The 57,671-nt window shown below is 70.5% G+C and carries 49 protein-coding genes and 1 pseudogene; 17 read left to right on the top strand and 33 right to left on the bottom strand.

Annotated features, from left to right (window positions below; all coding sequences use genetic code 11):
• Positions 1-233: 233 nt before the first annotated feature.
• Genes gatB through gatC form a run of 4 tightly spaced genes read right to left on the bottom strand, consistent with a single transcriptional unit; the run spans position 234 to position 3,758 of the window.
• A complete protein-coding gene (gene gatB / locus AC07FN_RS32700) occupies positions 234-1,739 on the bottom strand; it encodes an Asp-tRNA(Asn)/Glu-tRNA(Gln) amidotransferase subunit GatB (protein ID WP_478399096.1) in 1,506 nt (501 codons plus the stop codon).
• Positions 1,736-1,933, bottom strand: a complete 198-nt coding sequence (locus tag AC07FN_RS32705) for a hypothetical protein (RefSeq protein ID WP_132484676.1) — start codon at positions 1,931-1,933, stop codon at positions 1,736-1,738. Before AC07FN_RS32705 ends, gatB begins: the two co-directional genes overlap by 4 nt.
• Positions 1,930-3,459: an Asp-tRNA(Asn)/Glu-tRNA(Gln) amidotransferase subunit GatA gene (gatA, locus tag AC07FN_RS32710; protein ID WP_478399097.1), complete on the bottom strand. Its 1,530-nt coding sequence runs from the start codon at positions 3,457-3,459 to the stop codon at positions 1,930-1,932. Before gatA ends, AC07FN_RS32705 begins: the two co-directional genes overlap by 4 nt.
• On the bottom strand, positions 3,459-3,758 hold the full coding sequence (gene gatC / locus AC07FN_RS32715; protein ID WP_093262568.1) for an Asp-tRNA(Asn)/Glu-tRNA(Gln) amidotransferase subunit GatC: 300 nt from the start codon (positions 3,756-3,758) through the stop codon (positions 3,459-3,461). The genes gatA and gatC overlap by 1 nt, the downstream gene beginning before the upstream one ends.
• A gap of 343 nt (positions 3,759-4,101) precedes the next feature.
• On the opposite strand from gatC, the gene AC07FN_RS32720 reads away from it, so the two are divergent.
• On the top strand, positions 4,102-4,755 hold the full coding sequence (locus tag AC07FN_RS32720; RefSeq protein ID WP_452617634.1) for an ACT domain-containing protein: 654 nt from the start codon (positions 4,102-4,104) through the stop codon (positions 4,753-4,755).
• A gap of 109 nt (positions 4,756-4,864) precedes the next feature.
• Here AC07FN_RS32720 and AC07FN_RS32725 read toward each other — a convergent pair whose 3' ends face one another.
• The 4 genes from AC07FN_RS32725 to AC07FN_RS32740 all read right to left on the bottom strand — a co-directional run bounded on the left by AC07FN_RS32725 (position 4,865) and on the right by AC07FN_RS32740 (position 9,405).
• Entirely contained in the window at positions 4,865-5,350 is a 486-nt protein-coding gene (locus tag AC07FN_RS32725) for a GNAT family N-acetyltransferase (protein WP_478399098.1), read from the bottom strand.
• A 33-nt stretch (positions 5,351-5,383) separates the two neighbouring features.
• Positions 5,384-7,528: an NAD-dependent DNA ligase LigA gene (gene ligA / locus AC07FN_RS32730; protein ID WP_478399144.1), complete on the bottom strand. Its 2,145-nt coding sequence runs from the start codon at positions 7,526-7,528 to the stop codon at positions 5,384-5,386.
• Between the two features lie 122 nt (positions 7,529-7,650).
• Positions 7,651-8,334 (bottom strand): hypothetical protein, encoded by a 684-nt coding sequence (locus tag AC07FN_RS32735; RefSeq protein WP_478399099.1) that lies wholly within the window; start codon positions 8,332-8,334, stop codon positions 7,651-7,653.
• Between the two features lie 51 nt (positions 8,335-8,385).
• Positions 8,386-9,405, bottom strand: coding sequence for a DUF6461 domain-containing protein (locus tag AC07FN_RS32740; protein WP_478399100.1), 1,020 nt, complete (start codon positions 9,403-9,405; stop codon positions 8,386-8,388).
• A gap of 311 nt (positions 9,406-9,716) precedes the next feature.
• On the opposite strand from AC07FN_RS32740, the gene AC07FN_RS32745 reads away from it, so the two are divergent.
• On the top strand, positions 9,717-10,268 hold the full coding sequence (locus tag AC07FN_RS32745) for a dihydrofolate reductase family protein (protein WP_478399101.1): 552 nt from the start codon (positions 9,717-9,719) through the stop codon (positions 10,266-10,268).
• 42 nt (positions 10,269-10,310) lie between these two features.
• On the opposite strand, the gene AC07FN_RS32750 is transcribed toward AC07FN_RS32745, so the two are convergent.
• The 5 genes from AC07FN_RS32750 to AC07FN_RS32770 all read right to left on the bottom strand — a co-directional run bounded on the left by AC07FN_RS32750 (position 10,311) and on the right by AC07FN_RS32770 (position 18,153).
• Positions 10,311-14,270, bottom strand: a complete 3,960-nt coding sequence (locus tag AC07FN_RS32750) for a caspase, EACC1-associated type (protein ID WP_478399102.1) — start codon at positions 14,268-14,270, stop codon at positions 10,311-10,313.
• A 5-nt stretch (positions 14,271-14,275) separates the two neighbouring features.
• Positions 14,276-14,674, bottom strand: coding sequence for a hypothetical protein (locus tag AC07FN_RS32755; RefSeq protein WP_478399103.1), 399 nt, complete (start codon positions 14,672-14,674; stop codon positions 14,276-14,278).
• Positions 14,675-14,750: 76 nt separating this feature from the next.
• The gene (locus AC07FN_RS32760) at positions 14,751-15,782 is read right to left on the bottom strand and encodes a methionine synthase (protein WP_452617591.1); all 1,032 of its coding nucleotides are present in this window, start codon (positions 15,780-15,782) and stop codon (positions 14,751-14,753) included.
• A gap of 210 nt (positions 15,783-15,992) precedes the next feature.
• On the bottom strand, positions 15,993-17,525 hold the full coding sequence (locus AC07FN_RS32765) for a fatty acyl-CoA synthetase (protein WP_478399104.1): 1,533 nt from the start codon (positions 17,523-17,525) through the stop codon (positions 15,993-15,995).
• Between the two features lie 97 nt (positions 17,526-17,622).
• Positions 17,623-18,153: a TetR/AcrR family transcriptional regulator gene (locus AC07FN_RS32770; RefSeq protein WP_478399105.1), complete on the bottom strand. Its 531-nt coding sequence runs from the start codon at positions 18,151-18,153 to the stop codon at positions 17,623-17,625.
• 85 nt (positions 18,154-18,238) lie between these two features.
• On the opposite strand from AC07FN_RS32770, the gene AC07FN_RS32775 reads away from it, so the two are divergent.
• From AC07FN_RS32775 to AC07FN_RS32785, 3 genes are all read left to right on the top strand, one after another.
• Positions 18,239-19,423, top strand: coding sequence for an FAD-dependent monooxygenase (locus AC07FN_RS32775; RefSeq protein ID WP_478399106.1), 1,185 nt, complete (start codon positions 18,239-18,241; stop codon positions 19,421-19,423).
• Positions 19,420-20,262, top strand: coding sequence for an alpha/beta fold hydrolase (locus AC07FN_RS32780; protein ID WP_478399107.1), 843 nt, complete (start codon positions 19,420-19,422; stop codon positions 20,260-20,262). Before AC07FN_RS32775 ends, AC07FN_RS32780 begins: the two co-directional genes overlap by 4 nt.
• Before the next feature lie 69 nt (positions 20,263-20,331).
• Positions 20,332-20,790 carry a hypothetical protein gene (locus AC07FN_RS32785; RefSeq protein WP_478399108.1) on the top strand — a complete coding sequence of 153 codons (459 nt, stop codon included), beginning with the start codon at positions 20,332-20,334 and terminating at the stop codon, positions 20,788-20,790.
• Positions 20,791-21,028: 238 nt separating this feature from the next.
• Here AC07FN_RS32785 and mnmA read toward each other — a convergent pair whose 3' ends face one another.
• The 6 genes from mnmA to AC07FN_RS32815 all read right to left on the bottom strand — a co-directional run bounded on the left by mnmA (position 21,029) and on the right by AC07FN_RS32815 (position 27,888).
• Positions 21,029-22,117 carry a tRNA 2-thiouridine(34) synthase MnmA gene (gene mnmA / locus AC07FN_RS32790; RefSeq protein WP_478399109.1) on the bottom strand — a complete coding sequence of 363 codons (1,089 nt, stop codon included), beginning with the start codon at positions 22,115-22,117 and terminating at the stop codon, positions 21,029-21,031.
• Positions 22,118-22,120: 3 nt separating this feature from the next.
• Positions 22,121-23,356 (bottom strand): cysteine desulfurase family protein, encoded by a 1,236-nt coding sequence (locus AC07FN_RS32795; protein WP_478399110.1) that lies wholly within the window; start codon positions 23,354-23,356, stop codon positions 22,121-22,123.
• A 64-nt stretch (positions 23,357-23,420) separates the two neighbouring features.
• The gene (locus AC07FN_RS32800; RefSeq protein WP_478399111.1) at positions 23,421-24,785 is read right to left on the bottom strand and encodes an MFS transporter; all 1,365 of its coding nucleotides are present in this window, start codon (positions 24,783-24,785) and stop codon (positions 23,421-23,423) included.
• Between the two features lie 142 nt (positions 24,786-24,927).
• Positions 24,928-25,773, bottom strand: coding sequence for a lysophospholipid acyltransferase family protein (locus AC07FN_RS32805; protein ID WP_478399112.1), 846 nt, complete (start codon positions 25,771-25,773; stop codon positions 24,928-24,930).
• Entirely contained in the window at positions 25,770-26,534 is a 765-nt protein-coding gene (locus AC07FN_RS32810; RefSeq protein ID WP_478399113.1) for a GNAT family N-acetyltransferase, read from the bottom strand. Before AC07FN_RS32810 ends, AC07FN_RS32805 begins: the two co-directional genes overlap by 4 nt.
• 190 nt (positions 26,535-26,724) lie before the next feature.
• Positions 26,725-27,888, bottom strand: a complete 1,164-nt coding sequence (locus AC07FN_RS32815) for a nucleotide disphospho-sugar-binding domain-containing protein (RefSeq protein ID WP_478399114.1) — start codon at positions 27,886-27,888, stop codon at positions 26,725-26,727.
• A gap of 366 nt (positions 27,889-28,254) precedes the next feature.
• Here AC07FN_RS32815 and rnhA point away from each other — a divergent pair, with 366 nt between their 5' ends.
• Positions 28,255-28,713, top strand: coding sequence for a ribonuclease HI (gene rnhA, locus AC07FN_RS32820; protein WP_452617602.1), 459 nt, complete (start codon positions 28,255-28,257; stop codon positions 28,711-28,713).
• Between the two features lie 61 nt (positions 28,714-28,774).
• Here rnhA and AC07FN_RS32825 read toward each other — a convergent pair whose 3' ends face one another.
• Together AC07FN_RS32825 and AC07FN_RS32830 are read right to left on the bottom strand one after the other, a co-directional pair.
• Positions 28,775-29,725, bottom strand: coding sequence for an electron transfer flavoprotein subunit alpha/FixB family protein (locus tag AC07FN_RS32825; protein ID WP_478399115.1), 951 nt, complete (start codon positions 29,723-29,725; stop codon positions 28,775-28,777).
• A 33-nt stretch (positions 29,726-29,758) separates the two neighbouring features.
• Positions 29,759-30,541 (bottom strand): electron transfer flavoprotein subunit beta/FixA family protein, encoded by a 783-nt coding sequence (locus AC07FN_RS32830; RefSeq protein ID WP_452617604.1) that lies wholly within the window; start codon positions 30,539-30,541, stop codon positions 29,759-29,761.
• A gap of 287 nt (positions 30,542-30,828) precedes the next feature.
• Between AC07FN_RS32830 and AC07FN_RS32835 the strand changes: the two genes are divergently transcribed.
• Positions 30,829-31,674 (top strand): DegV family protein, encoded by an 846-nt coding sequence (locus AC07FN_RS32835; protein ID WP_478399116.1) that lies wholly within the window; start codon positions 30,829-30,831, stop codon positions 31,672-31,674.
• A 516-nt stretch (positions 31,675-32,190) separates the two neighbouring features.
• Here the strand turns inward: AC07FN_RS32835 and hrpA are convergent.
• The 4 genes from hrpA to AC07FN_RS32855 form a co-directional block, all read right to left on the bottom strand.
• A complete protein-coding gene (gene hrpA, locus AC07FN_RS32840; protein WP_478399117.1) occupies positions 32,191-36,147 on the bottom strand; it encodes an ATP-dependent RNA helicase HrpA in 3,957 nt (1,318 codons plus the stop codon).
• Between the two features lie 102 nt (positions 36,148-36,249).
• Positions 36,250-37,428, bottom strand: a complete 1,179-nt coding sequence (locus tag AC07FN_RS32845) for a THUMP-like domain-containing protein (protein WP_478399118.1) — start codon at positions 37,426-37,428, stop codon at positions 36,250-36,252.
• A gap of 96 nt (positions 37,429-37,524) precedes the next feature.
• Complete coding sequence (locus tag AC07FN_RS32850; RefSeq protein WP_452617608.1) at positions 37,525-38,307, bottom strand: enoyl-CoA hydratase/isomerase family protein; 783 nt, start codon at positions 38,305-38,307, stop codon at positions 37,525-37,527.
• A gap of 140 nt (positions 38,308-38,447) precedes the next feature.
• Positions 38,448-39,215, bottom strand: a complete 768-nt coding sequence (locus AC07FN_RS32855; protein WP_358575790.1) for an ABC transporter ATP-binding protein — start codon at positions 39,213-39,215, stop codon at positions 38,448-38,450.
• A 480-nt stretch (positions 39,216-39,695) separates the two neighbouring features.
• Between AC07FN_RS32855 and AC07FN_RS32860 the strand changes: the two genes are divergently transcribed.
• From AC07FN_RS32860 to AC07FN_RS32870, 3 genes are all read left to right on the top strand, one after another.
• Entirely contained in the window at positions 39,696-40,334 is a 639-nt protein-coding gene (locus AC07FN_RS32860; RefSeq protein ID WP_478399119.1) for a cysteine dioxygenase, read from the top strand.
• Complete coding sequence (locus AC07FN_RS32865; RefSeq protein ID WP_478399120.1) at positions 40,331-40,756, top strand: rhodanese-like domain-containing protein; 426 nt, start codon at positions 40,331-40,333, stop codon at positions 40,754-40,756. The genes AC07FN_RS32860 and AC07FN_RS32865 overlap by 4 nt, the downstream gene beginning before the upstream one ends.
• A 433-nt stretch (positions 40,757-41,189) precedes the next feature.
• Positions 41,190-42,305, top strand: a complete 1,116-nt coding sequence (locus AC07FN_RS32870; RefSeq protein ID WP_478399121.1) for a hypothetical protein — start codon at positions 41,190-41,192, stop codon at positions 42,303-42,305.
• Positions 42,306-42,321: 16 nt separating this feature from the next.
• Here the strand turns inward: AC07FN_RS32870 and AC07FN_RS32875 are convergent, their stop codons facing one another.
• A complete protein-coding gene (locus tag AC07FN_RS32875; protein WP_478399145.1) occupies positions 42,322-43,254 on the bottom strand; it encodes an NADP-dependent oxidoreductase in 933 nt (310 codons plus the stop codon).
• Positions 43,255-43,342: 88 nt separating this feature from the next.
• Here AC07FN_RS32875 and AC07FN_RS32880 point away from each other — a divergent pair, with 88 nt between their 5' ends.
• Complete coding sequence (locus AC07FN_RS32880; protein WP_478399122.1) at positions 43,343-44,281, top strand: GlxA family transcriptional regulator; 939 nt, start codon at positions 43,343-43,345, stop codon at positions 44,279-44,281.
• Positions 44,282-44,292: 11 nt separating this feature from the next.
• Here AC07FN_RS32880 and AC07FN_RS32885 read toward each other — a convergent pair whose 3' ends face one another.
• From AC07FN_RS32885 to AC07FN_RS32895, 3 genes and pseudogenes are all read right to left on the bottom strand, one after another.
• Positions 44,293-44,865 carry a TetR/AcrR family transcriptional regulator gene (locus AC07FN_RS32885; protein WP_478399123.1) on the bottom strand — a complete coding sequence of 191 codons (573 nt, stop codon included), beginning with the start codon at positions 44,863-44,865 and terminating at the stop codon, positions 44,293-44,295.
• 54 nt (positions 44,866-44,919) lie between these two features.
• Positions 44,920-45,443, bottom strand: a pseudogene (locus tag AC07FN_RS32890) (DinB family protein).
• 26 nt (positions 45,444-45,469) lie between these two features.
• Positions 45,470-46,048, bottom strand: coding sequence for a TetR/AcrR family transcriptional regulator (locus AC07FN_RS32895; protein ID WP_478399124.1), 579 nt, complete (start codon positions 46,046-46,048; stop codon positions 45,470-45,472).
• 121 nt (positions 46,049-46,169) lie between these two features.
• Between AC07FN_RS32895 and AC07FN_RS32900 the strand changes: the two genes are divergently transcribed.
• Positions 46,170-47,375 (top strand): Cmx/CmrA family chloramphenicol efflux MFS transporter, encoded by a 1,206-nt coding sequence (locus AC07FN_RS32900; RefSeq protein WP_478399125.1) that lies wholly within the window; start codon positions 46,170-46,172, stop codon positions 47,373-47,375.
• 55 nt (positions 47,376-47,430) lie between these two features.
• Here AC07FN_RS32900 and glgP read toward each other — a convergent pair whose 3' ends face one another.
• A complete protein-coding gene (gene glgP, locus AC07FN_RS32905; protein ID WP_478399126.1) occupies positions 47,431-49,983 on the bottom strand; it encodes an alpha-glucan family phosphorylase in 2,553 nt (850 codons plus the stop codon).
• 88 nt (positions 49,984-50,071) lie between these two features.
• On the opposite strand from glgP, the gene AC07FN_RS32910 reads away from it, so the two are divergent.
• Positions 50,072-51,319, top strand: a complete 1,248-nt coding sequence (locus AC07FN_RS32910) for a neutral zinc metallopeptidase (RefSeq protein WP_478399127.1) — start codon at positions 50,072-50,074, stop codon at positions 51,317-51,319.
• Here the strand turns inward: AC07FN_RS32910 and AC07FN_RS32915 are convergent, their stop codons facing one another.
• The gene (locus AC07FN_RS32915) at positions 51,320-51,697 is read right to left on the bottom strand and encodes a winged helix-turn-helix transcriptional regulator (protein WP_478399128.1); all 378 of its coding nucleotides are present in this window, start codon (positions 51,695-51,697) and stop codon (positions 51,320-51,322) included.
• An 80-nt stretch (positions 51,698-51,777) separates the two neighbouring features.
• On the opposite strand from AC07FN_RS32915, the gene AC07FN_RS32920 reads away from it, so the two are divergent.
• From AC07FN_RS32920 to AC07FN_RS32930, 3 genes are all read left to right on the top strand, one after another.
• Complete coding sequence (locus AC07FN_RS32920; protein ID WP_478399129.1) at positions 51,778-53,232, top strand: MFS transporter; 1,455 nt, start codon at positions 51,778-51,780, stop codon at positions 53,230-53,232.
• 211 nt (positions 53,233-53,443) lie between these two features.
• On the top strand, positions 53,444-54,862 hold the full coding sequence (locus AC07FN_RS32925; RefSeq protein ID WP_358582681.1) for a neutral zinc metallopeptidase: 1,419 nt from the start codon (positions 53,444-53,446) through the stop codon (positions 54,860-54,862).
• 90 nt (positions 54,863-54,952) lie between these two features.
• A complete protein-coding gene (locus AC07FN_RS32930; RefSeq protein WP_478399130.1) occupies positions 54,953-55,666 on the top strand; it encodes a tyrosine-protein phosphatase in 714 nt (237 codons plus the stop codon).
• A 55-nt stretch (positions 55,667-55,721) separates the two neighbouring features.
• On the opposite strand, the gene trxA is transcribed toward AC07FN_RS32930, so the two are convergent.
• Positions 55,722-56,645, bottom strand: a complete 924-nt coding sequence (trxA, locus tag AC07FN_RS32935; protein WP_478399146.1) for a thioredoxin — start codon at positions 56,643-56,645, stop codon at positions 55,722-55,724.
• Positions 56,646-56,971: 326 nt separating this feature from the next.
• On the opposite strand from trxA, the gene AC07FN_RS32940 reads away from it, so the two are divergent.
• Complete coding sequence (locus AC07FN_RS32940) at positions 56,972-57,223, top strand: hypothetical protein (RefSeq protein ID WP_478399131.1); 252 nt, start codon at positions 56,972-56,974, stop codon at positions 57,221-57,223.
• Positions 57,224-57,280: 57 nt separating this feature from the next.
• Here AC07FN_RS32940 and AC07FN_RS32945 read toward each other — a convergent pair whose 3' ends face one another.
• Positions 57,281-57,583 carry an MTH1187 family thiamine-binding protein gene (locus AC07FN_RS32945; protein ID WP_478399132.1) on the bottom strand — a complete coding sequence of 101 codons (303 nt, stop codon included), beginning with the start codon at positions 57,581-57,583 and terminating at the stop codon, positions 57,281-57,283.
• Positions 57,584-57,671 lie beyond the last annotated feature (88 nt).

The following is a 57,671-nucleotide window of genomic DNA, read 5'->3' on the forward strand; positions in this document are numbered from 1 at the left end:
TCCTCGCCGAGGGAACCCCGGAGGGGTGGGCACCGTGAACCCGCGGCGGTGCCGGTGTCGTAGGTGGGCTATGCGCCTGCGGCGCATGCGACACCCCTCGACGTGCAGCTTTGCGACCCGCGGCCGCGGGCCGAACCAGGATGAAAGACGCTCAATTGAAACTGCGGAGATGCGAAGCGGGGAACCGGAAAATCCCGGTTCCCCGCTTCGGTTCTCGGCCGTTCCGGCGCCCGTTACTGGCCGCAGGCCGCGAGGACGAGCTCGCGGACCCGCTTGGCGTCCGCCTGGCCCTTGGTGGCCTTCATGACCGCTCCGACGATCGCGCCCGCCGCCTGCACCTTGCCACCGCGGATCTTGTCCGCGATGTCCGGCTGCGCCGCCAGCGCCTCGTCGATCGCCGCCTGCAGCGCCGAGTCGTCGGACACGACCTCCAGGCCGCGGGCCGCCACCACGTCGTCCGGCTCGCCCTCACCGGCGAGCACCCCGTCGACGACCTGCCGGGCCAGCTTGTTGGTCAGCTTGCCCTCGGCGACCAGCGCGATCACCCGCGCCAGCTGCTTCGGCGCGATTGCCAGGTCGGCGAGCTCGACGCCGCGGGTGTTGGCCTGCTGCGCCAGGTACGAAACCCACCAGGAGCGGGCGTCACCGGAGGGCGCGCCCGCGTCGACGGTCTGCGCCACCAGCTCCAGCGCCCCGGCGTTGACCAGGTCGCGCAGCTCCTCGTCGGAGAGGCCCCAGTCCTCCTGCGCGCGCTTGCGCCGCTCCCACGGCATCTCCGGCAGGGTCTTGGACAGCTCCTCGACCCACTGCCTGGCCGGCGCGATCGGCACCAGGTCGGGCTCCGGGAAGTAGCGGTAGTCCTCGGAGGTCTCCTTGCGGCGGCCCGCCGACGTGGTCCCGGTGGACTCGTCGAAGTGCCGCGTCTCCTGCAGGATCGAGTCGCCCGAGGTCAGCACCGCGGCGTGCCGCTGCATCTCGAAGCGCACCGCGCGTTCCACGCTGCGCAGCGAGTTGACGTTCTTCGTCTCGGTGCGGGTGCCGAACTCCGTCGTGCCCTTCGGCATCAGCGACACGTTCGCGTCGCAGCGCAGCGAGCCCTGGTCCATCCGCACGTCGGAGACGTCCAGCGCGCGCAGCAGGTCCCGCAGCGCCGAGACGTAGGCGCGCGCGACCTCGGGAGCCCGCTCCCCGGCGCCGACGATCGGCTTGGTGACGATCTCGATCAGCGGCACGCCGGCCCGGTTGTAGTCCAGCAGCGAGTAGTCCGCGCCGTGGATCCGGCCGGTGCTGCCCCCCATGTGCGAGGACTTGCCGGTGTCCTCCTCCATGTGCGCCCGCTCGATGTCGACCCGGAAGGTCTCGCCGTCGTCCAGCAGCACGTCCAGGTAGCCGTCGTGGACGATCGGCTCGTCGTACTGCGAGGTCTGGAAGTTCTTCGGCATGTCCGGGTAGAAGTAGTTCTTCCGGGCGAACCGGCACCACTCGGCGACCTGGCAGTTCAGCGCCAGCCCGATCCGGATGGCGGCCTCCACGGCCTTGCCGTTGAGCACCGGCAGCGCACCCGGCAGGCCCAGGCACACCGGGCACACCTGGGTGTTCGGCTCGGCGCCGAAGGCGTTGGCGCAGCCGCAGAACATCTTCGTCTTGGTGGACAGCTCCACGTGCACTTCGAGCCCGAGCACCGGGTCGAACCGCGCGAGGACCTCGTCGTAGTCCAGGATCTCGGCGACGGCGGTCACTTGTCGTCCTCCCCCTTGCGCAGGGCCCGCACGGCCAGCGCGGTGCCGGTGATCAGGCCGAGCGCGGTGATGACCGCGTCCGCCAGCGCGAGCTTGTCCTTCTCCTCCCGCGCCGAGCGGAAGCTCGCCCGCAGCCCGAGGGCGGCCGACAGCACCGAGGCGAGCTGGAACGCTGCTTTGATCTTCGGGTTCATCGCGCGACCTCCAGCTGGGGAACACGGTTGATGAGGGGGCCGTCCTGGCTGGCGTTGCGCGCCGCCTCGTAGGCCGAGCCGACCCGGTAGAGCCACTCGTCGGCCATCGCCGGGGCCATGATCTGCAGCCCGACCGGCAGGCCGTCCTCATCGGACAGTCCACACGGGACGCTCATGGCGGCGTTGCCCGCCAGGTTGGACGGGATGGTGCACAGGTCCGCCAGGTACATCGCCATCGGGTCGTCGACCCGCTCGCCGATCTTGAAGGCGGTGGTCGGCGTCGTCGGCGACACCAGCACGTCGACCTGCTCGAACGCGGCGGTGAAGTCGCGGGTGATCAGCGTCCGCACCTTCTGCGCCTGGCCGTAGTAGGCGTCGTAGTAGCCCGACGACAGCGCGTAGGTGCCGAGCATGATGCGCCGCTTCACCTCGGGCCCGAACCCGGCCTCGCGGGTCAGCGACATGACCTCCTCGGCGCTGCGCGCGCCGTCGTCGCCGACGCGCAGCCCGTAGCGCATCGCGTCGAAGCGGGCGAGGTTGGAGGAGCACTCGCTCGGCGCGATCAGGTAGTAGGCCGGCAGCGCGTAGCTGAAGTGCGGGCAGGAGACCTCGATGACCTCCGCACCCAGCGCGGACAGCTGCTTGACGGCGGCGTCGAAGGCCCGCTGCACGCCCGGCTGGTAGCCGTCGCCGGAGAGCTCGCGGGCCACGCCGACGCGCACGCCCTGCAGGCCGCCCGAAGCGCCCTGCTCGGCCGCGGCGACGACCTGCGGCACCGGCTGGTCGATCGAGGTGGAGTCCATCGGGTCGTGCCCGGCGATCACCTCGTGCAGCAGCGCGGCGTCCAGCACCGTGCGCGCGCACGGGCCGGGCTGGTCCAGCGACGAGGAGAACGCGACGAGGCCGTAGCGGGAAACGCCGCCGTAGGTCGGCTTGACGCCGACCGTGCCGGTCACCGCGCCGGGCTGGCGGATCGAGCCGCCGGTGTCGGTACCGATGGCCAGCGGCGCCTCGAACGCGGCCAGCGCCGCCGACGAACCGCCGCCGGAACCGCCGGGGATGCGCTCCAGGTCCCACGGGTTGCGGGTCGGGCCGTACGCGGAGTTCTCGGTCGACGAGCCCATCGCGAACTCGTCCATGTTCGTCTTGCCGAGGATGACCACGCCCGCCTCGCGCAGCCGGCGCGTCACGGTCGCGTCGTACGGCGGGACCCAGCCCTCCAGCATCTTGGAGCCGCAGGTGGTGGGCATGTCGGTGGTGGTCAGCACGTCCTTGAGCGCCAGCGGCACGCCGGCCAGCGGCGACGTGGTGTTCCCGGCGGCGCGCTCCTCGTCGACCCGCCGCGCGGCGGCCAGCGCCCCGTCGGCGTCGACGTGCAGGAACGCGTGCACCTCCGAGTCCACGGCGGCGATCCGGTCCAAGTGCGCCTGCGTCACCTCGACCGACGTGACCTCGCCCGCCTGCAGCTTGGCGGCGAGCTCGGATGCGGTCAGCCCGGTCAGGCTGCCGCCGGATGCGGTCGTCATCAGGCCTCCTCGGTCAGGATCCGCGGCACGCGGAACCGGTCCTCTTCGGCGGCCGGCGCCGCGGCGAGCGCCTGCTCGCGCGACAGGCCCGGCCGCACCTCGTCATCGCGGAAAACGTTGGTCACCGGCACGGCGTGGGAGGTCGGCGGGATGTCGTCCGCAGCGACCTCGCCCACCTTGGCCACCGCATCGAGGATCTGGTCGAGCTGGCCGGCGAAGGTGTCGAGCTCGGCCTCGGTGACGGCCAGCCGCGCCAGGCCGGCGAGGTGTGCGACCTCGTCGCGGGAGATCTTGGACACTGCGAAGGCTCCCTGGTCATGTCCGGTTTCACGGGTACAGCTCAGTCTATGGCGGTGCCCGGGCCCGCTCCTGGAGGGGGCGCGGGCACCGCCGCGACCACCCCGGCCCGCGGCGATTCCACTGCGGATCAACGCGCCGACCGGCCCCGAAAACATCGACGACACGACGGAAAACCGCAGGTACTTCCACTCCGTGGACGCCGGGCGCACCGCGGGGGCATCGCGTCTGACACAATTTCAACCGCCAGTTCCTCGCACGAGGAGCCGTTGCAGTGCGGCCTCGTGCGGTAGCGAGAGCGCGGCCGGCGAGGTGTCGCGCACGAAACTGGAGGCGTTGAGTCCGGTGTCCTTCCTCATCCGGGTGCAGATACCGGACCGGCCCGGCAACCTCGGGTCGGTGGCGAGCGCGCTCGGCGAGATCGGTGCCGACATCCTCAGCGTCGACGTCGTCGAGCGCAGCAACGGCGTGGCGATCGACGACCTGGTCGTGGAGCTGCCGTCGGGCCGGCTGCCGGACGTGCTGATCACCGCCGCCGAGTCGGTCGACGGCGTGGAGGTCGACGCGGTCCGGCCGTACGCGGGCGTGCTGGACACGCACCGCGAACTGGAGCTCGTCGAAGAGATCGCGGCCGAGCCGGCGAACGGGTTGCAGATCCTCGCCGAGGGCGTCCCGAAGATCATCCGATCGGGTTGGGCGGTCGTCTTCGGGCACCGCTCGGGCGGCGCGGAGCAGCTCGCCGCCAGCACCTCGGCCCCGCAGGAGGGCTACCTGGAGCTGCCGTGGCTGCCGCTGGCGCGTGCGACGATCCTCGACGGCGACGAGCCGTGGGTGCCGGACACCTGGAAGGAACTGGGCACCGAACTGGCGGCGACGCCGATCGGCAAGCCGGACCGGGTGCTGCTGGCGGGCCGCCCGGGCGGCCCGATGTTCCGCGCCGCTGAGCTGGCCCGCCTGGCCCACCTCGCGGGCATCGTCTCGGTCGTCCTCGACAGCTGACCGCACCGCGAAACCCCTTCAGGTCCGCAATTTCCATTGAAATCGAAGGTTCGATTTCAATGGAAATTGCGGCGGAACGAGCCTTGGGCGTCGGCCTGGCTCCGGTCGGTCAGAGTTCCAGGGCGTAGTGGAGCAGGTGGACGTCCGGTGCCGGGTGCCAGTCCCGGTCGGGGCGGCGCTCGAAGCCCAGCCGCTCGTAAAGGCGCCGGGCGGTCTTCACGGAGTCCCGCACGCACAGCACGACGCGCTCCATGCCCTCCGCGCGCGCCCGGTCGATCACCGCCTCCACCAGCTCCCGGCCGACTCCGTTGCCCACCGCCTCCGGCGCGACGGCCAGCATCCGGAACTCCAGCTCACCGGGCCGCGCGAGGTCGGCGTAGGAGCTGTCGTGCCGCACCAGCGTGACCGTGCCCAGCACTTCGTCCCCCTTGACGGCGACGAGCAGTTCGGCGTGCTCCGCCCGCCCGGCGGCGTCGCGCAGCACCACGGTGTAGTCGATGTCGTCCGACAGGTTCCCGCTCTCGGCGTAGACCCGGGCCGAGATCTCACCGATGGGTTCGTACTCGGCCGGCCGGGCCGCGCGGATCGTCGTCATGCCGCAGATCGTGTCACCCCCGGCCGACAGCGATCACTCCTCCTCGGTCGGCAGCGCGACCTCGGTGGCGGCCTCCGGGCCGTCGTCGAGCAGCACCTGGAACCCGCGCTCGTCGAGCACCGGGACCTTGAGCTGCACGGCCTTGTCGTACTTCGAGCCCGGCGAGTCGCCGACCACGACGAACGCCGTCTTCTTCGACACCGATCCCGCCGCCCGGCCGCCGCGGGCCATGATCAGCTCCTTGGCGTCGTCCCGGGAGAACGTCTGCAACGTGCCGGTGACCACGATGGACAGGCCTTCGAGGGTGCGCGGGATCGACTCGTCGCGCTCGTCGGCCATCCGCACCCCGGCGTCCCGCCACTTGCGCACCACCTCGCGGTGCCAGTCGACCTCGAACCACTCGCGGACGGCCGTGGCGATCGTCGGCCCGACGCCGTCGGCGGCCGCGAGCTCCTCCTCCGACGCCGCCTCGATCCGGTCCAGCGAGCCGAACTCGCGGGCGAGCGCCTGCGCGGCGGTCGGCCCGACGTGCCGGATCGACAGCCCCACCAGGACCCGCCACAGCGGCTTCTGCTTGGCCACCTCGAGGTTGTCGAGCAGCTTGGCGCCATTGGCCGAGAGGCTGCCCTCCTTGGTGGTGAACAGCGGCGTCTTGAGCAGCTTCGGCTCGTCGAGGTCGAAGATGTCGCCCTCGTCCTCGATCACGCCTGCCGTCAGCAGGGCGCCCGCGGCCTCGTAGCCGAACGCGTCGATGTCCAGCACCTTCCGGCTGGCCAGGTAGAACAGCCGCTCGCGGCGCTGCCCCGGGCAGCCCTGGGCGTTCGGGCAGCGCAGGTCGACGTCGCCCTCCTTCTGCTGCGCCAGCGGCCACCCGCACTCCGGGCACACGGCGGGCATGACGAACTCGCGCTCGCCGCCGGTGCGCACGTCGACCACCGGGCCGAGCACCTCGGGGATCACGTCGCCGGCCTTGCGGATCACCACCCGGTCGCCGATCAGCACGCCCTTGCGGCGGACCTCGTCGGCGTTGTGCAGGGTCGCCATCGACACCGTGGAGCCGGCCACCTTCACCGGTTCCATCACGGCGAACGGCGTGACCCGGCCGGTGCGGCCGACGTTGACCTGGATGTCCAGCAGCCGCGTGGTGGCCTGCTCCGGCGGGTACTTGTAGGCGATCGCCCAGCGCGGCGCGCGGGAGGTGGTGCCGAGGCGGCGCTGCAGCGGCACCTCGTCGACCTTGATCACGATGCCGTCGATCTCGTGCTCCGCGGAGTCGCGGTGCTTGCCCCAGTAGTCGATGTGCGCGACCAGCTCATCCACAGTGGACAGGACGACGGTGTGCTTCGAAACCGGCAGGCCCCAGGCCTTCAGCGCCGCGTAGGACTCGGACTGGAGGTTCGGCTCGAAGCCGTCCCGCTTGCCCAGGCCGTGGCAGATCAGCCGCAGCGGCCGGCTGCGGCTGACGCGCGGGTCCTTCTGCCGCAGCGACCCGGCGGCGGAGTTGCGGGGGTTGGCGAACGGCGGCTTGCCCGCCTCCACCAGCTTGGCGTTGAGTTCGGCGAACTCGTCCACCCGGAAGAACACCTCGCCGCGCACCTCGACCAGCGCGGGCACCGGGTACTCGTCGGTGCCGGTCAGCTGCTCCGGCACGTCGCCCATGGTGCGGACGTTGAGCGTCACGTCCTCGCCGGTCCGGCCGTCGCCGCGGGTCAGGGCGCGTTCCAGCCGCCCGTCGCGGTAGAGCAGGTTGATCGCCAGGCCGTCGATCTTCAGCTCGCACAGGTAATGCACGTCGGTGCCCACCTCGCGCTCCACCCGGTCGACCCAGGTCTGCAGCTCCTCGGCGCTGAACGCGTTGTCCAGGCTCAGCATCCGCTCCAGGTGCGCGACCGCGGTGAACTCGGTGGAGAAGGTGCCGCCCACCACCTGCGTCGGCGAGTCCGGCGCCTGCAGCGCCGGGTGCTCTTCCTCCATCTGCTGCAGCTGCGCGAACAGCACGTCGAACTCGCCGTCGGAGACCGTCGGCGAATCGAGCACGTAGTAGCGGAACTGGTGGCCGCGGACTTCCTCGGCCAGTTCCGCGTAGCGCTCGCGCACGTCGGCGGGCACGTCTTCGACGCCTTCCGCCGAGCGGCCGGCGGCCGGGTCGTCGGGCACGACCTCCTCGGCGGCGGCCACTGCGTCGTTCGGGGCGAGATCCACGTCCTTGCTGGTCACGCCCCGAGACTAGCGAGCGCCCCCGACAACGGCACGCACGACGCGTCGCGAGTGACGAATCCGGTAAGAACCGGACTCACCGCTCACGACTCGGGCGGCGCGGCCGCGGCGCGGTCCAGCTCGCGGACCAGTTCGCGGAGCTCCAGTAGGCCGATCGCGCCCTCCGGTTCGAGTTCCGCGGTCTCCACCCGGCCCAGCCGGTCGGCGGCCAGCCGCTCGCCGAGGGTGGCGTCCAGCGGCAGGAACGTCAGGGCCCGGCGCGCGTTCTCCTCCAGGCCGCTGAAGCCGGGGTGGTAGACGGCGACGTCGACGAGCCCCTCCGCCTCGTCGACCTGGGCGACGATCCGGACGTCGGCCAGCGGGTACTTCTCGCCCCGCAGGTTCACGGTGACCTCGGTCGGATCGGGCACCGGCGGCACCGAGTCGTGGTACTCCCACAGCGTGTCGTCCTGCGGCGCGGCGGCCATCCAGGCGTCGGTGTAGGGGCGCAGCTCAGGGTCGGCCTGGCCGCTGACGACCAGCGCGTACACGGCCTTCTCGCCGTGCTCGATGGCGAAGGTCAGGTTCGGGTGCACCTCGGCGAGCGCCTCGGCGACCAGGCTCTCGATCCGCTGCGGCACGCTGTCGCCCAGAGCGGAGGCGATCTCCGGCAGCAGGTCGTCCCACCGCTGCCAGAACCGCTCGGCGGCCTGGGTGTGGACATCGACCTCGGCGGCCTCGGCGTTGCCCTGGGCTTCGGCGTCGCGACGAAGGAGGAACCTGAACATGCCCACCATTGTGCCGGGCGGGGCGCGGTCTGCGGGCCCGATCCCGCGGACTCACCGAGCCGGCCGGCCGGCCAGCTCGGCGGCGACGATGCCGACGAGGTCGCCGACGTCGACGCCGCGCACCTGCCGGGCCTCGGTCAGCGTGCCGGCGAGCGCGTTCAGCGGATCTTCGTGGGTCGCCCGGCGCAGCGCGTCCGCGGCGCGCAACTGGTTGCGGATCTTGCTGTTCGGGCGGTCCCAGGTGCTCTGCCAGGCCCATTCCCGGACCATCGCGCAGAGCACGTCGCGGTCGATCGCGGGCCCGCCGCTGAGCGAGGACAGGGCCGCCTGCACGACGGGGTGGGCCGCGCAGTCGGCGGCGCCGACGGTGTGCCGCGCCACCGCGGCGATGGCCCGCCGCAGGTCGGGATGGGTAGCGGTGCCCAGCGCCGCGATCAGTTCCGGCGGGAAGCCGGTGATCTTGTCCAGCGGATCGGGCAGGGTCACCAGGTCGTCGGGCCACGGCGCGACCGGGAAGGTCTGGAAGTCGCCGGCGAGCCAGGCCGGACTCGGCGACAGCCCGGTCAGCCGCCCCGACAACGCCAGCATCAGCGCCACCGGATCAGCCTGGGACCAGGGCAGGTCGGCGCGGGCGGCCTCCAGTTCGTCCGGTCGGCTGCCCTCCCGGTACTCCGGAAGCACTGCCTCGAACGACGTCCGGACGTCGCCGCGAACCGCGTGGGAGAAGCGCGTGAGGGTGCTCGCGTCCCAGAACGCCGACACGGCGGCCTGACGCGCGACCTTCCGCAGCACCTCCGGCCGCTGCCCCTGCCGGCCGTTGTCCTCGACCACCAGCACCCAGTCGCCGATCCGCCGGAGCGCGATCATGGGGTGTTTCTCCTGGTGGGCGAAAGCCTCCTCGCAGAAGTCATCGATGTCCAGCACCCGGCCGAGCCCGGCGACCGCACCGAAGCCCTCGGCCACCTGGTCGATATCGGCGCCCCGAACGAAGGTCAGGCAAGCGGCCTCCTGGATGGTGCTCCGCCGAATCCACCCGGCCTGCTCGAGCTCGCTGACGCAATGACTGCCCACGCGTTCTTCCTACCAGCGCAAGGACTTCCGCACTGCGGATTCCGAAAAACACGTCCAGGCAAGAAATCGCCACGGCGACCACGAGCCGCCCGAAGTCCACTGAGGACTACGCGGACGGCGGCATCCCGGCCACCGGGATCACGTCGTTCCTCCCGCCCCGAACCGATAGCAGTCCACGAGCACTTCCTGCTAGCCTTCGAGCGCTTGCAAATTGCAACCACTCGGCTTGGCGGGGTCCACCCTCCCGGAACTCATCGGCCGCGACGGGACCACGCACGCCGGCACGCAGACGAGATCGGAGACCGAATCCCGTGCGCAAACTCTTCTCCTACGTGGCGATCAGCCTCGACGGCTACTACGAAGGCCCCAACGGCGAGTTCGACTGGCCGAACGTCGACGCGGAGTACTTCGAGTTCGCAAACCAGAGCGACGCCTACATCGACACGCTGCTGTTCGGCCGGGCGGGATACGAGCACATGGCCGCGCACTGGCCGAACGCCACCGGGCCCGACCCGGAGATCGTCGAGTTCATGAACAGCGTGGCGAAGGTCGTGGTCTCCTCCACCCTCGAGAAGGCGGAGTGGAACAACACGACCCTCGTCGGCAGCGACAACCTCGCCGAAACCGTCCAGGCGCTGAAACAGGGGCCGGGCAAGGAGATCGGGCTTTTCGGCAGCGTGAAACTGACGGCGAGCCTGCTCGAACTCGGCCTGATCGACGAGCTGCGCGTGCTCGTCAACCCGCTCATCCTGGGTGAAGGACGCTCGTTGTTCGCCACGCTGACCAGGCGCATCCCGCTCGAATTGTGGCGGACCACGACGTTCCGCTCCGGCAACGTCCTGCTGACCTACCGCCCCGCCTGAACAGCGCGAACTCGCACCATCGGCGCCGCCGTCCACCGAGAACTATGTGGACGGCGGCATCTCGGCCACCTGGATCATGTCGTTCCTCCCACCCCTGACGAACCGCCCCCGCCCCGGCGGCCGCGGCACGGACGCCACGCCCGGCAGCAGCTCCCCGTCCCGCGGATCGCCGCCGAGCACTACCGTCGCGCAGCCGGCCGCACGCAGCTTGCCGAGGAATCGGGAGGTCAGCGCGTCGCCGATGTTGACGGAGTTCCGGCTGACGATCAGATGCACTCCGACCTCCGCGCCCCGCACCAGGTGGTCCGCGTAGCGCTGCAGCGGGTCGGGGCGGCCCGAGCGCTGATCCGACGAGATCAGCTCGCAGTCCTCGATGATCAGGAGGACCTCGCGCGGCCGCTCGGCTCCGCTGCGGGGCCGGGACAGGCGCTGCTCGACCCGGAACGCCATTTCCGCGAGGATGCGCTCGAACTCCCCGCGCACCGCGGCGTAACCGAACTGCGGACCGTCCGCCTCACCGAGCAGGCCGCGCTTCGGATCCAGCACGATGATGTCGCACTCGTCCGCCGCGTACAGCCGCTTGATCTCGGCGATCACCAACCGGACCAAGTTCGTCTTGCCGGAGCCGCGCTCCCCCAAGCACAACAGGTGCGGATGCGCCGCCAGGTCGAGCTCGGCCCACCTGCCGATGCCCACGGTTCGCCCGAGCAAGATGTGCGGATTCTCGGGATTCTCGATCTGCGAATAGCTGATGCTCGGCGACGCGCGCAGGACCTGGTCCTGGGCGGGCTCCCCCGGCCAGGCGCTCGCGATGCGTCGCGACAGCGCACGGGCGTTCTCGTAACGCGGGTCCAGCTGGTCATCTACGTGCAGTTGCGGTAGAGCGGCACGGAACTCCCTCCCGTTCACGGTCCCGTGCCCGCTCTCCGCGCCACCGAGTTCCAGCCGCACCTGGTACTGGAATCCCCACCCCGCGTCTTCATCGCTCGTGCTGTCCCTGGAGATGATCACGTGGATTCCGTGCTCCGAGCCGTCCTGCATCAGCGTGCGGACTTTCGGGGCCAGCTCGGCGAACGCGCCCGCCAATCGATGCCACTGCTCGATCACGAGAAATGACAGCACGTGAGCGTCTTCTCGTCGCGCCCGCCGCTCACCGAGCAGATCCACCAGGAAGTCCACGATCGCGGCGGCGGTCTCCCCGTCTCTGATCGACGCGAACCCGACTGCATGTGGCAACTCGGACAGCACGGCCTCGCAGGAATACATGTCACCCGCGCTTATGAAGTAGAACTGCGCCTCCTCGGGTGTGCGCGTCAGGGCTACCGCGAGTACGACGGCACGGGTGAAATCGGCCTTCCCACTGAACGGGCGGCCCAGGATCGCGATGCAGCCGAACGGCACCATCAGCGGTTCTGCTTCGCCGGTCTCGGGAGAGTCCACCAGTCCGACGGGAACTTCGGTGGCACGCTCGAACGCCACGGCGGACAAACCTCGTTCGCCCTCTGCCAAGGTACCCAGCACATCGCCGAGTGCGATCGGGTCTGCGAGGAGTGCTGGCAGTTCGGCGGCCCGCACCGGCACCGCCTGGTTGACCCGGGCGATCAGCTCGGGCCAGTGGTCCATGCCGGGTTCCCAGGCGCGGAACTTGATCGGTGGCGTGGAGCCTCCTCTGAAGAACCCGACGCCAGGTTCGTGCCCGCCCAGCTCGGCGGCCGCCGGGGTTCCCAGCAGCTCCAGAGAATCCTGTTCGCCAACTGTTCGATGCACGATCCAGAACCGGCAGAGTTCCGCTACCTCCGGAAACCGGCTGTCCGCGATGCTCGACGCCATCGCGATCACGTGCACGCCCACACCCGGTCCGAACTCCATGACTTCGCGCAGTTTCGGCACCAGCTCGGGTTCATCCGCCAGCGCCTCGGTGAAGTCGCGGATGGCGACGACAAGTCTGGGCGCAGTCTCACGGCTGGCACCAGCCGGATTTCGACGACGGGTTATCTCGCGGCGGATGTCCCTGAGACGATTCGCAAGTTCGCTCTTGTACTCCGCGTACGACACACCCATGTGCGCCACCACGTGCGGCATCTCGGAAAGCCCCTGGAAGACGGAGCCCGGAGACGGCGGCCCGTGCAGGAGTGCGACGTTCAGATCAGCTGGAGAGTGGGTCAGCATCAGCAAGAACAGCAGCGACCCCAAGGTTTGGACGGCCCCTGACCCCGGCGGCCCGACGATCAACCCGTGCGGCCCCGCACCGCCGGCAGCAATGGATTCCAGGTCGAGGTGCACGGTCCTGCCGAACTCGTCCAGGCCGATCGGAACCCGCAGCCAATCGGGATGGTTCGCACCGCGCCAAGCACTCGGCGGGTCGACCGTCGGGTCGACGTTCAGGATCCGTTCCAGGCTGAACTTCCGGTCGTAGCGGCGGTGCTGCTTCCGCTGCGCAATGCCTTCGATCATCGACACCATTTCCTGATGCCTTGGTTCGGCCCCGGTCGACGAGTTCGGGATGGCGACCTGGAAGTGCCCGGAGGCAGTGGTGGCCTCCACCGGCTGATCCGAACCCGCCCTTGCCGTCAGGTCGACCTTGCCGCGCAGGTTGGGCAGCATGCCGCCGGAGATCCGCGACCACGAACGCGTCGCCACGACGACGTGCACGCCGAAGCTGGTGCCCGCGTCCGCGATCTTCTCCACCTGTTCGACCAGTGCCGGGTTCTCGGCGGCGAAGGCTTCCCAGCGATCTATCACCAGGATCACGTCCTGCTGCGGACCGTCTCCCAGCAGGTCGCGATTGCGCCGCGCGGCGCGGAACTCGCCGAGCGAATCGAACGTGTGCTGCCTGAACATCGCGCGTCGCGCGGAGATGCTTCGGTCGATCTCGTCCAGCAACTGCCGGACCTCGGTGCTTTGATCCGGCCCCAAGACCCAGCTGACGTGCGGAAGCGTCCCGAAGGACCCGAACCTGCTCTCGGAGTCGATGATGATGATCTCGACTTCCTCGGGTTCGGAGTCGGCTGCCAGGCTCAGCAGCAGGGTCCGCAGGAACTGACTCTTGCCGGACTGCGTTGGCCCGACGACCGCGAGATGGCTGTCGGGTTCGGCCAAGCTCAGCATGAACGGCTCTTGGGCGTCACCGACGCCGCGGGTGCCTACCACGACGTTCAGCGTGCTGCCGGCCGGAGGCATGGTCGGGATGGCCTTCACGAGCAGGGGCCCGAGGGCCGCCGGTGCGGACTTCGCCGGGGAGGGAAGGTGAACTTCCGCAACAGGCGCCGAGGCGGTCCGGGCGATGAAGAAGTCGCCGGCCATCCGGGTCTCGCGGGACGGGGTCTGCCGCTGCCCGTCGAGCTCGCGGAACACGTAGTTGTAGAGCTCATCACCGGTGATCAGGCCGTCGCCGTCGATGTCCGCCGCGCCGGTGCGGATGCCCTTCAGCACCGCACGGGTGAACAGCGACGAAGGCACCGGGTCGCTGGAGGTGAGTTCGTTGCCCTCGTAGGCGTACTCGACCGCGCTCGTCGCGGTCATGATGTAGGTGCCCCGGCCGACCAGCTGGCGAAGGTCGATCCCCTCGGCCGATTTGGGCACCAGGCCGTGCGAGAAAGCGCCGCTGTAGCAGCAGTCCAGCAGCACCACCTTCGTCCCTGCCTGGGATGCGCTCAGCTGGTGCTGGACGAACACCGAACCGACCGCGGAGGACTCGATCCGGTCCAGCTCGGTGTTGCAGGCGGCGAACAGCAACTGGCCACGGTCGTTCTTGATCCCATGGCAGGACAGGTAGAGCAGCACCAGGTCGTCCGGCCCGGCTTCCTGGAGCGCCTCCTCGATGCCGCGTTCGATCTGGCGCTTCGACTCGTTGCGCAGCACCTCGACCTGGTCGAAGCCACCCTGCGACAACAGGACCTGTTGCAGCTCCTCGGCTTCTCCCGCAGGCGCGCGAAGTTCGCGCAGCCCCGGGTCGCCGTACAACGAGGTCGCGATCAGCAGCGCGGTCCGGCGGCCCACCACGCCGCCTACCTCTGGTCCGAGGCGCCGCCCTCGGGGTCCTCGTCGAGGAGTTTCGCCGCGATCGCTTCCACCAGCAGGTGCTGGTCCTTCGCGGTCAGGCCGTCGAATTCGGCCTTCTCGCCGTTCCTCTCGATGCTCACCCGGCGGGCCTTGGCCTGGTCGAAGCGGGCGACCATCACCTTCGCGCACGCCGCCGCCGTGGCCGCGGAGAAGACGCCGCTCAGCACGAGTTGCCCGATTGCCAGCGCCGCCCCGGATTTCGCGCCGTCCGGACCCTGACCGCGCACCCGGTCCACCCGGACCGCGCCCAGCTCGCGCAGCTCGGCGAGCAGCCGTTGCGTCAGGTTCTCCAGGCGCTCCGGGGTGTCGTCGGAAAGGTCGAAACCGACCAGCCAGCGGGCCATTTCGCCAACCTTCCGCAGCTCTGCATCTCGATCTTCCTCACGGTAGCCGATCGATCACGCTGCGGAGGGCGGTTCGCTACTGCTCGGCTTCGTCGGCGAAGAGCTTCGCGAGGTCCCGGGTGAGGCTGATCGCGCGGCGGGACCACGCCGGTGTCGCGCCCGCGAGGCCGCAGGTCGGCGTCGGGACGCTGCGCTCGGCCAGCGCCCGGCGGCCGAAGCCGAGGCGGGAGGCCAGGCCGAGGGCCGGCTGGGCGATCTGGCGCAACCGGGCCTCGCCCGCCGGTTCGGTGCTCGGGACCAAGCCGAGGAACAGGGTCGTGCCCTCTTCCCACGCCTCGCCGAGCTCGTCGGCGAAGGAGCCGGACACGTCGCCGAGCTTCGTCGCGTCCAGCGCGATCGCCCCGGCCCCGGCGCGGCGCAGCAGCGCCACCGGCGGGCGGGCGGCGCAGCAGTGCACGACCACGGGCGAGTCCGTTGCGGCCGCGAGCTTCTCGATCACCTCGTTCAGCAGGCGCTGCGCGTCAGGTTCCGGGACGGCGGGCACTTTGCCGTAGCCGGAGGGCGTGGGCAGCGCCCCGGCCAGCACCGCGGGCAGGGCGGGCTCGTCGAGCTGCACGACGACCCGGGAGCCGGTGCGGGCGGCGACCTGCTCGGCATGCCGGATCAGGCCTTCGGTCAGCGACTCGGCGAAGTCGCGCAGCGCGCCCTGGTCGGTCAGCACTCGGTGCCCGCGGTGCAGCTCGATCCCCGCCGACAGCGTCCACGGGCCCGCCGCCTGCACCTTCACCGCGCGCGGCGCGCCCGCTTCGGACGCCGCCTGCTCGACGGCATCCAGGTCCCAGCGCAGCAGGTCGACGGCGCGGCGCTGGTCCCGGCCGGGCCGGGAGGCGACCCGGTAGCCCGAGGGCACCACTTCGACGGCGAGGTCGACCAGCAGGCCGGCGGTGCGGCCGAGGATGTCGGCACCGACCCCGCGTCCTGGCAACTCCGGGAAGGGCATCAGGCCCGGCAGCTCGCCGACGACCGTGCGCGCCACCTCGACCGGATCGGACCCGGGCATCGAGCCGATGGCGGTGGCGATCCCGGGGCCCCAAGCTGCGTCACTCACCCCGCCATTATCGACGGGCCCCCGGCATCCGCCCGACCGGCCACCCGCGTCAGGGCGCTCAGTGCCCCCAGTCCCACGAACACCTTCCGGCGCAGCCGCCCGCCGGGCTTCTCGGTGCGCTGGTCACCAGCCGTGCGTGTTTTCCGCTGCTGTCGCGACACAAAGCACGCAGGCCCCCTAGCCTGCGGAAACGCCTCTCCGCACCCCGGGTCAGCCGGTGAACTTCTCGCGGAGGACGCGCTTGAGGAGCTTGCCCGAGCTGTTGCGCGGCAGGTCGTCGACGAAGCGGATCTCCTTCGGCACCTTGAAACCGGCCAGGCGGCCGCGCGCGTGCTCCAGCAGCTCCGCCTCCGACACATCGGCCTTGGCGACCACCACGGCCGCGATGCGCTCGATCCACTTCGGGTCGGGCACCGCGATCACCGCCACCTCGGCCACCGCCGGGTGGGTGTACAGCGCGTCCTCCACCTCGCGGGAGGCGACCAGCACTCCGCCGGTGTTGATCACGTCCTTGATCCGGTCGACGACGAAGCAGTAGCCCGCCGAGTCGCGCCGCACGAGGTCGCCGGAGTGGAACCAGCCGCCGCGGAACGCCTCGGCGGTCTCCTCGGGCTTGTTCCAGTACCCGGTGCACAGCTGCGGCGACCGGTAGACGATCTCGCCCAGCTCCCCCGGCGCGACCTCGTCGCCCTGCTCGTCGACGACCTTCGCTTCCACGAAGAGCACCGGCCGGCCGGCGGAATCCGGCCGCTCGTCGTGTTCCTCGGGCCGCAGCACCGTCGCGAGTGGAGCGATCTCGGATTGCCCGAAGCAGTTGTAGAAACCGAGCTCCGGCAGCCGTTCCCGCAGCCGCTGCAGCACCGGCCCGGGCATGATCGAGGCGCCGTAGTAGGCCTTGCGCAGGGTCGTCAGGTCGCGGGTGGCGAACTCGGCGTGGTTGGCGAGTGCCACCCAAACCGTTGGCGCGGCGAAGAACGAGCTGATCCCCTCGTCCTCGATCCGCCGCAGCGCGTCGCCCGGATCGGGCGCCTCCACCAGCCGGTTGGTGGACCCGATCATCAGCTGCGGCAGCAGGAACACGTGCATCTGCGCCGAGTGGTACAGCGGCATCACGTGCAGCGGCCGGTCGTCCTCGCGGAAGTCCAGCGCCACCACGCAGGACACGTACTCGTGCAGCAACGCGCGATGCGTCATCATCGCGCCCTTGGGCTGCGAGGTCGTGCCCGAGGTGTAGAGCAGCTGGACCAGTGCGTCATCGGCGACGGCGACTTCCAGCTCCGGCATCGGGCCGTCGATGCACTGCGCCAGCAGCGAATCCGGGCTGTCCCGCAACGGGATCACGCGCTGGACCGACGTCTGCGGGCGGACTTCGCCGAGCCGGTCCGCGAGGGCCGGGTCCACCAGCGCGGTGCTGCTGCCGGACTGCTGCAGCAGGTAGGCGAGTTCGCCGGAGGTCAGGTTGTAGTTGATCGGCACGTGCACCAGGCCGGCGCGGGCGCAGGCGAGGAATCCGATCAGGTAGGCGTCGGAGTTCTTGCCGTAGGCCGCGATCCGGTCGCCTTGGCGCGCACCGGCGGCCAGCAGCGCGGCGGCGGCGCGGGTGACAGCGGCGTCTAGCTCGGCATAGGTCCAGGCCCGCTCCTGCCCCGCACCGTCGACAAAGCGCAGCGCCTCGCGATCCGGGACTCGCGCGGCGCTGCGCCGCAAGACGTCTGCGACCGTGCTGGCACGAAGATCGAGCACAGGACCTCCCCGTTCGCGGCGTGATGCCAGACACTAACCGCGAAACCGGCCCCGCACTAGACCATCAACGACGCCACAACTCGCGCGGCCGACAAGCTTACGAGCCCAGCGCCGCGACGGCCGCTTCCAGCGCGGCGTCGCGGAATTCCTCCACCGGCCCGTCGGTGGTAGCGCAGTCCTGCAGGCCACCGATCGCGACGGTCGCCCGGGCGATCCGGGCCGGCGACGCGCCGGGACCGACCAGCAGGGCGTAGGTCCGTTCGCGCCAGGCGAGCATCTGCCGCATCAGGTCGAGCTGCGCCAGCGCCGAAACATCCCGCAGGACCATCTCGAACACCTGCCGGTACCGCAGGACCACGTCGAAGTAGTCGGCGAGGAACTGCCGCGCGTCGACGTCGGCGGCCGCTTCGCGGTCGGCCAGCAGGTCCTCGACCTCGTCGACGAACGGCTGGACGATGCCGCGCGCCAGGTCCGCCTTGGACGGGAAGTGGTAGTACAGCGCGGCTTTGGTGATGCCGAGCCGCTCGGCGACCTCCCGCAGGCTGGTCTTCTCGAACCCCTGGCGGGCGAACAGCTCCGCGGCGACCGCGCGGATCTCGGTGCGGGTGTCGACCCGTGTCCTCGGCATCGGCGTCCTCCTCTCGGAGAATCCTACTACTTGCCGACCGGTAATTTACTTGCCGCACGGTAAGTAGGCGCACTAGCTTGGGCACATGGACATCCTGATCTCCGGAGCCGGCATCGCCGGGCCGGCACTCGCGTTCTGGCTGCGCAGGTACGGTTTCAACCCGACCGTGGTGGAGCGCGCACCCGCGATCCGCCACGGCGGCTACGCCATCGACGTCCGCGGAGCAGCGGTCGAGGTCGCCGAGCGGATGGGTGTCCTCGCGGACCTGCAAGAAGCCCGCACCGACAACCGCGGCATGACCGTCGTCGACAGCGCGCGCCGACCGCTGGTCGAGGTGCGCATGGACCAGCTGATGGGCGACGACGGCGGCGACATCGAGCTCATGCGCGGCACGCTCAGCCGGATCCTCTACGAGCGCACCGACGACACCGAATACCTGTTGGGCGACTCCATCACCGCCATCGAGCAGCGCGCCGATTCGGTCCGCGTGACGTTCGAGCACCACTCGCCGCGCGAATTCGACCTCGTGGTCGGCGCCGACGGGATGCACTCCACCGTCCGGCAGCTGGCGTTCGGCCCGGAAACCGGCTTCCGCCGCTACCTCGGCTACCACATCTCGATCTTCAGCGTCGAAAACTTCCTGGGCCTGGACCGCTGGACCGAGGTCTACAACACGCCGGGCAGGCTGGCCGGGCTGTACCGGGCGCGCACCGACGCCGGGGCGAAGGCGATCCTCGGCTTCAAGTCGCCGGAACTGCGCTTCGACCCCCGCGACCCGAAGACCCAGATCGCGTTGCTGGACAAGGCCTTCACCGACGGCTGGGAGGTTCCCCGGCTGCTCGAAGAGGCCCGCCGGGCACCGGACTTCTACTTCGACTCGATCTCCCAGATCCACCTCGACAGCTGGGCACGAGGCCGGGTGGTGCTGCTCGGCGACGCGGGCTACTGCCCGTCGCCGCTGTCCGGCCAGGGCTCCAGCCTCGCGCTGGTCGGCGCCTACGTGCTGGCCGGCGAACTGCTCGCGGCCGACGGCGACCACCGGACCGCATTCCGCCGCTATGAAGAGGAAATGCGCAACTTCGTGACGCAGAACCAGAACGTGGCGACGGAAGGCGCGAAGGCGCTGATCCCGAAGACGGCCACCGGCCTGTGGCTGCGGAACCAGATGTTCCGCCTGATGAGCCACTTCCCGCAGCTGAACAGCATGTCCAAGGGAATCCAGAACGCGGCCAACGCGATCAACCTCCGCGACTACGCACCGGCCCCGTGAACAGCGACATCTACCGGAGCGCCCGGGGACGAGACGCCATTGCGCGGTGGTGCACCGAACGGCTCGACGCATGGCCGGTGCCGCACCAACGCCTGATGATCACCGCCGGCGGTGTCGCCACCCACGCGGTCGTGGCCGGCGGAGGTCCGCGAACCGTGGTGTTCGTGCCCGGGACGAACTTCAACGCGGCCAGCTGCCTGCCGCTGGCCACCGCGCTGGCCGCGCAGTCCCGGGTGGTGCTGCCGGACGTTCCCGGCCAGCCCGGCCTCAGCAGCCCGATGCGGGCCCCCGCAGGACGGCGCCTGGCCTGGTACGGACGATGGCTGACCGACTTGATCGCCCGGACCGCCGAAGGCCCGGCCGTGCTCGTCGGCCACTCCCTGGGCGCGGCGATCGCGCTGTCCAGTGACTCGCCCCTGGTCGTCCGGCAGGTTCTCGTGTCACCCGGAGGTCTGGTGCGGGCGCGAACCGGGCCCGGCGTCCTCGTTCCAGCCACGTCGTGGCTCCTCCACCGCAGCCCGGCGGCCAGCGCGCGCCTGCTCGAAACCATGCACGCACCGGAGAACCGCCCGCGCCGGGAACTGGTCGACTGGATGACGCTGATCGCCCGCCACGTCCGGTCGAGCTTGGATCCCGGCCACGCCGTGGTGGCGGATCGCCATGTGAGCCGAGCAGTCGTTTCCGGAGAGCACGACAGGTACTTCCCGCCCCGAGCACTGGCGCCTGCGGTCCAGCGCTCACTCGGACTGGAGCTCGGCGTGATCCAGTCCGCCGGGCACTTGAGCATCGACGAACAACCGGACCGGATCGCCGCACTCGCCACCTCACCGATGAGCTGAAAGCCCCAAAAGCTCCTTCCCGACACTTGATCAGCAGATCTCGAGCGGTAGGGGGAAAGATCATGGGCAGTGCCGGGCGAGTTCGCGGAAAGGCTTGCGGAGCAGCGACGACTGCTCGAATCCGTCCGCAGCGGACACAATGCGACGGACGCCGGCGATGTCCAATCCAGCGGCCGAGCCAGCGACGGATCGGTGACAGTGACCGTTCGCGACCATCGGGTCGCCGCGGTGGTCGTGCAGCAGACCGTGCCTGGACGGCCCGCCCCCGAGATCAAGGATCTCCTCTCCGGAGCGGCGAATTCCGCCCTCGCCGAATACCCCGGCGTGCCCTTCCTCGGGCTGTCGGTGTGCCGGTTGACCCCGGAACAACTCGAAGCGCATCGGGTGTACATCGACCGCAACGGTCTCATGCGCAACACCAAAGACGATTTGCCCTTCGACACCAGCAAGGGAACCTCGGTCTGGGGCCAGGAACCCAGAGCGATCTTCGTCATGGACGGACACGGCGGCATCTACGCCTCGAACTGAGCCCAGCGGCGTACTCGAAGGCCATCGAACAGGCTTTGGCGCAGTCGGATCCGGTGACCGAATCCATGGAACCGCCGTACAGCGAGGCCGAGGTGCGGGATTTCCTGCGTCTCGTCCACGGCGAACTGGAAAAAGCCAAGCCGTGGCCGGGCGCGAACGAATGACCACCGGCTTTCTTCGCCGGCTCGGCGGCTGATCCTCGCCGCCTGGGCGGGCGGCGGGAAGTCGGCCGGTGAGGTCAGCGGGTGGCGGAGATGATGGCGCTGCCGAGGACGAGGTCGCCCGCCGCGTCCGGGCGGTACAGGACGATCGCCTGCCCCGGCGCCACGCCGCGCAGCGGCTGGCGGAGCTGGACGCGGATGCCGTCCTCGTCGGCCTCGACGACCGCCTCGGCCGTGCCGCCGTGGGCGCGCACCTGGATCACGCACTCCGTGGGCCCGTCCAGCGGCTGCTCGGACGGCCAGATCGGCCGCTTCGCGTCGATCTCGGTGACCGACAGCCGGTCCGCCGAGCCCACCTTGACGGTTCCCGACACCGGCTCCAGGGAGAGCACGTAGCGCGGTCTGCCGTCCGCCGCCGGCGCGTCGATGCCGAGGCCCTTGCGCTGGCCCACCGTGAACCCGTGCACCCCGGTGTGCTCGCCGAGCACCGCGCCGGTGTCGGCGTCGACCAGCTTGCCCGGCGCCTGGCCGAGCTTGTTCTCCAGGAACTTCTTGGTGTCGCCGTCCGGGATGAAGCAGATGTCGTGACTGTCCGGCTTCTTGGCCACCGCCAGGTCCTGCTCGGCGGCCTCGACCCGCACCTCGGACTTCAGCGAGTCGCCGAGCGGGAACATCGAGTGCCGCAGCTGCTCGGCGGTCAGCGAGGCCAGCACGTAGGACTGGTCCTTGCCGTCGTCCCTGCTGCGCCGCAGCTCCGGCACGTCGTCCACGATGGACAGCCGGGCGTAGTGGCCGGTGCAGACCGCGTCGAAGCCCAGCGCCATCGCTTTGTCCAGCAACGCCTCGAACTTGATCTTCTCGTTGCAGGTCAGGCACGGGTTCGGGGTGCGGCCCGCGGCGTACTCGCCGACGAAGGTCTCGATGACCTCCTCGGTGAACCGCTCCGCGAAGTCCCACACGTAGAACGGGATGCCCAGCAGGTCCGCGGCGCGGCGCGCGTCCCGGGAGTCCTCGATGGTGCAGCACCCGCGGGCGCCGGTGCGCAGCGTGCCGGGCTTCGCCGACAGCGCCAGGTGCACGCCGACCACGTCGTGGCCCGCGGCGACCGCCCGGGCGGCTGCGACGGCGGAATCCACCCCGCCGCTCATGGCTGCCAGTACTCGCACGCCTCACACCTCCGTGGCGGTGCTCGTCGGCCCCGCCGAAGATCGGCGCAACCCGGCCAGACCGGCGCTACGCGCTCGTTGCACCACCGGCCCAATGGCCTCGGTGAGTGCCTGTACATCGGCCGCGGTCGAAGTGTGCCCCAGCGAGAAGCGCAGCGACCCGCGCGCGGCCTTCGGGTCCGCCCCCATCGCCAGCAGCACGTGGCTGGGCTCCGAGACCCCCGCGGTGCAGGCGGAGCCGGTGGAGCACTCGATCCCCTTGGCGTCCAGCAACATCAACAGGCTGTCGCCTTCGCAGCCGGGGAACGTGAAGTGCGCGTTGCCGGGCAGCCGCGACGGCCCGCCGCCCACGACGTCGTGCCCCGGATCCCCGTTGAGCACCACGTCCGGCACCACGGCACGCACTCCGGTGACCAGCTCGTCGCGCAGCTTGATCAGCTGCGGCGCATGCGATTCGCGAGCGTCGACCGCCTCGCGCACGGCCGACGCCAAGCCCAGCACGCCGGGCGTGTCCAGGGTGCCGGACCGCACCTCGCGCTCCTGGCCGCCGCCATGCAGCACCGGGGTGCACTTGACGTCCCGCGACAGCAGCAGCACGCCGACCCCGTACGGTCCGCCGACCTTGTGCCCGGTCATGGTCAGCGCCGCCACGCCGGAGGCCGCGAAGTCCACCGGCAGCGTCTCGACCGCCTGCACGGCATCGGTGTGCAGCGGCACCCCGTAGCGGTCGGCGATCGCGGCCAGCTCCGAGATCTCGTTGATGGTGCCGACCTCGTTGTTGGCCCACATGACGGTGGCCACGGCCACGTCGTCCGGGTTCTCGGCGAGGGCCGTCTCGAACACCTCCGGGCGCACCCGGCCGTGCGAGTCGGCTGCCAGCCAGGTCACCTCGGCGCCCTCGTGCTCGGCCAGCCATTCGACGGCATCCAGCACCGCGTGGTGCTCGACGGTCGAGGCCAGCACGCGCCGCCGAGCCGGGTCCGCGGCCCGCCGGGCCCAGAAGATCCCCTTGACCGCCAGGTTGTCGCTCTCGGTGCCGCCCGCGGTGAACAGCACCTCCGACGGCCGCGCGCCCAGCGCATCGGCGATGTCCTCGCGCGACTCCTCCACCGCACGGCGCGCCCGGCGACCCGAGGTGTGCAGGGACGAGGCGTTGCCGATCCTGGTCAACGCCTCGCTCATCGCTGCGACCGCCCCAGGCCGCATCGGTGTCGTGGCTGCGTGGTCGAGGTAAGTCATCGCGCTGTCCAGGGTAATGCAGGGCGAACCCGAGCCCGCCTCGCGGTCCGGCGGAAGGCGCAGGTCAGGACGTTTGGCCGCGGGCCGAACGGACGAGCAGCAGGGCCCCCAGCACGGCGCCCACCACCAGCACCAGATCCAGCGGCACGACGCCGCTGGTCGGCGCGGTCGCGGTGGCCAGCGCACCGACCACGACACCGCCGAGGCCCACCAGCGACGCCTGCCCCAGCATGTCGGAGATCTGCAGCGCCGCCGAGTTGAACCCGCGCTCGCCCTCCGGCGACAGCGCGAGCACCCGCACCGCGGTGCTGGCCACCGCGATGCCCATCCCGCCGCCGGCGATGAACCAGAAGGCGAACAGCAGCCAGTGCGGTCCCCACGCGGGCAAGGTCAGCACGAGCCCGGCGATCCCGAAGCCGACCAGCAGGAATCCGGCCGCGACCACGTACTCCCGGCGCAGGTTGCGCTGCCTGCTCTGCCACAGGGCACCGACGGTCCAGCCGAGCGACCCGACGGTCAGCGGCAATCCCGCGGTGGTCGGCGAATAGTGGTGCACCACGGACAGCGCCAGCGGCACGAACGCCTGGGCGGTGAAGAACAACCCGGCGAGGAACCCGCGCGACAGCACCATCACCGGAAGCCCGGGCCGCGCGAGGAGCGTGCCCTTGGGCAGCAGCAGGCGGATCGACGGCGCCGCCACCACGATCCCGGCCAGGCCAACGAACAACGACGGCAGCGAGGGGTTCTGCGCGGCGAAGTTCAACGCCACCACACCGGCCGCGGCGCCCACCGCCGCAAGCGGCAGCCCGCGCCGCTGCGGCGACGGTTCGCCCGAGCGGGCACCGAAGCTCCGCACCGTCGGGACCAGCAAGAGCGTGCCGATGCACACCAGCGGAGCGAGGCCGAGGAACACCCAGCGCCAGCTCGCGTGCTCGGTGAGGAATCCCGCGATCAACGGCCCCACCAGCGCGGGCACCACCCACGCCGACGACAGCGCGCCGAACGCCGCAGGCCGGTCCTCCTCGGGGAAGACCCTGCCGATCATCACGTAGAGCGCGACGATCTGCACCCCACCGCCGAGGCCCTGCAGCACCCGTGCGACCAGCAGGACCAGGATGTTCGGCGCAGCGGCGGCGACGACCAGCCCGACCGCGAACGTCGGCAGGGCGAGCAGCAGCGGAAGCGCCGGCCCGCGCCGGTCCGACTGGCTCCCGCCGATCACCGTGCCGATGGCGGCGGCCGCCAGGAAGACCGTGAACGGCCAGGAATACCAGTGCTGCGCATCGAGCTCGGCGACGATCGTGGGCAACGCGGTGCCCAGCCCCATGGCTTCGAAGGCGACCAGGGTGATGACCAGAACCAGTCCGGCGGTGAAGGTCCGTCGTTGGGGATTCCACAGGGCGCTCTGGGACTTCTCGACAGTGGCCACCCGGCTAGCCTGCAACCTCCACCCCGGTCGAGGTCCAGCCTTTGCCGCCAAAGCGGCGATTTCCACACTCGTTCTGCGTAAGCGGATCAAGAGCCGTGCGTGCTTTCGGGTGTCATGGCACCCGAAAGCACGCACGGGGTGGTCAGGCGGCGATGCGCTGGGCGGCGCGGTGCTCCGCCGGCACCTGGTGGCCCGGGGCGGAGCCGGTGGCCGCGGCGATCGCGTCCTGCGCCTGCCTGGCCAGCTCGCGGCGGTCGGTGCCGACCAGCTCGGGCAGCACCACCAGCTCCACGACCAGGTCCCGCATCCTCGCCACCGCGAGGACCGAATCGACCAGGGTGGCATCGCCCAGGAAAGCCGCCGCGGTGGTCGGTTCCCCGGCGGCGGTCCGGAACCGCAGCGCAACCGGCTGCATCCGCACGCCCGCGTCGATGGCGGCCTGGAAGACGGCGGGCCGGAACCGCCCGGAAGCCCGCCCGCACCAGGTCGTCCCTTCCGGGAAGGCCCCGATCACGGCCCCGGCGCGCAACTCATCGGCGATGGTCCGGACCGCGCCGGGCAACGCCGAGAGCCGGTCGCGATCGATGTACACGGTGCCTACCCGGCCGGCGAGCGGTCCCAGGAACGGCCACGACCGGACCTCGACCTTGGCCAGCATCCGCATCGGGCGAAGCGCCTGGAGCGCGACGACGTCCAGCCAGGAGACGTGGTTGCTGACGACCAGCGCACCGCCCGGCGGGATCCGGTCCCCGAACACGAGACCGATCCCCAAGGTGCGCAACAACATCCGGAACCACAACGCCAGCGCCCGATCGCGCCACGCCGCCCGCAACACCGAGAGCGCCAGCACGAGGAAGCACCCGACCAGCAGCAACCCGGCGGTCCCGCCCAGCCGCAGCACCACCCGGGGCAGCCCGACCTCGGCCTGCTTGTCCCGTGGCGGAAGGCAGCCCGGCCCGCACGGCGAGGCGGGCATCCACTGGCTCATGCCGATTCGCCCAGGAAGAACCGCAGGTAGCGCTGGTCGGCGCGCTTGAGGTCCAGGAGCACGAAGTAGTCGGCCACCCCGAAGTCCGGATCGTGCGCCGGGCGGCCGCACACCTGAGCGCCCAGCCGCAGGTAACCCTTGAGCAGCGGCGGCAGCGGCGCGCGCCCGGTGACCTCGAAGGGCTCCCAAGGCCGGTAGGGGTGCACGCGCTGGTCCTCCGGCGCGTAGTGCTTCGCCGACACCGCGTTCCAGACGTGCGAAGCCTGAACTCCCCCGTCGTCCAGCGCCACCGACGCGCAGCCGGCGAGCATCGTGTGGCCGTGCAACAGCATGTACCGCGCGATCCCCGTCCACACGAGGCTGACGACGGCGCCGTTGCGGTGGTCCGGGTGGACGCACGACCGGCCGGTCTCCACCAGCGAGGGGCGCAGCCCGTCGAGCGCGGAGAGGTCGAATTCGGTTTCCGAATACAGCATTCCGGCTGCCTTCGCCCGATCCGGCGGCAGCATCCGGTAGGTCCCGACCACCGCGCCGGAACGGTCGTCCCGGACGATCAGGTGGTCGCAGTGCTCGTCGAAGGAATCCCGGTCGACGCCGAACTCGCGACCGGTGACCGTGGCCCCCATCTCCTCGGCGAACACCTGGTAGCGCAGGCGTTGCGCGGCGTGCACTTCATCGGAGTCTCTGGCGACCAGCAGCGAGTAGTGGGCGTCGGCCGCCGCACTCGGTGCGGCGCTGGCCAGCAGCTGCGTCTCGGACATGCCGCAGGTGTATCGCCGCGCGGCGAACGCCCAACACACCAGTCGATGACACGGAGCAGGAACTTTCGGTGAATCCCAGGTGCGACGCCGGACCATTGCCCCGAACGGTCCCCTGAAACCCCACCCGAACAGCAGATATTCGACGGCGTCGTCCCGAGGAGCCGGACCGCGTCGGCTCCTCGGGACGGGCTTACGCGCCGACCAGCGGGATCACTCGCTCGATGATCGACGAGGGGCTGGGCTGGGTGGCCATCTCCTCCCTCACCTCGCGCGCCGCCGCGCGGAACGCGGGCTCGGTGAGCAGCCGCTCGGTCATCGCCCGCACCGTGTCGACGTCCACAGTGGCCGGATCGTGGGAGAGCCCCACGCCCCGGGCCACCACGCGCTCCGCGGACATCGGGTTGTCCGCGAAAGCAGGCAGGACCAGCTGCGGAACGCCGTAGTGCAGCGGCGCGGCCGTGGTGCCGGAGCCGCCGTGGTGCACCATCAGCGAAGCGGTCGGCAAGAACGTCGACAGCGGCAGGAAGCCGGCGGAGCGCACGTTCTCGGGCAGCGTCCCGAGATCGGCGAGATCCGCCTTGCCCGCGGCCAGCACCACCTCCACGTCCATCCCGCCGAGCGCCTCGATCACGGCCGAGAGGTTGCTGGTGCCGCTCATGATCGGCACCACGGTACCGAGGGTGACGCCGACCCGCGGCCGCTCCGGCCGCCGCAACGCCCACTCGGGAACCACGACCCCGCCGTTGAACGGCACGAACCGCATCGACCACCACGGGATGCCGTCCAGCGGATCCGGCTCGTCCGCGACGAGCCCGCCCATGCTGGGCGCGCGCGGATCGATCCGCGCGATCACCCGCGGCGGACCGCCAGGAATGCCGAGCTTGTCCCGCAGGGCAAGGGTGACGTCGTCATCGTCGTAGAGGTTGCGCCCGTTGCGGAACTCCTCATCGCGCGACGACCAGGAAATCCGGTTGCCGACCTCCAGCACCGGCACCCCGAGCGCGGCCGCGGCCAACCGCCCGGCTGCGTGATCGGTGGTGTGCACGACGAGGTCCGCACCGAACGCCCGTCCCGCGTCGATGGTGCCTTCGGTCATGGTCAGCGTGAACAGCCCGAACGGATTGCCCGCCTGGGACACCTTCTCGTAGGCCCCGGACAAACCCGTGGCAGCGGCCACCCGCTCGATCTCGGGCGAATCGCCCTCCGACGTGATCCCGCGCAGCAGCGCATCCCACACGTCGTGCTCCGGGAAGACGTCCACTACGGGAAGCCCGGCCCGCGCACCGACATCGGGCATTTCGGCAGTGGTGGCGACCAGCACTTCATGCCCGGCGATCCGAGCAGCCCAGATCAACGGGACGATCGGCAGCATAAGCCCATAACCGGGCCCGACGGAGAACAGTATTCGCACGTCCGCCGAGCATGCCACTCCCCACCAACCCCCGCACCCGATTTTCGAACCAGGGGAACCTTTCTGCCACCAACGGCACCAATGCGAGCAAGGGAACCTTTCTGTCACAGACGAAACCGAATGCGAGCAAGGGAACCTTCCTGTCACAGGCGCGAGAGCAAGGGAACTTTCCTGTCATCCGCCGACCCCGAAACGCGGAGCAGGGGAGCCTTCCTGCCATTACCCCGAGCGCCCGGGCGCGAGCATGGGAACCTTCCTGTCACCCACCGCCGGACCGGCGCAACGGCGCCGACGATTAGATTCCGGGGTATGCAGCGAACGACGGACCACGTCGACCTCTACACCGACGGCGCATGCAGCGGAAATCCCGGCCCGGGCGGCTGGGGCGTCGTGCTGCGGTACGGCGACCACGAGCGGGAGCTCTACGGCAAGGACGCAGCGACGACGAACAACAAGATGGAGCTGATGGCGGTCATCGAGGGCCTGGCCGCGCTGACCCGGCCGATGCCCGCCGTGCGCATCTTCACGGACAGCACGTACGTGCTCAAGGGCATCACGCAGTGGGTGCACGGCTGGAAGCGCAACGGCTGGCTGACGTCGGCCAAGCAGCCGGTCAAGAACGCCGACCTGTGGCAGCGCCTGGACGCGGAATGCGCGCGCCACGGCGACGTGCAGTGGGAATGGGTCAAGGGGCACAACGGCCACCCGGAGAACGAACGCGCCGACCGGCTCGCCTGCCAGGGCCGCGACGAAGCTCGCGCGGGCTGACGCGCATAAGGCGGGCCGCACCTGGGTGCGGCCCGCCTTATGCGTCAGATCAGCTCGGGGCTCAGCCCTTGCGCTTGGTGATCTCCTCGGTGAGCTGCGGGGCGACCTTGAACAGGTCACCCACGACGCCGAAGTCGGCGATCTCGAAGATCGGGGCTTCGGGGTCCTTGTTCACCGCGACGATCGTCTTCGACGTCTGCATACCGGCCCGGTGCTGGATCGCGCCCGAGATACCGAGGGCGATGTACAGCTGCGGCGACACGGTCTTACCGGTCTGGCCGACCTGGAACTGGTGCGGGTAGTAACCGGAGTCCACCGCCGCACGCGAGGCACCCACCGCGGCACCCAGGCTGTCGGCGAGCTTCTCCACGACATCGAAGGACTCCGCCGAACCGACACCACGACCACCGGAGACCACGATGCTGGCCTCGGTGAGTTCGGGGCGGTCGCCGGCCTCGGCGGGCTGCCGGCCGGTGATCTTCGCGCCCGAGGAGGCCGGAACCTCCACGGACTCCACCGCCGCGGCACCCGCGGCCTGCTCGGGCTCGATCGCGCCCGGCAGCACGGTGATCACCGGCGTGCCCTTGGTGACCTTGGCCTTGGCGTCGTAGGTGCCACCGAACAGCGAGTGCGACGCCACGCCCTCACCGTCGAGGTCGACGACCTCCGACAGCAGACCCGAACCGGTGCGGATCGCCAGCCGGCCGGCGATCTCCTTGCCGTCGATCGACGCCGGCACCAGCACCGCCGCCGGCGACACGCTGCCCACCAGCGCGGCGAGCACGTCGACCTGCGGGGTCACCAGGAACTGCGCGGCCTCCGCCGATTCCGCGGCGTAGACCTTCGCCGCACCGTAGGCGGCCAGCGCATCGGTGAGCTTCCCAGCGGTACCCGGCTCGCCGACCACCACCGCCGACGGCTCGCCCAGCCGGCGCGCCGCGGTCAGCAGCTCGTGCGTGACCTTCTTGACCTCGCCGTCCATGTGATCGACGAGGACCAGAACCTCAGCCATGAATCAATGCCTCCTCGAAAACCCGTGAACGACTCAGAGCAGCTTCTCGCCAGCCAGGAACTCCGCGACGGCCACGCCGCCCTCGCCCTCGTCGGTGACCTTCACGCCACCGGACTTCGGCGGCTTCGGCGCGGACTCCACCACGGCCGACCCGGCACTGGCCAGGCCCACCTCGCCCGCGTCGATCCCGGCGTCCGCCAGCGACAACACGGCGACCGGCTTCTTCTTCGCGGCCATGATGCCCTTGAACGACGGGTACCGCGGCTCGTTGATCTTCTCCGTCACGCTGACGACCGCCGGCAACGCGGCCTCGACGTTCAGGATCCCCGCGTCGGTCTCCCGCTCGATCGACACGCTCGAACCATCGGTGACGACCTTGCGCGCGAAGGTCAGCTGCGGCCAGCCCAGCACCTCGGCCACCATCGCCGGCACCGCACCCGTGCGACCGTCCGTGGCCTCGTTACCGGCGATCACCAGATCCACACCCTCAACGGTGCCGATCACCTTCGCCAACGCCCGTGCGGTCGACGGCGCGTCCGTGCCGTGCAGCGCCTCATCAGAGAGGTGCACCGCCTTGTCCGCACCCATCGACAACGCCTTGCGAATCGCATCCGTAGCGCGATCCGGGCCCATGCAGACGACGGTCACTTCGCCGCCCTGAGCCTCCTTGATCAACAGCGCTTCCTCCACCGCGCGCTCGTTGATCTCATCCAACACCGCATCGGCCGACTCGCGATCCAACGTGTGATCCGCCGCAGACAGCTTCCGCTCGGAATACGTGTCGGGCACCTGCTTGACCAGGACGACGATGTTCATGGGCCCTCTTCGACCTCCTGCGGACAGACGACGCTCGCTGGTCCTCCAGCGGCTTTGCTTGTGGACCCGGCGCTGTTTTGTCCGGGTAGGTTGACCTTGCCACGTCCCTGTTCGAAAAGCACAGTGACGCCAACCACCCGGAATGTTACTAGCCGGTAGCACCGGTGCAACCAGGCCCCTGGAGTGACGGTACTCACCTCGCCGTACCTCAAAACGCCGGGTGCCGGTGACGGTATTTCCGCCGGGGCACGCACGCCGACCGGCTACCAGTTAGTAGCCTGGCCCGCATGAGGCAACGCGTCGCCATCGTGACCGACTCGACGGCTTCCATACCGCACGACGTCGCCGAACAGCTGGGCATCTCCATCGTCCAGCTGGAACTCAAGGTCGGCGACGAGTACAACGACGAGCGCCGGGTGCCGCACTCGACGCTGGCCCAGGCGATGCGCGACGGAATCCCGGTGGCGACCGGCGAACCGCCACCGCCGGCCTTCTTCTGGAATTACACGGACGCCGCGTCCTCCGGTGCCGAGGCGATCATCTCCATCCACATCTCCGAGGGACTGTCCCGGACCTGCCAGTCGGCCCGTGCCGCCGCGGCGGAGATCGGCATCCCGGTCTACGTGGTCGACTCCCGGCTGGTCGGGCTCGGCCTCGGCTTCCCGGTGATGGCCGCGGCCGAAGCCGCCGTCTCCGGCGCGACCCCGCAGGGCGTGATGAGCGTGCTGGACCGGCGCCTGCGCACCACCACGCAGCTGCTCTACGTGGACACCCTGGAATACCTGCAGCGCGGCGGCCGGATCGGACGCGCCCAGGCCTGGCTCGGCCAGACCCTGTCGATCAAGCCGGTGCTCGTCCTCAAGGAGGGCATCATCGACCAGCTGACGAAGGGCATCGGGCCGGACCGGGCGCTCAAGAAGGCGGTCGCGAACGCGGTCCAGCGAGCCGGCAGCGGACCGGTCGACGTCGGCGTCGAGCACTTCCAGTTCGCCGACCGAGCTCAGCGCGTGCTGGACGACCTGCGGTCCCAGCTGCCCCAGATCCGCCGCGTCACCTTGGAGGAGACGAGCGCGGTCCTGGGCGCCCACGCGGGGCCGGGCGCATTGGGTGTGACCGTCTCCCCCGCTACCTGAGCGGCACGGCAGCGCTCCGCCGCGTTCGCCGCCGAGTTCGCGGCGGACGCGGATCTTCCCCATTCCCAACGGGTTTTCCGGCTGCGGCCGCGCACGAGGAGCCGAAACCGCGATCTCGCAGCGGGTTCCACCCCGCCGAGTGATGCGAACGACAGTTCGAGCGCGAATACTCGATGTTGGGCGATCTGAGGCGCCTTCTCCGAAACTCCGGTCCTGCAAAGCCTTCGCCGAACGCGACTCCGCAAAGCACACGGCTTGCGGGCACACGGCGGCGTCCTTTGCAGGCGCATGACCTTGCAGAGCACGGCTTTTCGGGGATCACGACCGTTCGAGCACGCAATTCCCGATGAATCACGCGAGCTCGAAAACGGTCGCGCCTCGGATGCACCGAACCAGGCCGACCGGTCTCGGTGCCCGCCCGACGCACCAGTTCGCACCCCGGAGGGATCAGCCATGCACGTCACGGCCGTGCTCAAGCACTTGTCCGGCTCGCCGGCAGTCGCGGCGAGCGCCGGATCAGCGCTCCAACTTGTCCATCGCGCGGTGGATACGCTTCACCGACACCGGCTGCGACGTGCCGAGCGTCTGCGCGAAGAGGCTCACCCGCAGCTCCTCGATCAGCCACCCGATCTGCCGCAGGGATTCGCCCGGGGCGCGCCCCGGCGGAAGGTCCGCCAGCATGTCCCGGTAGCGCTGCTCGACCTCGTCCACCTGCTGCATCCAGTCCCGGTCGCGCTGCGGATGATGCTGCAGCTTCTCCAGCCGCTGCTCGATCCCGCGCAGGTAGCGCGTCAGATCGGACAGCCGCGCGAAACCGGTCCCGGTCACGAAGCCGGGGTAGAGCAGCCCGCCCAACTGGTCCTGGATGTCGGCGAGCGCGGCGGGGTTCAGGTTCCGGGGCTGGTCGGCCAGCAGCGTCTCCACCCGCTGCGCCGCCATCAGCACCAGCTCCACTTTGGACACCGCGTCGACGGTGACCTCGCCCAGCCGTGCCCGGACCTTGGCCTGCAGGGAATCGTAGGCAGCCTGGTCCCACACCGGGCCGCCGCAATCCGCCATCAGCTTGTCGACGGCGCAGCTCACGCAATCGTCGAGCACGGCGGCGAGGTCGCCGTACCGGCTGCTGCCCAGCACGAGCCGGGCAGTGCTGGTCATCCCGCGCTGGATGGACTTCACCGGCGACGGGAGGTTCAGCAGCAGCATTCGGCGGGTGCCGTCCCACAGAGCCTGCCGCTGCTCCTCCTCGGTGTCGAACATCCGCACCGCGACGCTGTCCTGCTCGTCCACCAGTGCCGGATACGCCTTCACCGCGTGGCCCGAGCGCTGCTGCTCGAAGGTGCGAGCCAACGAGCCGAAGCTCCAGGAGCGCAGCCCGCGCTGCTCGACGTCGTCGGCGGCGGCGGAGATCTCGGCGCGGAGCTTGGGTTTCAGCCGCTGCTTGAGCGACTCCAGGTCCTTGGACTCGGCGAGCTTGCGGCCCTTGCCGTCCACCACACGGAAGGTCATCTTCAGGTGCTCCGGCACCCGCTCGAGGTCCCATTCGGAGCGCGACACGGCGACGCCGGTCATGCCCTGGAGCTGTCGTTGCAGGGCATCCAGCAGCGGGCCGTCCGGCGAGGGCATCCGGGACAGCGCCGCCTTGGCGAAGTCCGGAGCCGGGACGAAGTTCCGGCGCACGTTCTTCGGCAACGACTTCAGCAGGGCCGTCACGACTTCCTCGCGCAGGCCGGGGATCTGCCAGTCGAAACCATCCGGTTCGATCTGGTTGAGCACCGCCAGCGGGATGTGCACGGTCACGCCGTCCGCGTCGGCGCCCGGCTCGAACTGGTACGACAGCGGCAGCCGGTGCCCGCCCTGCGCCCAGAAGTCGGGGTAGTCCTGGTCGCTGACCGCCGCCGATTCCTGGTTGATCAACATCGACTTCTCGAAGTTGAGCAGGTCCGGCTGCTCCTGGCGGGCCTTCTTCCACCACGAGTCGAAGTGCCTACCGGAGGCGACGTCGGCGCCGATGCGCTGGTCGTAGAACTCGAACAGCGTCTCGTCGTCGACCAGGATGTCGCGCCGCCGGGCCCGTTCCTCGAGGTCCTCGACCTCGTCGAGCATCGCCCGGTTCTCGTGGAAGAACGCGTGCCGGGTGTCCCAGTCGCCCTCCACGAGCGCGTGCCGGATGAACAGCTCCCGGCTCAGCTCCGGGTCGATGCGCCCGTAGTTGACCTTGCGGCCGACCACAAGCGGAACGCCGTAGAGCGTGACGCGCTCGACGGCGACCACCGCGGCGCGGTCCTTCTCCCAGTGCGGTTCGCTGTAGCTGCGCTTGACCAGGTGCTGCGCGAGCTGCTCCACCCAGTCCGGTTCGATGCGGGCGGCGATGCGCGCCCAGAGGCGGGAGGTCTCCACCAGCTCCGCCGCCATCACCCAGCGCGGCGGCTTCTTGAACAGCGACGAGCCGGGGAACACGGCGAACCTGGCGTTGCGCGCGCCCTGGTACTCGTTCGAACCGCGCCCGGGCTGCCCCTGCTTCTTCTCGGTCTTCTTCTCGACGTCCTTGAGGCCGATGTGCGACAGCAGGCCGGCCAGCACCGACTGGTGGATCCGCGACGCCTCGGCCTGCTCGTCGCCGAGCGTCATGCCCATCGACTTGACCATCTGCCGCAGCTGGCCGTAGAGGTCCTGCCACTCGCGGACCCGGAGGTAGTTGAGGAAGTCGGTCCGGCACAGCTTCCGGAACTGGTTGGAGGACAGTTCCTTCTGCTGGGTGCGCAGGTACCGCCACATGTTGAGGTAGGTGACGAAGTCGGACTCGGCGTCCTTGTCGACGAAGCGCGCGTGCTTCTGGTCGGCGGCCTGCTGCTTGTCCTCGGGTCGCTCGCGGGGGTCCTGGATGGACAGCGCGGCGGCGATCACCAGCATGTCGCGCACGCAGCCGTTGCGCTCCGCTTCGAGCACCATCCGCGCGATGCGCGGGTCGATCGGCAGCTGGGCGAGCTTGCGGCCGACCGGGGTCAGCCGCTTGTGCAGCTCGGTCTTCGACCGGTCCAGGGCACCGAGCTCGTGGAGCAGGTTGACGCCGTCGGTGATCTGGCGGCGGTCCGGCGGCTCCAGGAACGGGAACGACTCGATCTCGCCCAGCCCCAGCGACGTCATCTGCAGGATGACCGAGGCCAGGTGGGTGCGCAGGATCTCCGGGTCGGTGAACTCCGGGCGGGACTCGAAGTCCTCCTCGGAGTACAGCCGGACGCAGATGCCTTCGGAAACCCGGCCGCAGCGGCCCTTGCGCTGGTTCGCCGAGGCCTGCGAGATCGGTTCGATGGGCAGCCGCTGCACCTTCGTCCGGAAGCTGTACCGGGAGATGCGCGCGGTGCCGGGGTCGATGACGTACTTGATGCCCGGCACGGTCAGCGAGGTCTCGGCCACGTTGGTGGACAGCACGATCCGCCGGCCGGAGTGCGGCTGGAACACGCGGTGCTGCTCGGCGGCCGTCAACCGCGCGTACAGCGGCAGCACCTCGGTGTTGCGCAGGTTCTGCTGCTTCAGCGCGTCGGTGGCGTCCCGGATCTCCCGCTCACCACTGAGGAAGACCAGGATGTCGCCGGGCCCTTCCGCGCAGAGCTCGCCCACGGCGTCGCAGATGGCCTGCGTCTGGTCGCGGACGACGTCCTCGTTCTCGTCGGAGTCGTCCAGCAGCGGGCGGTACCGGACCTCGACGGGATAGGTGCGCCCGGAGACCTCGATCACCGGCGCGTCGTCGAAGTGCCGCGAGAAGCGCTCCGGGTCGATGGTGGCCGAGGTGATGATCACCTTCAGGTCGGGGCGGCGCGGCAGCAGCTGCTTGAGGTAGCCGAGGATGAAGTCGATGTTCAGGCTGCGCTCGTGCGCCTCGTCGATGATCAGCGTGTCGTAGCGCCGCAGCAGCCGGTCGTGCTGGATCTCGGCCAGCAGGATGCCGTCGGTCATCAGCTTGACCAGGGTCTCGGTGCCGGCCCGCTCGGTGAAGCGCACCTGGTAGCCGATGGCGTCGCCGAGCTCGGTGTCGAGTTCCTCGGCGACGCGTTCGGCGACGGTGCGGGCGGCCAGCCGCCGGGGCTGGGTGTGCCCGATCAGGCCCTGGATGCCGCGGCCCAGCTCCAGGCACATCTTCGGCAGCTGCGTCGTCTTCCCGGAACCGGTCTCACCTGCGACGATGACGACCTGGTTGTCGCGGATGGCCGCGAGCAGGTCGTCCCGGCGCTGGCTGACCGGCAGCGCCTCCGGATAGCTGATCTCGGGCACGTTCGCGCGGCGCTGCTCGATCCGCCGCTCCGCGGCCTCGATGTCGCCGGTGATCTCCGCGGTCACGGCCGCCAAGGCCTGCCGGTCGCGGATCTTGCGGGCTCCCTCGATGCGACGACGCAGCCGACGCTGGTCGTGCAGCATCAGCTCGGACAACCGTTCGCGCAGATCGACGAGCGGAGATTCAACAGACGACGTACCCATACTTCGCCCAAGCATAGAGAAGACGCCCCACCGACTGCCTCTGGTTTTCGGCACGCTCACAGCGCGCCCTCCCGGAAGGCGAAATCGAGTGACCTAGCGCACTCAGGTGCGCTCGGCGTGGCACAGGTACGCCATCGCGGTGTCGCCGACCCTGGTCAGCACCACGGTGGCTTCCTGCGAGCCCTTGAGCTTGAGGCGGCGGCGCAGCGCATCCGGATCCACGTCGACACCGCGGACCAGGATCTCCAGCCTGCCCACTTCGTGTCTGCGCAGCAGGGCGCGCAGCGACTTCTCGTTGTAACGGCAGTGCTCGAAGACCCGGAAGGCGCGGACGCCCGGGGGAGGCTCGTCGCCGGTCAGGTAGGCGATGTGCGGGTCGAGCTGGGCGAGCCCGTGCCGCGCGGCGTAGTGCCGGACGAGCCCGGCGCGCACCACGGCGCCGTCCGGGTCCACGATCCACTGCCGGACCTCGACCGCGGGGCAGTCGTCCGGCTCCGCGTCGGTGATCGCCCACCCGGTGCCGTCCGGCCGCAGCACCGTCGCCCGGCGCCGAACCTGCGGATCCGCCAGCCCGCCGAACCACAGCGCGGCCTCCCGAACCTGCCCGGCCAGCGACACCACCTCGGCCTCGGCTGCGTCCGGGACCGCCGCGAAATCCAGCCCAGGGGCGCACTTCACCACGAGATCGCGGCCGGCATAGACGTCGAGCAGGTCGTCCAGCGGTGGGACGAGATCCGCTGGGTTCCAGCGACGCCGACCGGCGTCGTCCCGGCGCGCCGGGTCCGCGACCACGGCCGTGCCGCGGGTCACCGGGCGCAGTGCGTCGGCTTCCACAAGCGCCACCGACCGCCCGGAAACCGCGAGGTTGTGCTGGGCCATGGCCAACCGGACTCGATCGAGGTCGGAGCCCACGCAGCGGCGAGCGACGGCGGCCAACGCGGCCAGATCCGCCCCGATGGAGCAAGTCACGTCGTGCACATCGCGCCCGGCCAGCCGTTGCGCGCGATGCCGTGCCACCACGCTCGCCGTCGCCTGCTGCAGCGCCGGATCGGTGAACAACCAGCCGGCGGGGTCGTCCAATTTGGACTCCGCCTTGCGCCGCAGCACGGCCGTCTCCAACGCGGCCGCCGCGAACCGCTCGCCGACGAGCTTGCGAGCGGCGGCGACGTCGTTGAGCCGCGTCGAATTGGTCAGCGCGAGCCCGGAAAGCTCGGCGACGGCATCCCGTCCGGCCGCCGAGCGCAGGAACGCAACATCATCGAGATCGAAGCCGTACCCCACCAGAACTCCTCAACGCCGTCGCCGGAACCGCGCTCCGGCAACGGAAGCGCAGGGCGGACTGGTGGGGCGGGCTGTCACGATTCGTTCCGTCCGGGCCTAGTTCCCGGTGAACTCGGCCTTGCCGGGCCCGTTCTCGACGAACGAGCGCATGCCGATCTTCTGGTCCTCGGTGGCGAAGGTGCCCGCGAACAGGTGGGTCTCCAGCTTCAGCCCGGTGTCCAGGTCGACGTCCAGCCCGCCGTCGATCGCGGCCTTCGCCGCGGCCAGCGCACGGGCCGCGCCGCCGGTGAACTGCTCGGCCCAGCGGCGCGCCGCCGCGTACACCTCGTCGCGCGCGACGACCTCGTCGATCATGCCCAGCGAAAGCGCTTCCTGGGCGTCGACGAAACGCCCGGTGTAGATGATGTCCTTGGCCTTGCTGGGCCCGATCAGGCGAGCGAGCCGCTGCGTGCCGCCGGCGCCGGGGATGACGCCCAGCAGGATCTCCGGCTGGCCGACCTTGACGTTCTCCCCGGCGATGCGCCGGTCGCAGCTCAGCGCCAGCTCGAAGCCGCCACCGAGGGCGTACCCGGTGAGGGCTGCCACGGTCGGCTTCGGGATGGCGGCGACCTGGCTCATCGCGTCCGACAGGCCGCGCTCCTCCTTGCGCGCCATGTCGGTGTAGGACATGTCGGCCATTTCCTTGATGTCCGCGCCCGCCGCGAAGACCTTCTCGCCGCCGTAGACGATCACGGCGCGAACATCGGAGCGCTCGGCGGCCTCGATCGCCGTTTCCCGCAGCTCGATCTCGATCTGCCGGTTCAAGGCGTTCATCGGCGGCCGATCCAACCGGATCGTCCCGATCGCGCCGTCCACCTCAAGCCTGACGAACTCGCCCACGCAGCAACCTCCTCGTCGAACCGCCACCTCGCCGGGCAGGCTATCGCGCGCCGCCCCACGACTGCTGTGTCACGGATCTCAGCGCCCGCGCTCGACCCGGAACGTCGTCCGATCCCGCAGCGGCGCCTCCCACCCTGAACTCAGCCGCGCCGCCGGGCGAAGTAACGGGCGCCGCTGCGCTGCAGCTCCAGGTCCTGGTCGAAGGTCTTCGACAGGTTGTCCTCGGTGAGCACGTCTTCGAGCAGTCCCTGCGCGACGATGCCGCCCTCGCGCAGCAGCAGGCCGTGCGTGAAGCCCGGCGGGATCTCTTCGACGTGGTGGGTGACCAGCACGGATGCGGGCGCGTCCGGGTCCATGGCCAGCGCGGACAGCCGCGCCACCAGGTCCTCCCGGCCGCCCAGGTCCAGCCCCGCGGCCGGCTCGTCGAGCAGCAGCAGCTCGGGATCGGTCATCAGAGCACGCGCGATAGTGGTGCGTTTGCGCTCCCCTTCGGACAACGTCGCGTACTCGCGGTCGGCGAGGTGCGCCACGCCGAGCAGGTCGAGCAGCTCGGCCGCCCGGTCGGTGTCCATCGCGTCGTACTCCTCGCGCCACCGGCCGACGACCGAATATCCGGCGCTGACCACGACGTCGCGGACCAGCTCGTCACCAGGGATGCGGGCCGCCAGCGCAGCCGAGCACAGGCCGATGCGGGGACGGAGGTCGAACACGTTGGTCTTGCCGAGCCGTTCGCCGAGCACGTCGACGCTGCCCTCGCTCGGGTGCATCTCGGTGCTGGCCATCTTCAGCAGCGTCGTCTTGCCCGCGCCGTTGGGGCCCAGCACGACCCAGCGCTCGTCGAGCTCGACCGACCAGTTCACGTCGGCCACCAGCGTCGTCGTGCCCCGCCGAACACCGACGCCATCCATCCGGATGACCAGGTCGTCCACGTCTACCTCCCAGCCGTGACCGACCGCGGCGCCGCGGGCGACGCGCAGGCGGTTCGTCTCCGTCCGGACCGCCGCAGATTCCGGCAGGTCCCTCCGGAGACCCATTGTTCCGTCTGCTCCGTCAGCAGTTGCGGCCGGGCGCATCCTGTGCTCGCCCGGCCGGCAGATCCCGGCCGCACGAGCGCGCGCCGGGTGCCCAGATATCGGGACGACCGCGATCGTGCTGGCACGATCCCCGCGGCCGTGCCACGATCGCAAGCGTGTCCGATTCGTTTCTCACCCGCGATCGCGTGATCGACCTCTTCCTGGTCGTCACCTCCGCCTGTCGCTGAAGCGGTTCTGCTACCGCCTTCCAGGCTCATCGCGCGGCCCGACGAATCAATCCGCCGAATCACGCCCCATAGCGGGGTGTGCGTGTCGTGCCGTGCTCATTTGCAAGACACGAACTTGGAGACACGCATGAGCGCTGTGCGACAGCACCTGTCCAACGGCAACCCGACCACCCCCGTTTCCGAATACACCCCGGCCGAACCGGTTCCCGCGCCGGGCACGGTCGAGCTGCACCCCGGCCTCGACCTGCCGCTGCTGCACGACCTGATCCGCCCCGATCACCTGCTGTGGAGCCCACGCGAACTGCGCGACCTCACCAGTCTGGTCACGTCCGAACTGACCGGACCGCTGCTCGACATCGTCCGGGTCGACGACCAACAACGCTGGTGGGCCAAGCTCGGCCTGACCGCGGGCGTCGAGCTGTGGCTGCTGTCGTGGGCGCCGGGACAGGGCACGGAGCCGCACGACCACGGCGGTGCGTCCGGCTCGTTCTCCGTGCTGTTCGGCGCGCTCCGGGAGGACTACCGCTATCCCGCGGGCCCGGTGCGCACTGTGCACCACGACGTCGGCTCGGGCGTCGGCTTCGGCAGCGGGCGCGCCCACCAGGTCCGCAACGTCAGCTCGGTGAACTCGGCGAGCGTGCACGCGTACTCGCCGCCTCTGCTGCCGGTCCGCTACTACTCGGATCTGGCCGAGGTGCCACCGGTCCCGCCGCAGCGGATCCACGCGCCGCAACCGCCCACCCCGCAGCCGAAGGAGCTCGGATGAGCGAGATCCCGACCCAGCGACAGGACAGCACCACAGCCGGTCCGTACGGCATCGACCACCTGCTGGCCGAGTCGCGCGCGAAGCTCACCCGCGTCTCGCCGCGGGAGGCGTTCGCGTTGCAGCAGGACGGCGGCCTGATCATCGACATCAGGCCGCAGTCCGACCGACTCACCGAAGGCGAGATCCCGGGCTCGCTGACGGTGGAGCGGATCGTGCTGGAGTGGCGGCTGGACCCGGCCGGCGGCCACCGGCTGGACGGCCTGCACCCCGACCGCCCGGTGGTCCTGGTGTGCAACGAGGGCTACGCCTCCAGCCTCGCGGCCGCCCAGGCGAAGGGGCTCGGCCTGACCAAGGCCACGGACCTGGCGGGCGGTTTCCGGGCCTGGAAGGCGGCCGGCCTCCCGGTCACCACCAACGTCTGACACTCCGACCAACTGCGAGCAAGGGAACCTTCCTGCCACCCGTGACAGGAAGGTTCCCTTGCTCACACCACGCCCCACCAAGCGCGAAGGCGCCTCCGTCGACAGGAAAGTTCCCATCCTCGCGCCGACCCAATGCTTGATGACAGGAAAGTTCCCATGCTCACGACAAGGCCCCGCCATCCGTGACAGGAAAGTTCCCATGCTCGCGCTGCGATCCGGGCAATCCCGCCGCGCTGGTTTGACAGGAAAGTTCCCATCCTCGCGCCGCGCCCGCGGTCGGTGACAGGAAAGTTCCCATGCTTGCGCCCGATGCCGGCGCCGTCGGTGGTTGGGCACCTGGTCGAAAGCGGGTATCGGCCGCGGCCCGGTCCCGTACGCTTTCGTCCTTGTGCGAGCTCAGAGTCTTTTGTTCCGCCCCTGGGTCATAGCCGCCGTGGCGGGTGCGGTCGCCGTGGTGGCCGTGGAGCTGATCGCCGGCAGCGGGCCGGCCGGGGCGGCCATCGGTTGGCTCGGCGCCCTGGTCGGGGTGGCCTTGCTTCCGATGGCGACCCAGCTGGGTTTGCTCTTGGGTTCGGTGGTTTTCGGGCTGCGGGTCCGGCAGGTGATCTTCGGCGCGATGCGGGAAGTCGCGTCGTGGCGGCTGGGCCACGTGACCTTCACGATCCGTTCCTTGCCCATCACGCTGCGGGCTCAGATCGGCCCGTGGCGTTCGCCGGTGATCTTGCGGTGCTGGTTGGCCGGCTTGCTGTCGGCGCTGGTGGGTGTCGCGGCGGTCGTGGCGGGCTGGCTGCTCGCCGACGGCCCGTTCGGGCGCGGCTTCGTGCTCGCCGCAACGCCGTTGATGCTCTACAAGTTGTGGCCGATGCGGGTTCCGCTGACCACGTCGACCGGTTGGTTGCTCTTCTCGCTTCCTCGCATGAAGGATCCCGAACGCTCCGACTTCCTGTCCGCACCGCTGGCCGCTCGTGCGTACGAGGCGCTGCGCAAGGGCGACATCGATCGCGCGCAGGAGCACGCCGATGAACTCGCCGCGCAGTATCCGGGCCTGAACGGAACGGTCACGTGCCAGATCTCCGTGCTGGAGTCGCGCGGCGATTACGCGACGGGGGTCATGATGATGCTGAAGCTGCTGGCGAACAGCGACGAGATCCCGCCGCGCAAGATGCCCTACCTGCTGGCGGGCCTGGCGGGGCTCGGGTTCAAGGCGGTGGAAGCCGGCCAACTGCCCGCGGAAACCCTGCTGCCGACCGCCAAGAAGGCGCTCGAGGACGCGATCCAGCTCGGTTACCCGGAGTTCGAGCTGAGCGGCACCAATGGGCTCCTCGCGCTGATCGAGGGCGACGCGGACCGCGCTGTCCACCTCGCCACGACCGGCGCCGAGTACAACCACTCCCCGCTCTCCCGCGCCGACGACCTCGCCACGCTCGCCCGCGCGCACATGGCCTGCCACGACAACGCCGCCGCGCGCGCCGCGTTGGCCAAGGCCGAGGAGCTGGCCCCGTGGTCGCCCCGGGTCACCGAGACCCGCCAGCGGCTTTCGGTGGCGTGATCCCTTCCAGAACGGATCACTCCACCGCGAGCACCAGTTTCCCTGTGGTGCGGCCGGTTTCGCCGAGGGCGTGGGCCTTGGCCGCGTCCGCCAGCGGGAACACCCCGGCGATTTCCGGGCGCAGCCGGCCCGACTCGACGAGTTCGGCGATGGCGCGCATGCCCTCCTGGTCCGCCTCGACCAGCATCAGCTCCACCCGCACGCCGCGACGCTCCGCTTCGGCAGCGTCTTCTTCCCGCCCGAACGGCAGGATCGACACGAGGAGGCCGCCGCGCCGGAGCGTGCGCAGTGAGCGGGTGCGGGTGTCGCCTGCGAGCGGGTCCAGCACGACGTCGACATCGCTGACGACTTCCGCGAAATCGACGTTCTGGTAGTCGATCAGCTCGTCGGCGCCGAGGCCGCGCAGGAACTCGTGCTTGCCCGCGCTGGCCGTCCCGATCACGTGGGCGCCGCGCGCCTTGGCGATCTGCACGGCGAAGTGCCCGACGCCGCCCGCGGCCGCGTGGATCAGGACGCGCTGCCCCGGCTGCAGGCGGGCCGTGTCCACCAGGGCCTGCCATGCCGTCAGCGCGGCGAGCGGGATGGCTCCCGCCTGCACGTGGTCCACATTGGACGGCTTGAGGACGAAGGCGCGGGCCGGGCCGGTCACGTACTCGGCGTGGGAGCCGACGCCGTGCGGGTAGGGCAGCATCCCGAAGACCTCGTCGCCCGGCTTGTGCAGCGTGACGCCGACGCCGACGGCCTCGACGACGCCGGAGACGTCCCAGCCGAGGACGAGCGGCGGTTCGCCGAGGAACACCTTGTACGCCCGGTGCTTCCAGTCGGTCGGGTTGAGCCCGGCAGCGCGCACCCGGATCAGCACCTCGCCCGGGCCCGGAACCGGTCGGTCGAGCCGCACCTCCTGGAGCACCTCGGGTCCGCCGAGGACGTCCTGGCTGATGGCGCGCATCTTGCTGGCTTCACTCATGCCTTCCAGCCTGCCTCCCGGCCAAGACCGACGAAATGGCTTGATTGCCAACATTCGATAGGATCGTGCCATGCATCGGGTCGTGGTCCTGGCGCTCGACGGCGTGTACCCGTTCGAGCTGGGCATCCCCAAGCGGATCTTCGGCAGCGCCGGCCGCCGGTACGAGGTGCTGACCTGCACCGCCGACGGCGGCCCGGTGCGCAGCGACGCCGACTTCACGATCTCGGTCGAGCACGGCCCGGAGGTGCTGAGCACCGCCGACACCGTCGTGATCCCGCCGTACGACCTCACCGAGGTGACCGCCGAGCTGCCGCGGCCGGTGGCCGATGCGCTGGCGCTCGTCCGCCCCGGCACCCGAATCGTGTCGATCTGCACCGGCGCGTTCGTGCTGGCCGCGGCCGGACTGCTCGACGGCCGTCCGGCGACCACGCACTGGTGCCTGGTCGAGCCGTTCCGGCGGATGTTCCCGAACGTGCTCCTCGACCCGGACGTGCTCTTCGTCGACGACGGCGACGTGCTGACATCCGCGGGCGCGGCCTCCGGGGTCGACGTGTGCCTGCACATCGTGCGCTTCGACCACGGCAGCGAGGTGGCCAACCAGGTGGCGCGGAGGTGCGTCGTGCCGCCGTGGCGGGATGGCGGCCAGGCGCAGTACATCGAGCAGCCGGTCCCCGAACCGTCCGAGCTGGGCACCGCGCCGACCCGGGATTGGGCGGCCGCGAACCTCCACCTGCCGCTGACGCTGGCCGATCTCGCCGAGCACGCCCGGATGAGCGGTCGCACGTTCGCCCGCCGGTTCCGCAACGAGGTGGGGCTCAGCCCCGGCCGGTGGCTCATCCAGCAGCGCGTCGCCAGGGCCCGCCACCTGCTCGAATCCACCGATCTGCCGATCGAGGAGATCGCCGCCCAGGTCGGTTTCGCCACGGCCGCGTCGCTGCGCCAGCACCTGCACACCGCGATCGGCGTCGCTCCGCTGGCCTACCGCCGCACCTTCCGCGCCGGCGCCTGAAGCCCGCCGGATCAGCGCGGTTCGGCGAGGCGCTCGACGGCTTTGCGGGCCGCCGCCCGGAGACCCGCAGGCTCCGCGTCGCCGAGCATCATGCGGCGCAGCTGCGGCACGGCCAGCGGCCAGCCGACCATGCCGATCGAGAGCAATCCGAGCATTCCCGCATCGAATTCGCCGGTGGCCGTTCCGCTTTCCTGGGCACGGCGGACGCTGGCCACCTTCTCGCGGTAGTGCGCCCAGCGTTCGGAGCCGGTGACGACGCCGGAATCGCCGCGCTCCAGGGATTCCCACAGCAGCAGGCGCAGCACGTGGGGGTTCGCGAGGTGGTAGGCGGCGAGCCGGTCGACGTAGTCGGGCAGGTCGTCGCCCTCGATCGGGACTTGGGCGGCCAGTGCGTCCATCGTTCGTTCCAGCACCGCCGAGAACAGCGCATCCTTGTTGCCGAAGTAGGCGTAGATCAGTTGCTTGTTCGCCCGCGCCCGCTTGGCGATCTGGTCGACGCGGGCACCGGCGATGCCGTGGGCGGCGAATTCGGTGACCGCCGCCCCGAAGATCCGGGCTCTGGTGGATTCCGCGTTGCGGGACACAATTCGAACAGTACTCCCGCAGCCGACCGGCTGGTTACGAACGAACCGGAACCGCTATTCGCCGGTGGTTCCGTCGATGCGTTCGCGCAGCAGATCGGCGTGCCCGTTGTGCCGCGCGTATTCCTCGATCAGGTGCGCCAGGACGTAGCGGAGCGAGATGACCTCGCCGCGGTATTCACAAGTGGCATCGAGGGATTCGGCGGCGGACACGATCTCCCGGGATCGCGCGCACTCCCGACGCCAGATCGCGAACGCTTCGCCGGGATCGGCGGCGTCCACGTCGAAATCGGCGAACTCGTCGGACCCCGGCGGAGTCCAGGGGCTTTGCCGTTCTCGCCGCGGAACGCGTTCCGGAACCAGCTGCGCTCGACCTCGGCCAGGTGCCGGACCAGCCCGAGCAACGAGAGCCCCGAGGGCGCGACCGCGCGCTCCCTGAGCTGCTCCGCGGTCAGCCCCGCGCACTTCATGGCCAGGGTTTCGCGCTGGAACTGGAGGACGCCGGTCAAGGTCGCCCGCTCGTCACCCGCCCGCGGAGGCTCGATCCGCCGTTGATCATCTACGCGGCCATCATGTGCCACAGCCCGGGCAGGCGGCGTGCTGGCGGTCAGAGCCCGTCCAGCAGGTTCTCCACGATGCTCATCAGCACTTGGCGGTCGTCTTGAACCCGGGCCAGGACGCGCAGCCCGTAGTACGTGCTGAGCACTTGGCGCGCCAGGGTTTCCGCGTCGCGCGTCGGGTCGATCTCGCCGGAGCGCTGTCCTCTCTCGAGGGTTTCGCGCAGCGCTTCCTCGACCGCCGCGAAGTTCCGCCGCACCTCGGCGCGGACGTCCGGGTCCGAGCTCGCGCGCTCGATGGCCGCGTTGATCGCGAAGCAGCCCGGCCGGTCGGTGCCGGAGAGGTCGGCGTCGATCGCGTCGGCCAGCAGTTCCCGCACCCTGTCCTTGACCGGCCCAGGACACTGCAGCACCGCGGCCTGTTCCGCGGTGGCGGTCTCGTAGTACTTGCGCAACGACTTCAGGTACAGCTGGTGCTTGTCGCCGAACGCGTTGTAGAGGCTCGACGGCCCCAGTTCAGTGCGGTCGCTCAGGTCCCGGGTCGACGTCGCCTCGTACCCGTTGCGCCAGAACGTGTCCATCGCGGCGTCGAGGACGCGGGCGTCGTCGAACTTCCTCGGCCGGGCCATGCCCCCACCGTAGCAGTTTTGAAGCGATCGCAACGAAACCTCGGTCACATTTTGAATCGACCGCTTCAAAACATTGCTAACGTCGGCCGGCAGTGATCACCGACTCGTGGGAGGACCGTCCATGCCCCTTGCCGTCTACATCCTCGGCCTGGGCATCTTCACCCAGGGAACCTCGGAGTTCATGCTCTCGGGGCTGCTGCCCGGCATGGCCGCAGATCTCGGCGTGTCCATCCCGGACGCGGGCCTGCTGATCTCCGCGTTCGCCATCGGCATGGTCGTCGGCGCCCCGCTGCTGGCCATCGCCACCATCCGCTGGCCGCGCCGGAAAGCACTGGTGGCGCTGCAAGGCGTCTTCATCACCGCGCACATCGTCGGCGCGCTGGCTCCCGGCTACGGGGTGCTGATGGCCACCCGCATCGTGAGCGCCCTGTCCTACGCGGGGTTCTGGGCCGTCGCGGTGGCCGCCGCCGTCAGCCTCGTGCCGCCCGGCGCCAGGAGCCGGGCCGTCGCGATCGTCGCGGGCGGCCTGACCCTCGCCACCATCTTCGGGGTTCCGGCGGGCACCGTGCTCAGCCAGCTCGCCGGCTGGCGAGCGGTGTTCTGGGCCGTCGCCGTCCTCACGGCGGTGAGCCTGGTGTGCTCGCTGTTCACCATCCACGACGCGGCCTCGCCCGAGCAGCCCAGCAGCGCCGCAGCCGAACTGCGCGCGATGGCCCGGCCCCAGCTGTGGCTGTCGTACGCGATCACGACCTTCGCCTTCGGCGCGGTCATCGTGACCTTCAGCTACCTCGCCCCGGTGCTGACCGACGTGACCGGGCTGCCCGAGGCGTGGGTTCCCGCCGAGCTGGCGCTGTTCGGGCTGGGCGGCCTGATCGGCATGACGATCGGCGGGCGCACCGCGCAGGCGCGCCCGGTCGGCACGCTCCTCGTCGGCCTCGGCACCCTGGTGATCGCCTCCGCGCTCCTCGCCGTCACGGCGGGCAACGCGATCACCACCACCATCCTCGTCTTCGTCCTGGGCGTCGGCGGGTTCGTCACCAACCCGGCCCTGCAGTCGCGGGCGTTCACCCTCGCACCCGGGGCTCCGACGCTCGTGGGGGCCGTCAACACCTCGGCGTTCAACATCGGCAACACGCTCGCACCGATGCTGGGCGGCATGGCCATCAGCGCCGGGTTCGGCTTCGCCTCGGTGGCCTGGGTGGGCGCCGCGATCGGCGCGGCGGGCCTGCTGGCCGCGGCGTGGGCCGGCTACCTGCAGCACCGGTCTCAGCACGCGCCGAGCGTCAGCGTAGACGAAACCCCGATGCCGGTCCGGGCAGAAGCGTGACCTGAGCCGACCTGTGAGCGTTTTGGGGTGCTATGGCGCCCGGAACGCTCACGGGTCAGCCGGCCAGGACGACCTTGCCCAGCTCGGCCGGGCCGGACAGCAGCGGGTGCCGGGGCAGGACCCGAACGGTGTAGCCCGCAGGGCCGGCGTGCGGCAGGGTCACCGACGCCTCGTAGCGGCCGCCGTCCGCCGGGCGCATCGACGCGGTGACGAAGTCGTGCAGCACGTCGGAGTCGTCCACGCGCCCCACGACCACCTCGACGTCTACATCGGACGGATCGAGCCCGGCCAGGTCGACCCGTGCCCGCACCGTGACCTGCCCGCCGAGCAGCGGCGTGCCGCCGTCGTCGACGGACATCTCGGTGTCGCTGATCCGTACCCAGGTCCAGGCCGCCTGCAGCCGGGCGCGGTAGTCCGCGATCTCCCGCGCCCCGCGGTAGTCGTCCGCCGACACGGCCCGCACCGAACGGGCGGCCGGGGTGTAGTGGTTGTCGACGTACTCGCGGATCATCCGGGACGCCTGCACGCGCGGGCCCAGCGTCGCCAGGGTGTGGCGCACCATCGACATCCACTTGCCCGGCACCCCGTCGGTGTTGCGCTCGTAGAACATCGGGGCCACGTGGTCGGAGATCAGCTCGTACAGGGCGGCGGACTCCAGGTCGTCGCGCCGGTTCGGGTCGCTGACGCCGTCGGCGTTCGGGATCGCCCAGCCGTTGTGGCCGTCGAACATCTCGTCCCACCAGCCGTCCCGCACCGACAGGTTCAGGCCGCCGTTGAGCGCCGCCTTCATCCCCGAGGTGCCGCACGCCTCCAGCGGCCGCACGGGGTTGTTCAGCCACACGTCGCAACCCGACACCAGGTACTTGGCCAGCGACATGTCGTAGTCCGGCAGGAACACGATGCGGTGCCGCACGTCGGCCTGGTCGGCGAAGCGCACGATCCGCTGGATCATCGCCTTCCCGCCCTCGTCCGCCGGGTGCGACTTCCCCGCGACCACGATCTGCACCGGGCGTTCCGCGTCGAGCAGCAGCTCCCGCAGCCGCTCGGTGTCGCGCAGCATCAGCGTGGCCCGCTTGTAGGTCGGCACCCGGCGGGCGAAGCCGATGGTGAGCACGTCCGGGTCGAAAACCGTGTCGCACCACCCGAGTTCCAGGTCCGAGGCGCCGCGCCGCAGCCACGCGGCGCGCAGCCGCCTGCGCACCTCGTCGACCAGCCGCTGGCGCAGCGAGCAGCGCAGTTCCCACAGCAGCGAGTCGCTGACCGGCTCGATGCCGCGCAACCCGGCGCCGCTGTCCATTTCGGACTCACCGATCAGCTTGCCGAGTTCCCGCGCCGACCAGGTCGGGCCGTGCACCCCGTTGGTGACCGACCGGATCGGCACCTCCGCGACGCCGAAGCCCGGCCACAGGTTGCGGAACATCTTGCGGATGACCTCGCCGTGCAGCTCGGAGACGCCGTTGGCGCGCTGCGCGAGCCGCAGCCCCATGTGGGCCATGTTGAACATGCCCGGGTTGTCCTCGGCGCCCAGCGCGAGCACCCGATCCGTGGGCACACCGGGCAGCAGGGCCTGCGCCGAGCCGTCGCCGAAGTAGTGCCGGACCAGATCCACCGGGAAGCGGTCGATCCCGGCCGGGACCGGGGTGTGGGTGGTGAACACCGTCCCGGCCCGCACCGCGGCCACCGCCTGGTCGAACTGCAGCCCCGGGTCCTCCTGCAGCTCGCGGGCCCGCTCCAGGCCCAGGAACCCGGCGTGACCCTCGTTGGTGTGGAACACCTCGGGCTGCGGGTGTCCGGTCAGCTCGCAGTAGGCGCGGACCGCGCGCATGCCGCCGATGCCGGCCAGGATCTCCTGGCGGATCCGGTGCGCCGCGTCGCCGCCGTAGAGCCGGTCGGTGGTCTTGCGCAGGTCGTCTTCGTTCTCCGGCAGGTCGCTGTCCAGCAGCAGCAGCGGCACCCGGCCGACCTGCGCCTTCCAGATCCGCGCGTGCAGGGTGCGCCCGGCGGGCATCGCGACCCGTACCTGGACCGGCTTCCCGGACGGCTCGGTCAGCATCTCCAGTGGCAGGCCGCGCGGATCCAGCACCGGGTAGTGCTCGACCTGCCAGCCCTCCGCCGACAGCGACTGCCGGAAGTACCCGGACCGGTACAGCAGCCCGACACCGATCATCGGCACGCCGAGGTCGGAGGCCGACTTCAGGTGGTCGCCCGCCAGCACCCCGAGGCCGCCGGAGTAGTTCGGCAGGGCCTCGGTGAGGCCGAACTCCATCGAGAAGTAGGCGATCGAGGTGGGCAGCCCGGCGTCCTCGTCCTGCCGCTGCTGGTACCAGCGCGGCACCGCGAGGTATCGGCGCAGGTCGTCGTCGACGGCCCGGGTGCGCGCCAGGAAGTCCTGGTCGCCGGCCAGCTGCCGCAGCCGCTCGGCCGGCACCTCCGCGAGCAGCCGCAGCGGGTCCGCCCCCACCGCGGACCACACCTGCGGATCGACCGCGGCGAACAGGTCCTGGGTCGGCGGGTGCCAGGCCCAGCGGAGGTTGGTCGCCAGCGTGCCGAGCGCGCTCAGCTGCTCGGGCAGGTGGGCTCGCACGGTGAAGCGGTGGACTGCTCTCACAGCAGCGGACCATATCTCGGCACGCCGCGGCCCGTCCGCGGACGTGCCAGCGCAGCCCACGACCGCGACCGATGGGAAGCTTGGCGTCGTGCGCGGGATTGGACTGGTAGCGCTGGTGATCTTGGTGATCGCCGGCGGTTGCACTGCTGCACCGCCCGAACCGGCCCGTGTGGCCGATCACACGGTCGATCCGGCGTTCGTGCACGGCACCGACCACGGCGACGCCGACCGGCTCGCGGCCACAGCGGTCACCGACGTGCAGCGCTTCTGGGCCGCGCAGTACCCGGCGGTGTTCGGCAAGCCCTGGCGGGACCTGGACGGCGGGTTCTTCTCGGTCGACACCAACGGCACCGGCGCCCCGCCACCGTGCGCGACCGATGTGAAGGACGTCGAAGGCAACGCGTACTACTGCGCCACCGTCGATGCGATCGCCTGGGACCGCGCAGCGCTGCTTCCGGTGCTGCGGGAGCACTACGGCGACGCATCTGTCGTGGTGGTTCTCGCGCACGAGATCGGCCACGCGGTGCAGCAGCGCGCCGGGATGGATGTCGACGACGCCTCGGTGCGCCTCGAAGCGATGGCCGACTGCTACTCGGGTTCGTTCATCCGCTGGGTCGTCGACGGCTACGCCGAGCACTTGCGCATCGACCCGGAGCAGCTGGACCGGGCGATGCGCGCGATCGTCGTCTTCCGCGACCCGGCGAGCACGAGCAGCACCGCGGCGCACGGCACCGCCTTCGACCGCGTTTCGGCGTTCCAGAGCGGTTTCCGCGACGGCGCGCGACGCTGCGCCGACGTGATGGGAACGTCGCTGGCCTCGCCGGACCCGGACGATGCGAACAGACCGCTGGACGAAGCACTGCGCGCCGACCGGATTTCCGGCTACTTCGGCGATCTCGTCGCCCAGCGCGGCGGGCGCTGGACCGCGCCGGACGTCCGCTCGACGCCCGCATGTCCCGCAGCGACCGGCCCCGCCACGTTCTGCGCGCAGCCGCCCGCGATCGTCATCGATCGCGCGGCGATCACCGAACCGCACCGCAGGATCGGCGACCAAGCAGCCACGACGCTGCTCGCCTCGCGCTTCTCGCTAGCCGCGCTGACCGAACTCGGCCGCCCCACCACCGGACCCGCCGCGAGCACGCAGATCATGTGCCTCACCGGCGCATACACCGTCACGCAGCCGGGGCTGTCGCAAGGCGACCTCGACGAGGCCGTCGCGATCGTGCTCGAATCCGACGACGTCGCCCGCGACGCGCAGGGCACGAACTCCCTGACCGGATTCGCCCGGCTCGAAGCCTTCCGAACCGGCGCGCTCGGCGGCGCGACGGCCTGCTGATCAGGACCGGGCGTCGTAGTCGGCGCGCGCCCGGATGATCGCGGGCCGGTGGCGCTCGGCCCAACCCACCAAGCCGGCCAGCGTCTCGTGCAGCTCGCGCGCCATCGGCGTGAGCTCGTACTCGACCTTCGGCGGCACCGTCGGATGGACGGTCCGCACGAGCAGGCCGTCGCGCTCCAGCTTCCGCAGGTTCAGCGTGAGCATCCGCCGGCTGATGCCCTGGATGCTGCGCTCCAGCTCGGTGAACCGGACCGGGCCGTCCGCTGCGGCGACCAGGATCCCGATGCTCCACTTGCCCGCGACGTGATCCAGCACCTCGTTGATCGGGCACGCCTCGTGGTTGAGCCGGTCGGACACATCCGTGTGACTCCGTGACAAGAAAGTGCCTCCTTCCGCCCGCCGCAATGGTTACAGAAGATGACTCCGGTAACAAGTCGTGCACCTTTGGAGTTCTGCCCATGTTTCGACACCTCGCGGCGTCGCGCTGGTTCGCGCTGGCGGTGCTGTGCGCCGGGCAGCTGATGGTCATCCTCGACGGGACCATCGTGAACGTGGCGCTCCCGGCCGTCCAGGAAGACCTCGGGTTCTCGCCGTCCGGACTGACCTGGGTGGTCAACGCCTACCTGGTGCCCTTCGGCGGCCTGCTGCTGCTCGCCGGCCGGTTCGGCGACCTGCTCGGCAAGAAGCGCGTGTTCGTGGCGGGACTTGCGCTGTTCACCGCCGCCTCCCTGCTCTGCGGCCTGGCCCAGGACCCGGCGACGCTGCTCGTCGCGCGCTTCGTCCAGGGCGCCGGCGGAGCGGTGACCTCGGCGGTCACCCTCGGCATGGTCGTGACCCTGTTCCCCGGGCCCCGCGAACGGGCGAAGGCCATCGGCGTCTACAGCTTCGTCCAGTCCGCAGGCGGGTCGATCGGGCTCCTCGCCGGTGGCGTGCTGACGCAGGCCGTGGGCTGGCACTGGATCTTCATCGTCAACGTGCCGATCGGAATCGCGGCCACGCTGCTGGCAGGACGGGTCCTCGCGCCCGAAACCGGCGGCCGCGCCGCAGTCGACGTGCTGGGCGCGCTGCTGATCACCTCGGCGCTGATGCTCGGCGTCTACGCGATCATCGCAGCCGCGGACCGCGGCTGGGCCTCCGCGCACACCCTCGGCTGCGGAGCGGGAGCCGTCGCGCTGCTGGTGGCGTTCGTCGCACGGCAAGCGATCGCCGCCGAACCGCTGCTGCCGCTGCGCGTGTTCCGCCCGCGCAATGTTCGGGGCACTTTGAGCATCCAGGCGCTGTTGGTGGCCGGGATGTTCTCGTTCCAGTTCCTCAGCGTGCTCTACCTGCAACGCATCCTCGGCTTCGACGGGGTCCACACGGGCCTCGGGCTCTTCCCCATCTCGCTGACGATCGGCGTCCTCTCCCTCGGCGGTGCCCCCAAGCTGATCGGCCGCTTCGGCCCGCGCACCGTGCTGATCCCTGGGCTCGCGCTGATCGTCGCGGGTCTCGGACTGCTCGGCCGCGTCCCGGCCGATGGGGTGTACCTGGCGGACGTGCTGCCCGCGCTGATCCTGCTCGGCACCGGATTCGCCCTGGCGATGCCGTCGCTGGCGACCCTCGCCATGTCGGCGGCCACGCCCGAGGATTCCGGGGTGGCGTCGGGCATGTTCAACACGATGCAGCAGGTCGGCAGCGCCTTCGGCCTGGCAATCCTGAGCACGCTGGCGACGGCGCACACGAATGCGCTGCAGGCCACCGGCGAGCAGCCTGCGGAGGCGATCACCGGCGGCTACCGCTTGGCGTTCCTCGTCGGCGCGGCCTTCGTCGCGACCGCCCTGATCCTCGCCGTCACCGTCATCCGCTCCCGCCAGACCCCATCTGCAGCCCGAGAGCATGGGAACCTTCCTGTCACCGCCGACGACCGGGCGTGAGCATGGGAACCTTCCTGTCACCCCGCCCCTCCGCGATCCGGCGAGATCGCACGTGAGGTCGATCAGGTAACCGATAGGCTGCTCCGGCACCGGGTGGCACTGCCGCCGGCCCGGCGCAGGAGGACTTCGGCCAGCAGGATGGGGCGCGTCAGTGGTACCGGTATCGACAAGAAGCCGACGGCGAAAGCGGATCCTCGGCACCGCGGTCTCCGTGCTCGCGTGCGCGGCCCTGATCGGCGGGTGCTCGCGGCCGATCAGCGGCACCCCCACGACGCTCGGCGGCTACTCGACCACCGAGGTCGCCGGCCTGCCCGCCACCAACGGCCCTAGCGGTCCCAAGGAAGGTGCGCCGAGTTCGTCCCTGCCGGTCGAGGGCACCGACAACGGCGCGATGGACAAGCTCGCGCGCGACGCGGTCGCCGACATCGACGAGTACTGGAGCGAGACGTTCCCGAAGGCCTTCCCCGGCAAGCGCTTCGAGCCGGTCAAGCGGCTGGTGTCCTACGACTCGGGCGGTCCCGGGCTCCAGCTGTGCGGGCAGAACACGGCGGGAGTGGTCAACGCCTTCTACTGCCCGCCGGAGGACTCCATCGCGTGGGACCGGGGCACCCTGCTCCCCGAGCTGAACAACAGCTTCGGGCCGATGGCCGTGGTGACGGTGCTCGCGCACGAGATCGGGCACGCCGTGCAGCACCGCGCGAGCACGGCCACCTCGAACGACCAGGTGATCGTGCTGGAGCAGCAGGCGGACTGCTTCACCGGCGCGTACTTCCGGCACGTCGCCGAGGGTTCCTCGAAGTACTTCCAGGTTTCCACCGGGCAGGGCCTCAACGAGGTCATGGGCGTGCTGAACTTCATCCGCGACTCGCCGGGCGATTCCGACTTCCGCGACGGCAACGCGCACGGCTCCGCGTTCGACCGGGTCACGGCGTTCCAGTTCGGGTTCAGCGAGGGCCCGCAGCGCTGCGCCAAGATGGACTTCAACGACGTCCAGCGGCGCACGACGCTCTTCCAGGCGTGGAAGCCCATCCAGAAGGAGAACGCCAACCTCCCCGTGGACCAGCAAAGCCTCGACGCGGTGGAGAAGAGCCTGCGCACGGTGTTCCGCGACACCGGCGCCGAGCCGCCCAAGATCGTCGCGGGGCTGAAGCCGTGCGGCAGCCAGGAGGCCACATCACCGGCGTCGTACTGCCCCAGCACGAACACGATCTCGCTGGACATGGCGGCGTTGCAGAAGATCGGCCAACCGCCGAGCAAGAACGCGGATTCCACCGGCTACGGCGACTTCGCCGCATACGCCCAGGTCGCGTCCAGGTATGCGCTGTCGGTGCAGAAGGCCACGGGGCTGCCGCTGGACGACGAGGCCGCCGGCCTGCGCACCGCCTGCATGGTCGGTTCGTGGAGCGGGCTGCTGGTCGAGGACCCGTTCGGGCAGCGCAACCCCGTCGGCAGCCTGCGGATCGCGCCGGACGACATCGATGAGGGCGTGTCCGCGCTGCTCGGCGAGGACAGCCTGATCGCGGCGAACGTCAACGGCGATCAGGTGCCCGTCGGGTTCGCCCGGGTGGAGGCCTTCCGGGTCGGCGTCCAGGAAGGATTCGCCCCGTGCAGCACCAAGTACGGCGCGTGAGCTGACGGAACCGGCGGTGTCGTCCCGGATCGGGGCGACACCGCTTTTTCTTTGCGCACAACCCGAACCGGCCACGCACGTCCCACGGGTATGACGGAACGAGTTCTCGACTGGGAAGGCTTCCTGAACGCGCGGGATCTCGGCGGCCTCCGCGCCGACGAGGGCCGGACAATCCGCTGGGGAGCGGTGGTTCGCTCGGAAGGCCCGGCGGCCCTCACCGTGGCGGGGTGGTCTGGGCTCCAGCAGCACGGCATCCGCACGATCATCGACCTGACCGGAGACGACGAGCAGGGGCCGGACGCAGCACCGCGCCCGCCCGAGCTGACGACGGTGCACCTACCGCTGGACGACCACTCCGACACCGACTTCTGGGACCGGTGGGGCGGCGGAATCTCCTGCACGCCGCTGTACTACCGGGCATTCCTGGACCGGTTCCCGCGGCGCACCGCGGAGGTGTGCGGAGCGATCGCGCGCGCAGAACCGGGCGGCGTGCTGGTGCATTGCGGCGGCGGGCGAGACCGCACCGGCCTGATCGTGCTCGTGCTGCTCGCCCTGGTCGGCGCCGACCCAGCGGATATCGCCGATGACTACGCCCTCAGCCACGTCCGCCGCGCCGAGCAGTGCGCCAGGGTGGGCCTGGGCGACGACACACCGAAGATCGAAGAGCTCATCGCCGAGCACGGCACGACGGCGGGCGACCTCATCCGCGAGGCCGCGACCTCGCGGGACATGGCGGCATACCTGCGTTCCGGCGGTCTTCCCGACGCGGATGTGACCGCCTTGCGGGACAGGCTGCTCGACTAGGACGCGAAAGACCGGGCGCCGATTTCGCGTGAAATCGGCGCCCGGGAAACCCTGCTCAGAACAGGGCGCTGGCCAGCGCCCGGCGGGCCGCGGCGACCCGGTCGTCGCCCTCGGGGAAGACCTCGAACATCTCGATCAGGTGCCGGCGGATCCGGTCCCGGTCGTCGCCGGAGGTGCGCTTGATCGCGCGGATCAGCCGGTCGAAGCCCTCCGCCACCCGGCCGACGGCGACCTCCGCGTCCGCGGCGGCGAGCTGCGCGTCGATGTCGTCGGGGGCCGCGTCGGCCCGCTCGATCGCGGCCGGGTCGGCCTGTTCGGCGCGGGCGGTGAAGCGGACCTGCGCCAGCGCGGCCTTGGCCTGCTCGTTGTTCGGCTCGCTGTCGAGGATCTTCTGGTAGGCGGCCTCGGCGGCGGCGTAGTCACCGCTTTCCAGCGCGTCCTCGGCGGCGGTGAACCGCGGGTCCTCGGGCTCCTCGGCGACGGGCTCGACGCCCTCCTCGGCCGCGCGGATGCCGGGCAGCTGGTCGCGCAGGGCGTTCAGCAGCGAGTCGATCCACTGCCGGATCTGCGGTTCCGGCTGGGCGCCGGAGAAGGCGTCCACGGGCTGACCGCCGGCGATGGCGATCACCGTGGGCACCGACTGCACCTGGAAGAGCTGCGCGATGCGCGGGTTCGCGTCGACGTCCACCTTGGCCAGGACCCAGGCGCCGTTGCTCTCCTGCGCAAGCCGCTCCAGCACCGGCGACAGCTGCTTGCACGGTCCGCACCACGTCGCCCACAGGTCGACGACCACGGGCACCTGCAGCGACCGCTCGACGACCTCGGCCTGGAAGGTGGCCTCGGTGACATCGATGACCGCGGCGCCCGCGGGCGCCGCCGGGCTGTCGCCGTTGGCGGGCGCCTGGGCGGCCCGGGCGGTGGCGTCGGCCCGGTTCTTCAGGGCCGACAGGTCGACTGCGCCCGCCATCGCGGCGGACATCGCTGCTGCTTGCTGGCGTGGATCCGGCCTCGTCACGCCTCCATCCTGACATGTCCCGCCGGTCGCGTGGTCGCTGGGCGGCAGATCTTCCGCGGCCCGCGAAGCCGCACGTCCAGAACCGACACGCCGACGACGCCCGAGATCAAACCGAAGTAGTGAGGAAACGTCGCTCGAACAGGTGGCGAAGCGGGTTCACCCCTAAGGCTTGGCGGCTTTGAACACCGAAGTGGAAACCGAGCCCGCGAGTGACGGTTGTTTTCTCACGGGTCTGCGGGGCCTCCGTTTGGGGGACCTTCAGTCAGTAGTTCAACGAGAGGTACGAAACAGTGCGTATTGCTACCCGTGTTGCCGGCGTCGCCGGTGCCGCCGCCCTCGGTGTCCTGACCCTCGGCACCGCCGCGTTCGCGGACAGCGCCGACAACGACGGCATCAACGCGGTCAACGACAACAACGTCAGCGCCGTCCCGGTGCAGCTGTGCGGCAACAACGTTGCCGTCATCGGCGCCGTGGTCCCGATCCTGTCGCCGCAGGCCAACACCTGCGTCAACGCGCCGGTCGTGGACCACCCGAAGGGCTGACGCAATCAAGCGCGGAACCGGGGGCGGCTGCGAGCCGCCCCCGGTCTTTTGCTGCGTCTACTCCCCGCGCAGGTGCTCCTCGACCCGCCGCACCTTCGAATGCAGCTGGTCGGTGTGCCCCGGCCGGATGTCCGCCTTGAGCACGAGGCTGGTGCGCGGCGCGTTCGCCGAGGCCGCCTCGGTGGCCCGCTTCACGACGTCCATCACCTCGTCCCACTCGCCCTCGATCGTGGTGAACATCGAGGTCGTCTCGTGCGGCAGCCCGGACTCCCGCACCACCTTCACCGCGGCGGCGACCGCCTGGCTGACACTGTCGCTGTCCCCGGCCCCGCTCGGGGCCACGCTGAACGCAACTAGCACGTCTGCTCCTCCATTCCGGACCGGCGGCGTGGTCCGCCGGTCACCACGATCATGCTCGGCAGCGGCCCGGTCCTCCTGATTTCGCCCT

Source organism: Saccharopolyspora sp. NPDC045941, from assembly GCF_056431445.1.

Bases quoted from the DNA above. Each gene is read 5' to 3' on its own strand.
- trxA (WP_478399146.1), bottom strand. From the start codon at position 56,645: ATGTCCGCCGCGATGGCGGGCGCAGTCGACCTGTCGGCCCTGAAGAAC.
- AC07FN_RS32735 (WP_478399099.1), bottom strand. From the start codon at position 8,334: ATGTTCAGGTTCCTCCTTCGTCGCGACGCCGAAGCCCAGGGCAACGCC.
- AC07FN_RS32755 (WP_478399103.1), bottom strand. From the start codon at position 14,674: ATGGCCCGCTGGCTGGTCGGTTTCGACCTTTCCGACGACACCCCGGAG.
- AC07FN_RS32860 (WP_478399119.1), top strand. From the start codon at position 39,696: ATGAGCGCTGTGCGACAGCACCTGTCCAACGGCAACCCGACCACCCCC.
- AC07FN_RS32830 (WP_452617604.1), bottom strand. From the start codon at position 30,541: ATGAACATCGTCGTCCTGGTCAAGCAGGTGCCCGACACGTATTCCGAG.
- rnhA (WP_452617602.1), top strand. From the start codon at position 28,255: ATGCAGCGAACGACGGACCACGTCGACCTCTACACCGACGGCGCATGC.
- gatA (WP_478399097.1), bottom strand. From the start codon at position 3,459: ATGACGACCGCATCCGGCGGCAGCCTGACCGGGCTGACCGCATCCGAG.
- AC07FN_RS32880 (WP_478399122.1), top strand. From the start codon at position 43,343: ATGCATCGGGTCGTGGTCCTGGCGCTCGACGGCGTGTACCCGTTCGAG.
- AC07FN_RS32930 (WP_478399130.1), top strand. From the start codon at position 54,953: ATGACGGAACGAGTTCTCGACTGGGAAGGCTTCCTGAACGCGCGGGAT.
- hrpA (WP_478399117.1), bottom strand. From the start codon at position 36,147: ATGGGTACGTCGTCTGTTGAATCTCCGCTCGTCGATCTGCGCGAACGG.
- AC07FN_RS32725 (WP_478399098.1), bottom strand. From the start codon at position 5,350: ATGACGACGATCCGCGCGGCCCGGCCGGCCGAGTACGAACCCATCGGT.
- AC07FN_RS32775 (WP_478399106.1), top strand. From the start codon at position 18,239: ATGGACATCCTGATCTCCGGAGCCGGCATCGCCGGGCCGGCACTCGCG.
- AC07FN_RS32865 (WP_478399120.1), top strand. From the start codon at position 40,331: ATGAGCGAGATCCCGACCCAGCGACAGGACAGCACCACAGCCGGTCCG.
- AC07FN_RS32795 (WP_478399110.1), bottom strand. From the start codon at position 23,356: ATGACTTACCTCGACCACGCAGCCACGACACCGATGCGGCCTGGGGCG.
- AC07FN_RS32895 (WP_478399124.1), bottom strand. From the start codon at position 46,048: ATGGCCCGGCCGAGGAAGTTCGACGACGCCCGCGTCCTCGACGCCGCG.
- AC07FN_RS32900 (WP_478399125.1), top strand. From the start codon at position 46,170: ATGCCCCTTGCCGTCTACATCCTCGGCCTGGGCATCTTCACCCAGGGA.
- AC07FN_RS32825 (WP_478399115.1), bottom strand. From the start codon at position 29,725: ATGGCTGAGGTTCTGGTCCTCGTCGATCACATGGACGGCGAGGTCAAG.
- AC07FN_RS32920 (WP_478399129.1), top strand. From the start codon at position 51,778: ATGTTTCGACACCTCGCGGCGTCGCGCTGGTTCGCGCTGGCGGTGCTG.
- AC07FN_RS32835 (WP_478399116.1), top strand. From the start codon at position 30,829: ATGAGGCAACGCGTCGCCATCGTGACCGACTCGACGGCTTCCATACCG.
- AC07FN_RS32805 (WP_478399112.1), bottom strand. From the start codon at position 25,773: ATGAGCCAGTGGATGCCCGCCTCGCCGTGCGGGCCGGGCTGCCTTCCG.
- AC07FN_RS32875 (WP_478399145.1), bottom strand. From the start codon at position 43,254: ATGCGCGCCATCAGCCAGGACGTCCTCGGCGGACCCGAGGTGCTCCAG.
- AC07FN_RS32810 (WP_478399113.1), bottom strand. From the start codon at position 26,534: ATGTCCGAGACGCAGCTGCTGGCCAGCGCCGCACCGAGTGCGGCGGCC.
- AC07FN_RS32770 (WP_478399105.1), bottom strand. From the start codon at position 18,153: ATGCCGAGGACACGGGTCGACACCCGCACCGAGATCCGCGCGGTCGCC.
- AC07FN_RS32855 (WP_358575790.1), bottom strand. From the start codon at position 39,215: ATGGATGGCGTCGGTGTTCGGCGGGGCACGACGACGCTGGTGGCCGAC.
- AC07FN_RS32705 (WP_132484676.1), bottom strand. From the start codon at position 1,933: ATGAACCCGAAGATCAAAGCAGCGTTCCAGCTCGCCTCGGTGCTGTCG.